The sequence below is a fragment of the Brevibacillus sp. NRRL NRS-603 genome, assembly GCF_003013445.1.
Taxonomy (GTDB): domain Bacteria; phylum Bacillota; class Bacilli; order Brevibacillales; family Brevibacillaceae; genus Brevibacillus; species Brevibacillus formosus.
This window is the reverse complement of the sequence record NZ_PXZN01000013.1, coordinates 57,672-115,342: the sequence shown is the minus strand read 5'-3', so window position 1 is coordinate 115,342 and position 57,671 is coordinate 57,672. Positions and strand designations below refer to the sequence as shown.

Sequence of the window (57,671 nt, the reverse complement as noted above, 5' to 3'; positions counted from 1 at the left end):
CCAATAGATAGAATCTAGGTCTAGGCTCCTATGACTCGTACTGCACAGGGAACAGAAAAAAGCCGATGTCTACCAAACATCGGCTTCTCGTACTATCATTCCGTTATACTTCAACCATTTCACGCTCGGACGGATAATACATGCCTGCTGCACCGAGCACACCTGCTTCGGCTCCAATTGTCGTCAGCTGGATGCTCGCTTGGTTTGCCATCCGAGAGATAGAGCGCTCGCGAATGACGTTCTTCGCTTCCGCAAGCAGCAGCTGTCCGTTCTTCATCACACCGCCACCAATGACGATCACCTGCGGATTGAACAGATGGATCAGGTTGGTCAGTCCGACCCCGAGATAATAACCAGCTTCCTTCATCAAGGTCACGCTGAGTAAGTCTCCTCGTACCGCTGCCTCTCCGACCTCTCTAGCCGTTATCCTGCTTAGGTCATTCCCATTTTCAACTAGCAACGAGCTTGTAACACCCTGTAGAAGCTGCTCCCTGGCCCTGCTTGCCAAAGCCAGCCCAGACGAGTAATTTTCCAGACAGCCTCTATTCCCGCACGCGCACAGCGGTCCTTCGGGATCAAGCGAAATGTGCCCGAACTCACCAGCACTATCGCCAATACCTGTAATCAGCCGTCCTCCACTAATAATGCCAGCACCAACTCCTGTACTGACCGTTACATAGATCAAGTCTCTCGTGCCTCGCGCACTTCCAAACGCCCATTCTGCTACTGCTGCTGCATTGGCATCATTGATCAATTGCACGGCTACACCAAACCGCTCCTGAAGCATCGCGCCGATCGGCACATCGCTCCAGTTTAGATTACTCGCAAAAATGACCATTTGGCGCTGCGTATCAATGATTCCCGCAGTTGCAATCCCGATCCCGCGAATGCGTGAAAGATTGATGCCGCTCTCGTCTAGGACAGTCTGCACCAAATCACCGATCCGGCAGATGACTGCCTGAGCTGCCTCTTCTGTTTGGGTCGCTGCGTTCGCCTGACTGAGGATGTTGCCATACTGGTCGACGATCGCGGCTATGATCTTCGTGCCACCCAGATCAATCCCGATGGCATATGGTTTGTCTTGATTCATCTTCCGTCACATCCTTGTTGTCCATTCACGTTTGAAAAATGGCGTCCAACGCTTGGGACGAATGGGCGATCAATTGCTCTGGAAATTGGCTGTAAGGCGAGATCTCTGGGATGATGTAGCCGTTGTACCCGATCTCACGCAATGCTTCCACCACACGGTTCCATGGGATATCCCCAGCGAGAAGCGGCACGAAGCCTGTGATGTTACCCGTTGTCGTCTTGAAATCTTTGACGTGAATAGCTTGAATTCTCTTGCCCAAAATGCGAATCCATTGCTCAGGAAAACCGAATTGCAACACGTTGCCTACATCAAAATAAGCACCTACCCAAGGACTGTCTACTTCATCGATCAAGCGGGCCATCTCCAGCGGACTGAGCAAAAATTTGTTCCATACGTTTTCTACCCCGATGTATACCTGGTGCTGCTCTGCCTTTTTCGCCAAGCGCTGCAATGCTTCACGGGCCCGCTCGTAGGCCATATCATACGACACCTCAGCCGTCACGAGTCCAGGAACGACGAGGACAGTCCGTGAGCCAAAAATGCTTGCCGCCTCTATCATTTTCTCGACGACACGGATGCCTTGCTCGCGGATCGCTTCCTCATTGTGTGTCAACGGATATTTCCATAAAAGGGCAGTAGAGACGCTTGGCAGCTCCAGACCGAGCTCACGAGCCTCGTCTGCCAGCCCCTTTAATTCCTGCTCTGTCATCTCTAGATGAAAGGGAGCATCTCCCTCGTCCAAATTCAGTTCTACCCCTTGATAGCCATGTGCACTCGCCTGGCGAAACATTTCTTGCACGCTCGTTTCCTTTGGGAAGCACCAAGCATTGATTCCCTTTTGAAAAGCCATGCGCCTCACTCCCCTTTTCCCGAAATTCTAACCGGCTTTCCTTCTTGTGCCGATTGATTCGCTGCCAACGTTACTTCTAGCGTCTTTCTCGCTGATTCATACGGCGACAGAATCAAGCTGCGATCCCCTGTCACAATCGCTGTGATAAACGCCCGATCTTGCTCCACGTACATATCCACCGTGCTCACTTTCGTACGTGTTCCCTGCTCATCCATGATCGCTAATTGCTTTCCGTCTATCATGACGCGGAAATCTTTGCCCAAGATTTCTACATTTGTACGGTGATCTGGCTGGATGAAGCACGTATCCAGATGTCCTAGCGCCCCTGACTGAAACACCATACTGATGGAAGTCACGTCTGGAATATCGATGCTGGGAATGTCACGTGAGACGAGCAAGGCCATCTGCGCATAGACCTTCTCGATATCTCCAGCCAAATATCGCATCATGTCCAGCGTATGTGTCGCCTGCTCGACAAGCTGTCCACCTGACTTGCCCATTTCCCTCCACCAAGGTGTCGTAACGAACTTAGTTAAATAATGACCGCGGACGAGTGCAATCGACTTGCCCTCCAAGTACGCTTTCGCTTCCTGCACGATATCGAGATAGCGCAGGCAATAGCCAGTCGCGGTGATAATCCCTGCTTTTTCAATCGCTTCTTGCTTTTCGCTCACTTTCTGTATGTCCAGCCCAATTGGCTTTTCCACAAACAGATGAATCCCTTTCGCCGCCGCCGTTTCCTCAATCTCTTCATGCGCAAAAGGTGGGACGCATACAAACAGAGCATCCAGCTTTTCTGACTCCACTAGCTCACGCCAAGAGGTGTAGCCATGCGCACCAATGCGCTCAGCAGTCTCTGCAGCCGCCTCTTGGTTCACGTCGCACACTGCAACGACCTTTACCCTTTTGTCCGCCACCAAGCCTTTCAGATGATGCTGCCCGATTCCACCTACGCCGATCATGCCTACACGTACACTCATGCGTCCTTCACCGTCCTAGCGTAATACGACTGGTTGCTTCTGTTCAGCGGATTGATAAGCGGCGAGTGCTACTTCCACAGCTCGCAAGCCGTCTTCACCTGTAATCGACGGTGCTTTCTTCTCACGCACGCTGGTGACGAAATCTTTGACCAATTGACTGTCCATGTCATCGCCCCAATTGACCCACTTCAAGCCTTTTTCATTGGAATACACATCCAGCTTTTGAGAAAAAGCGTCGAGCGAGATCGTTCCTTCTGTCCCGATAATTTCCATCGTCACGTCTCCCCAAGTTGGGAAGGCCTTGTTGCGAGACCAGCTGCAATCGAGTGTAGCAAATACCCCATTTTCAAATTCCATCGTCAAAATTCCGCAATCATCAATCGGCGTATCGGAAAACTTGCTGTCTATCTCCGCGTAAACCTCACGAACTTCAGAGTCCATGAACCAGCGCATCAAATCAACAACGTGAACCGTGTGATCGATCACTGCACCTCCGCCGGATTTTTCCGGATCGACGAACCAACCACCCGGATTTTGTCCACGGTTCGTACCCCGAATCGCCATGATACGTCCGACCTTGCCTTGCTCCACCAATTGCTTCGCTCGAACGACAGCCGGATGGAATCGCACTGGAAATGCCGTCTGCAAAATGACGCCTTGTTCGCGGCAAAAGTCAATCATCTTTTGAGCAGCTTCGGCTGTAGTCGCCAGCGGTTTTTCGCACAAGATGTGCTTGCCAGCCTTCGCTGCCGCTAACGTATGCTCTTGGTGCTTGGCGTTTTCCGATGTGACGATGACCGCATCAATATCCGTTGCGAGCAGCTCATGATAATCGGCGAAGAACGGAACACCAAACTTTTCAGCCGCCGCCTTTCCGCGCACTTCATCCTCGTCTGCTACCCCGACCAATTGAACCCCATCTAATTTCGCAACCGCATTTGCGTAGCTGTATGCATGCATGTGTGCAACACTGATGATTCCGAGTTTCATGTCCAGTCCCCTCCTACACCAAAGTTACGGGTTTGCCCGTTTCGATTGACACAAGCGCAGCACGAGCGATTTCTACCGCCTTCACGGCATCTTCTGCCGTCACGAGTGGCTCCAGATCACGGTCGATGCACTCGATGAAATGCTTCAGTTCTCTGAAATACGGGTTTTCACGCAACGGACTCTCCGGAACTGCGACTCCGCTCATGCCTGCTTGCTTCGAGCGATTAACTGCCACAAGCGGTTTTTCCTTTGAGCTGTCATAGGAAATGATGCCTTCCTTGCCTGCCAGCTCCATTTTCATCGCGAAGCCTTCATGTGCCCACGAGCCTTCTACATGTGCAATCATGCCGTTCTTGAAGCGAAGCGTGACCAGTGCGTAATCCATCCGGGCAAAACCTCGACCAAGCAAGCCTTTCGCGTACACACGCTCCACATCCCCGAAGCACCAACGCAAAAAGTCAAAATCGTGAATGATCATATCTAAAACAAGGCTGCCACTGTTCTTGTAGTCGGCGTACCAGTCGTTCCACGCTGTCGGGAAGATACCGCCACGGAATGTACGTGCCACACCAACGTTGCCAATCGCGCCGTCATTAACTAGCTGACGGGACTTTTCGTACTCTGGGAAAAATCGCAGGACGTGACCGACAAACAGCTTGACGTTTTTCTCCCGGCAATAATCAACGATAAAACGAGCTTCTTCCTTATCACGAGCCAACGGCTTTTCGCAAACGACATGCTTGCCTGCATCCGCAGCCTTTTTCACATAGGTTTTATGAAGATACGTAGGCAAACACACGTCTACGATGTCAACCTGCGCCAGTTTTTCTAGTGCCTCTTCATAGCTCTCAAACCATTCCGTTTTTGTCTCGGCTGCCAGCTCTTTTCCTCTCTCGCTGCGGATATCGACGATCCCAACCAGTTTGACACCTTCCATGGCAGCATACGATTTCGCGTGAACAGTCCCCATGGTTCCTGCTCCGATTACCAGAACATGATGCATAATGGTTTCACTCCTTTTTTCAAAAAATGACTATTTGGACCCAGTTAGGGTAATTCCCTCGACAAAATGCTTCTGCAAGAAAATAAAGACGATGATCATCGGCCAAATGGCAAGAACGGAGCCCGCCATTAAAATCGGGTAGTTCGTCAAATTGGTGTGCTCGCCCGTCAAGTACGCCAAGCCAGCCGAGAGCGGCATTTTATCAGGCGTGCTGTTGACGATCAATGGCCACATCAGGTCGTTCCAAGACCACAATGCTACGAAAATGGCGAGTGCGATCAAGCCGGGCTTCGCCAGCGGCAGCATAATTCTCCAATAAATTTGAAAATGGTTGCAGCCATCGAGCTTCGCTGCTTCTTCCAGTTCTTTTGGCAGCGACATGAAAAACTGGCGCAGAAGAAACGTACCGAATGCACTGAACAAGCCCGGTACAATCAATGCTGTCAACGTATTCAGCCAGCCAAGCTCTTTCATGATCATAAATTGCGGGAGCAGAAAAACCTGACCTGGAACCATCAAAACGGTCAAAAACAGGATGAACAAAGCGTTTCGTCCTGGAAATTCAATTCGTGCGAATGCGTACGCCGCAAGCGAGCAAAGGAACACTTGTCCGACTACCTTCGCCACGGTTGTGATCACGGTATTCCAATAAAAGTCCAAGAACGGCAGCATCTCAAAAATATGGGTGTAATTCTCCCATTGATACTTGGTCGGCAAAATGACCGGTGGCACCTGTGTCGATTCGCCTAGTGACTTGAGCGAAGTGAGAACCATCCAGACGAATGGCGCAATCATCACGAGAGCGCCTGCAATCAACAGCAGATGAATCAATAACTTCTTGCCTATTTTGTTCCGACTCGTATAAACACTCATTCCATATCCCTCCCGTCTGTTCAGCTTTTCTTAATCATAGTGAACCCATTTTTTCTGCAATTTCATTTGAATAGCAGTGACGATCAGGATCATCACCAGAAGCACGACGGCAACTGCGGCCGCATAGCCACCATTCCCTGATTCAAACCCATTGGTAAAGAACAAGTACGCCATCGTCTGCGTTTGCTCAGTCGCCGGATTGCCCATTTTGCTTCCGAGCATCAGATAAATCAGGTCAAATACTTGAAAAGCCCCAATCAAGGAAGTGATACTGACGAAAAAGATCGAAGGAGTCAACAGTGGCAACGTAATCTTGAAAAACATGCGAACTGGTCCCGCGCCGTCAATTTCTGCTGCTTCGTAATAGCTTCTCGGGATGCCTTGCAGTCCGGCCAGAAAAATCACCATGTTATATCCGATGGAGCTCCAAACGGCAACGATAATCACCGCATACAAAGCAATAGCGGGATCAGAAATCCAACGCGGACCCTCAATGCCTATCAAGCCCAGCAAATAATTGATCAGACCGTAATCAGCGTTGTACAACCATCTCCACACCATCGCCACCGCTGCTGCCATCGTCACAACGGGCAGGAAATACAGGGTGCGATAAATCGTAATCCCCTTAATTTTCTGATTAAGCAGCACAGCGATAAAAATGGAGATAGCGATACCTACTGGAACTGCGATTACTGTATAAATCAGCGTGTTTTTCAGCGCGATCCACAAGTAAGGGTCCTTGAACAACAACTCGTAATTATGTAGGCCAGCCCACTTGTACTTGCCGAATCCTCCCCATTTGGTAAAGCTTAAATAAATGGTTTGCACAATCGGCCATAAGTAGAAGACACCCAACCCGATAAGTGTGGGAGCAATCATGAGATACGCCCAGAACCAATCACTTCTCTTCATGCGATTCAACGATTTTTTCGTTTTTGGCTGGACGGCGGCGTGCATTTCAGGCTGCAACTGGCTGCTCATCGCATTCATTCCCTCCTTACATCAGCTTTTTCAAAAAAGGATGGCCTCGTCCATGATGCGAAGCCATCCATCATGGACCTTTATTCTTGGCTAAGCATTTCGTTCATTTTTTGCGCGAGCTCTTTAGAAGCATCCTCTACGCTCATTTGTCCAGCCCATGCCTTGGTCATAAGCTCTGTTTCCAGCTTGGCCCATTTTGCCGTGTCCTTCGAGATCGGATATGGTTTCGCTACAGCTGCCTGATCAATAAAAATTTTCAGATTAAAGTTCGGCATGGATTGTACCCATGTATCCTGTGTTCCATTAAATGCCGGAATCGCAGCACCCGATTTTGCCAGGATTTCTGCCCCTTCTTTCGAGCCCAGGAATTTTACGAATTCCCATGCTTCCTTTGGATGTTTGGTATTAGCCGAAATCACGTTGCCCAGGCCGTGGATGACGCTTGTGTTCTCTTTTCCTTTTGGAAGATACGTCACGTCCACTTTGTCCTTTGTATACTCATTCTTATGAAAAGCGGATGCCATCCATGAACCGTTGTACATCATCGCGATCTTGCCTGATTCAAACAGCTGTGTTGCCTCTGTTTCGGACAATTGCGCTGCTGTTGGTGATGCTTTTTCGTTGATCAGGTCTGTCCAAAACTTGAGGCCTTCGATCGTTTCCGGCTTGTCATAGCCGGACGTTTTCTTGTCTTCCGAAATGATATAGCCACCGTTTTGAAAGATCGTGTTATAGAAGCCGTCCTGTCCATAAGGAGGTGCTGCAATTCCCCAAACGCCTTTTTTCTCATCCGTCAGTTGCTTTGCTACTTCCTTTAGCTTGTTCCAATCCCAGGTTTCGTCTGGATATGGCACTTTTGCATCGTCAAACAGCTTCTTGTTGTACCAAAGGCCAATGGTGTCGAAATCTTTCGGTAGCGCGTAGTTTTGTCCATCGTAGGTGTAGAGATCAACGAGAGCTTTCGGATAATTGTTCAGATCGATGCCATCTGCCTTGATTTGATCTGTAATCGGCAAGAGCATGTCATTATCTGCGTATTTAATGATACGTGGACCATTAATCCAAAAAATGTCCGGCAAGGTGCCACCCGTTGCGGCTGCCTCCATCTTTGTCCAGTATTGCTTGTTAGGCGTTAGCTCGATCTTGATGTCCACGTTCGGATTCTTTTCGTTAAACTTTTTCGCCATTTCCTCCATCGCAGGCATCTGGTTTTTGTCCCACAGTGCATATGTGAGCGTTACCTTTTCGCCTGAAGCAGCACTACCAGTCGTTCCAGCTGGTGCGGAGCTCTGCCCGCCGCCCGAACATCCTGCCACTGCTACCAAGAGAGCAGCCATTGCAATCGAAACTAACTTCTTCATCAGAAATCCCTCCTCGATTTACGTTCTCCTCTTTTACCCCCAAAATATGGCCAAACACGACTCGCCTCCCTTTTCGACTCGCCCCCTTTCAACGATTTTTGATGGTGAAACTTTCTTTTTCCAATGACGAAATAAAGTATATAAAAAGATGTTACAAGCTGAAGTGAAAAACATCTTGTAACAAAACAGCAGCAGCAGCCTTGACCTCGAAATCAGCCCCCAATACAGTTGGACGGAATTCCAGTCCTTCGACCATCGTCCCCATCGCTTGAGCCATCACTTGTTTTTGGATGCGCTCAAACAACACCTGGTTGTCCCGGATCATTTCTCCACCCAGAATGATCAGGCTCGGGTTGAACAAATTCACCAGGTTCACAATGCCGATCGACAAGTACGAAGCGATTTCGTCAACAATGTCTTGGCATACTTGATCCCCTTGATGCAGTGCTTGGCGAAAGACATCAAATGTGATTCTTGTCATATCTCCGTCAGCCAAATCCATGACGAGCGTTTCTTTTCCGCGTGTAACGGCGGACAGCAAGCCTGAGTAAATGGCTGGCCACGCCACGTAGTTCTCCAAACAGCCGACGTTGCCGCAGTCACAGCGCATCCCACTTCGATCGACTGTCGTATGCCCGAATTCACCTGCTCCACCACGGCTTCCGCGGAATATGGAACCGTTTACAACAAGCCCTGAACCAACCCCTTCTCCTACGGTGACAAACAGGAGATTGTCAGCATTCAGTCCACCACCGAAGTTTTTTTCTGCTAGGGCGATTGCATTGGCATCGTTGTCGAGCCATGTTTTTAGTCCAAAACGCTCTTCTGCCATGTCCTTTAATGGAACATCATGCAAGCGCAGCTTGGAATTGAAGCGGATAACCCCACTCGCTGCATCAACAATCCCTGGGGCGATGATGGAAATGCCCAGACAACGGCTGACATCATCCACCGACTGGAGAAAGTCCTCGATCGAATCCAGTACATACTGGATGATCAGATCACTCACTAGCCCAGCTTTTACCGGATAGATTTTCTTTTGCTTTGTAGCCGCTTCCAAATTCATTTCGGCAATCGTAATCGCAGTATTCGTAATAGAGACGCCAATCAAAAACTTCCCGTCTGGACAGAAGCGAACCATAATCGGCTTACGTCCACCCTTTGACTCACCTGTTCCGTCTTCTGCAACCATGCCGTCACGGATCAGCTCATTGACTGCCGAGGTGACTGTAGTTGGACTGATGCCCTGCTTTTTGGCAATATCACTTCGCGAGATGGGCCCAAACTGGCGAATGGTATCGAGTATAATAAAGCGGTTGAGCTCTTGGATTAGTTTCAGATCTCCAGTTCTGCGCATCGTATTCGTTCATCCTTTATTTTTCCAATGACTTTATAAAGTGATCATACTGAAATTTGTATTTTGTGTCAATTTCGTTTTTTCTTAGATTTCAATCAACTTTTTCTGATTGAATATTTCATATACCTTTGCCAAACTGATATACTTCATTTGCCAAAACTTGTATGAGGTGACCGTATGATATCCCTGATCAGCTTTTTCTCCCTGTACTTGCTGTTCTCCAATAGCTACGACTCTTCTAAAGCTTCGACTACTCCAGTCATATCCGCTTCACCGGTTCATACCTATTCCTTTTTACAAAAAACGTTGCCTCGCTTCGAAAATTTAGGATTGACGCGACAGGACGAGGTATTAACGCTAATCTATGTTCCAGAAGAGCATATCGCTTTAGGCGCCTATCTCACCTTGGACTCCAATAGTTCTGGAGACTTTATAGGAGGCTACGATGAAACGAAAACCACTCCGCTAAAGAATGGCACAGCCAAGTTCGGTTACAACGGCCCATTAGCCACTCTCATCTGGAAAAACGGCTCTACCTACTATGAACTAACGTACCATTTTTATTATGAGGAAGATGTGGAAGCCAAGCTGGTGGAGATTGCGAGTACGTATAATCATGTAGTTATTCACGAGTAGATGTCATTTTCTCGCATTCATGATTGAACCTCAATCTGTTTTTTCACATAAGCCACTTTATCAATTCGACATAAGTGGGAAATATTTCTTGATTACTATAATGAACATTAATATAATAATAGTGAATTTGGAATTTTAAGGAGGGGCTTCTATGAATACTGCAATTGCGATCCTTACTTTTATTGGAGATCTCATTCCATTAATCGTCCAACTGTTAAAAGCCTTTGCTTAATTTCCAAATGAACAAATAGGGGCTGTCACTCCGTCATTTTCATGTCTGGAGGGACAGCCCCTTCTCTATTTATTGGGTATCTTGGGTATCTACATTTCCTTGTGTTTCCTCTAAAATCTCCTCACCTACATAACCATCGACTGCTTCTCCTGCCGCTTGCTGTTGAACTTGCCAGAGAGCTGCTACATTTGCTGGCTCCCACCCTACGAGAGAAGTGTGTGGTTGCAGACATTTGTATACCTTGCCTTGATAGCTGACCAAATCACCAGCTGCGTAGTTTACATTTGGCGCCCATGCAGGCGTTCCCGGATTTCCAGCATCTGTTACTCCTACGACCTCGATACTCTTCTGCGAGGAATTTCCTGCTGCGTCCTTCGCTACCACAGAGAAGGTATACGATGTGTTAGGCGTGAGTCCTGTGACTGTTGCAGTCGTAGTCGTTACATCCATAGCTAATGCGGTCCCGTTGTAAACCTCGTAATTCGTCACCGCGATATTGTCTGTAGAAGCAGCCCAGCTCAGACTGATACTCGTGCTTGTTTTCCCAGTTATGACTAGATCGGCGGGTGTGCTTGGAGGTTGATTGTCTGGCTGAATGGTATCCGTCGTAACCGTTACCTCATTGCTTGCTGCTGAGGAATTACCTGCTGCATCTTTCGCTTTCACAGTGAATTGGTACGTAGTGCCAGCTGTAAGCCCGCTAATTGTCGTATTTGTACCAGTTACCGTTTTCGCAAGCTGAGTGCCATTGTATACCTCATAGCCGGTAACTCCTACATTGTCCGTAGCAGCTTCCCAACTCAGGCTAACACTTGTCGCTGTTTTTGCAGTCGATTGGAGATTAGCTGGTGCTGTCGGCGGTACGCTGTCGACTGGAGCTGTCCCGCCCAGAAGATCGCCATTCAATTTGTCTAGCAGAACCTTGTTACGGTCTCCGCTAAATTCCCAGAACATTGCGCCTGCCAATCCTTTGGATGTAATATAAGTAGTTTTGTGCCCGATTGAAGTCACATCGTCATAGCTAATATATGTTTTCGAAGCTGGGTTGAAGAGGTAAGGCACTTTTGCAGCGTCATTCCAGTGGCGTGTGAAGCCATTTTTGTTCACATAATTATTTTGGATATCCGTGAAGTCAAGCATACCAGCTTCCCACGTTCCTGTTGAAGGCCCTGTGCAATTTTGATATTCCCCATTGTTAGCCGTTCCGCAACCCGACCAGCCCCTTCCGTAAAACGGAAGTCCGAGAACGAGCTTGCTGGCAGGTACCCCGTCACGAAGATGGCCCTCTACAGCTGTTTGGACATTAAAGGTTTGAGCATTTGGCAAACCTGCTGCTCCTGCTGCCGGATCATAGGCCAACGGCGCGTTATGTCCAGTCTGCTTTTGGAAGGCTCCATAGAAGTCGTAGGTCATAATATTGATCCAATCCACAACCCGGGCAATATTTCCAAGCTCTGTATTTCCAGCATAGGTTGGGCTGGCACCAGAAGCAATCGTCAAATAGTACTGTTTGCCATCCGTTACCTCAGCTGCATCGAGCTTGTCTCTGACAGCCTGTAGCAACAATGTATAATTTTGCTTATCTTCTGGACGTTTGCTGTTTCCAGCCAAGCCGCCTTCAACTGGGTACTCCCAATCGAGATCGACCCCATCCATCTGATATTTCCGAATAAAATCTACCGAGGACTGTGCAAATACTTCCCGTGCAGCCGGATCTGCTGCAACATCCGAGAAGCGATTGGACCACGTCCAGCCCCCGATCGATATTAATGTCTTTAATTGAGGGTTTTTTTGCTTTAATTTTGCCAATTGATTCAAATTTCCACGAATCGGCTGATCCCACGTATCTCCTGGAAAGGATTTTTGCACATCAATCCATGGATCTCCGAGGACAACCGTACCATTCGGAGCATTAATATTGCCTACTTCATCCTGGCAAGCCCAAGTCTGTGGATTGGGCCCCGTTGGATCTGGGTTGCCGTGTCTGCCATTCCAGCAAATATCCGCAAATGCGTAGTTAATATGCGTTACTTTATTGGGATCGATATCCGTTACATTGTAGTTTCGTCCATAAGCTCCCCACGAGGGATAGTAGCCAATAATTTTGTAATTGGATACCGCTGTCGCCTCCGCTTGATTTTCCTCTGCTTGCGCCGCCTGTGCCGCCATGGGCAAAACGGAGGTGACAAGCAGGGCCCCTACCATTAGCACATTCCTAACACATTTCTTGAATTTCATAGTATCCCTCTCGATCTTCATGGATTTTGTTACAAATCCATCTTATTGCGACTTAAATCACAATATGCTAATGCGCTTACATAAATGGTAATAAAAGGTTAATTCGGTGCAAATGAATATAAAAAAACCCTTTCTTCCGACCAAGGGTGAAAAGGGAGGTTGGGTGGACTGGTTCAAATCTCTCGTTCACCAAGTCGAACGAGTAGACAAGGCACACTCATAAATACCACCAATGTAACGAGATCGCATTTTGGACCCGCACGTTGGGCAGTTCCGTCCATCCTGCCCCCCTCCCTCGTTTTTGATTTTTTTTGAATAAGATTCCTAAAAACAACTCTTCCAAATTTAAGTATTCACATTTTTGTAACAAATCCTTCAATACATCCAAAGGAAAACAATTGTCAACCAAGAATTTCAATATTGAATTGGAAAAAATTTACAAATAAGGAGCTGTTCTTTATGAAGCGAACTTTGTCTTGCCTTTCTGCTACATTACTTTTAGCTAGTCTGCTGGCTACACCATCGTATGCTGAATCAAATAAGACGACTGCCACCTCTCAATCTTCAAAGTCAAATCAGTCAATTCACGCAAAAGTAATAGATCCACATCTATTGAATGGTTTTCGAGTGAAAGAAACTAACAGCGCAACTGTATATTTGGTCATGGATGGTAAAAAAAGAGGCATTGTTAGTGCCGAAGTTTATTTTAAATTGTTTAATAGTTGGGATGGTATTAGGGAATATTCGTCTCTTAGCAGTATTCCCGATGGGCAAGTCATTGGTGAAAATGCTCAACTGATAAAGTTCCAAAACAGTGCAACTGTCTACCTTTTAGATGAAGAAAACGGAAGAGTCGTTAAGCGCGGTATCACAAGCGCATCTGTTTTTAACAAATACAATTTTGATTGGAGTAAAATTATTGTACTTGCTGACTCTCTAAAGAATGCATTTCCCGACGGTTCCCTACTAGACAAATAAATTTACGTTTTAACATAGCTTGATAATAGACACACCTCTTACATTGCGTTAAGAGGTGTGTTTGACCTTTCTTGCGTCCTTCCTCTTCTCACGAGTAATGATTTGTTCATTAGCTAATGCGACCACTCCTCGCAATACTTTTTGTTTCTTCATAAGGAAATATTTCGCCAACTTTAATTCCGTATTTCATTCTTTCAAACATTCCTCATATACCATTTTTAGTCCCATCAGCAGCATCGAGCTCCCCTCACTTTGGTGCTTGGGCTTCGACCAGCGCCTTCTCTGCTTCTCTCTTGTCCTCAATCTTTCTTGAATGCTATTTGTCTTTCTCGTCCAGCGTGGCTGGGTTGGTTAAGCATATATGTTGATACCGATCCGCTTCTTCTCCGCATTTGAGAGATTCATGTTTTTCTTCGTGTATGGTAAAATACCCCAAATGGTATACTGACCGATTATGAGGGGGAAAACTCTATTAAGCTGTTTACGAAGGAAGTAAAAAAGGTAGTAGTTGATGGTTCTTTATTTCATTGCGTAATCGACCAAACACATAGCCGCGAAAGCATTAGATTTACTATCTATCCAGCAAGAACCAAGACATCCTACGTTTTAATTTCATTTTCTTGGAAAATAAGTTGGTATGCCAATTTTTGTTCGCCAGGTACATGCTCTAAACTAGGAAAGCATGCCCTACAAAATGGCTGGGATTATAAAAATGAAAAACGCGTGCTGACAATCGAAAATGGAGACTTTCTCGTTGAAAAAGTACTACTCATGAACGAAATAGTGAAATAATCCTGGAGGCCTTGCATGAATAAAATCCAACAAATAGCACTAGTAATTGGTTTAATAATGTATCTTCTTACCCCGGTATTTTCCTATATGAAAGATGTTACAACTATGACCGCCTATGAAAGATTCAAACCCCACAAATCTCAATCTAACGCTCAAGAGTTTCTTTCCCACATTCTAGAAAACATCCATGAAGGAAATTTAGGCGGTGATATCACTTTTCATCTAACAAAAGAAGAACTGCAATCAAAATTTGGTATAAAAGATGAAGACTATGTTTCAGTAAGATTGCATACCAGCTATTTCGACCGAAACGGGTATAGATATATGCTTAATAAATATAAAGGAGAGGAACGTCTAACTGTCATACAAGCAACATTTGAATCATTAACAAAAGAACAGATATTTAATATTTTCGGTGAAAACACGTACGGGAATCATAAATATAGATATGAGATTTGGTATAAAGTTAGGGATTTTATGGTAATGTTTTCGAATACTGACCCAGATAATCGGAATGACTACAATAGCATCATGGTTTCACCACGTACTACTTTTAAAAATTGATTGTGCTTAATCAGCTTGAAGCATTCTTGTCGTGGAGCCCGGTGAATTGCATGATTACGGCATCTCGACAGGTGACCAAATTGGCTGCTTCCAACTCTCGCCGTATTCGTCCATGATCTCCTAGCGCTCATTGATGTGTGCAACTTAAATTTACCGTCCCACGCACGAAACTTGATCTCACGTCCTGTTTGCATCCCGTTCCCCTCCCCTTACGAATTCTTTGACTTATTGATTTGAATAGGGGAGCAGTGGCAGGAACGACCACAAGCTTCCTGTAAACTAAAACGATACTACCACTACCGTGCATATACCGATGTTCGTGGCTGTTGCAAATCCAGTAACCCTCGATACTCCAGTGCATGCCGTCCATATCAATACCGAGCTTTTCCATGTATTCAATGACTGATTCCATTCCGATCGCTCCCTTATTTAATAAATCGATTGTTGTGTTCAATGCAACATGTCGATCCATATGTTATAATTGACCAAAAAAGGAAGTTGGTGTGTCTTATGAATAGGAACCCTCTTTGGTTTAAAATCACTGCAATAATTGTCATTGTGATTGCAATAACTTCACTTATATCCGATGCTCCTTTTTTAGAAATATTAAATACACTTGGTTTGGTTATTCTCATGGTTTCTTTAGGAACATTTGCACGGAGCAAAAACAAAGCAAGAGCTTACACTTTTTTTGGTCTCAGTGCATTTTTAGTTTTTGTGCTTGCTTTTCAGGTTCTGACTTTGTAACAAAACATACCCGCCTGCATCTACACCTGAAGGCAAAACATCGAAGCTGAGTGGACATTTGAACATTCAACGTGAATTATTAGTGCGTAGGGTACCTACGTCTCATAGATAAGTGAAAAGCGCATTGCCTCAATTTCTCCTATGTTAAGCAGCTGGCAGCAGCTCAGGATTTGTGCGTCTCTTTCTTCCAAACCAAATAAAAATAAAGTTCCTATAACAGTTACATTTTTCCATAATACCCGTCTTCCATAATGAAACCAATTTTATATGAAGTAGGAGGAAATATGAAAATCAGAAATATTGCTATTTTGAGTCTATTAACTTTAGCAGTTACTTTAACACCAACAGCTTTCGCGGCGGAGGCAAATAATTCGAGTCAGCCTAGTAACATGATCGAAACACACTTTTCGTTAGAAGCCCCCATTCATGATACCTATGTTATTTCTTCTGGTTTCGGCTTGCAAATTAATCCCGAAACCAAGGAATCAAAAGGTCATAACGGATTGGACTATGCAACCGCTAAAGGTACAGCTATCTTTGCAGCAAGTGATGGTATCGTTCTTTTCGCTGGTAGCAATCAAGGCTATGGAGAAACGATAATAATCAAGCACAATTCCGAATTCAGTACTCTCTATGGTCACATTCTCCTTGGTTCATTTCTTGTGAAGCCCGGAGATACTGTAAAGAAAGGTCAAAAAATAGCAGAAGTAGGCTCGTCTGAAACAGGAGATATGTTGCATTTTTCTGTTATCAAACAAGGAACTCTAGTAAATCCTACCGATTATTTACCACAAAGTACCCGATAATGATTTAAGCCACCTACCGCAAGGGTTGGTGGCTTTTTCAAATTGGTTATGACCAGCATTCCTCCAAGCTGAATATTCGGTATAATTATCCATATATTGGAGGCGTTTCACATTGCTGCTAATATCTAAAGTTTTCTTAGCGTTGCTCCTTTTCTTGTGGGTCGGTGCGGAAATTGTCTTTTCTCCAAGTCCCAAAAAGGTTAGAGCAAGAATATTGTTTTTCATTGCATTCGTCGTAATCAGCGGAGCAATTTACTGGGTAGGGTATTGGTTATTACATCATTGAGGTAGTCCCCTCCCTTTTAACAAAACGTGTGCAAAGTTCTCATAGGCAAGAATTCTAATGGTTGATAGATCAATATTTTACAAAATTTCGAAACTGAGTTACTTTATTATCCGAATTTTCCGGAAGTGAGATGATACTTATGAAAAAGCTTTTCCTTTTGCCCTAGCAATCGTTATGTCCACTAGGAATCACTGCCCGCACGAATTATTCGAGAAGCAACAAATTACCACCACTTTCGTCCTTATAGGTGGAACAGTATCAATATTTGAATGGAGGTATTTCATTTTGAACAAAAAACTTTTTCAATCTGGAAACTTAATAGTTGTTCTGCCTCTCTTATTTGCACTTTTAATTCCAGCAAGTTTCTTACTTGACCCAGCACCAGCCCAAGGAAATGAATTTGAATGGAACTTACAAGCCGGTTCTGCCAATGGAATTGTAGCCAAAACTCCAATTGATGTAGCGAGCAATTTGTTTTACAATGATAGGCCGTTACGGAATGCACTTGTAAAAGTAACGTACTTTGACAATAACCAAAATGTGAGCATAGTGATGCAACCTTATGAGGATGGATATGAAGGGACCGTTTTCTTCCAAGAACCAGGAAAATATACCCTTCGATTTTCTGTAGAGAAAGGAAATATTATAGGCTCAGAAGATTGGGAAATTGATGTAAAAGAGTAGTAATCAATTTCACTTCCTACACTTCTCGAGGAGAAGTGTTTTTTCATTTATATTAATGACCGCTCTTTTGATCCTTACTCCTGTTCCAGCAGGACCGAAATTTTACTGGGTAGCAACTTGTAAATTATAAAACCTGCATTTCAACTTCTGAAGCTGCCTACAAGCGGCTTTCTTTTTTTATCCGTTATAAATCTTCTATTGTACTTAATGAGCATTTTGTTTTGTAGCATAAGACAACAATATTGATTAAAGCGCGTCAAACAAATAACAACTTATTCGAGGTGAATACCTTTGTGGATTAAGCTATCTGCTGTCGCCTTGAACATCCTCCTTGGGATCGCAGGAGTCTATGTTCTAATTTTTGTCATAATGACTGGTGGTGCACTTGATGGAAGCCGGTCTCCAAGTATTAGTCCCTCAGGGTATTTGGTTATCCTGATTTACTTATTAATTTGTTTTGGAACCAATTTTCTTTTTGCCCGAAAGTCCTCAAGTATCTGGAGGTATTGCCTGACAAGTGTTTCAGTATGGATCGTTTCATTTATCTTTACCATTCTTTTATAGAGTCTGCTTATTTAACATAATTGAACTTGTGTTCCCATCAATCTAACGGTTCAAGTAATGTGGTGGCCGTAACCGCCAGTCCTCATTACCAAATACTCTCAACAGCCAAAGAGCTACCCTTCAGTAGTAAAAATACGACTGCGCACTCGTCACACATTTTTTTGTCACACGTTTCCGTTAGTTCCTGAAAATCTACACTCGTTACAATTCCTGATCCGACTTCATAATCGCAGAGCCTTGTATGCTCTCGCTTATTGCACACTTCACAAAGATTCGTCCCGTTCATACCGCCCTCCTTTTCTACACTCCCGAAATAGTATGTTAAAAGCGTGTGGATCAGCCCACTCAAAGCCCACTTCAGTCAGACTTTCATTTTCTGAGACGCTGTTTAGAAAGCACTTCCAAAGCTTCATCGGGAGTATTTCCAAAACCAGCGATCCAATCTCGTGATCCGTCAACTCTTGATTTAAAAGCAACATTTACCTGACCAAAAAATCCACCTTTATTACTTTCTTTGATCTTTATCTTAAACTTGGTAAGCGGAAGGAACACATGTGCCTAAACGTTATACTCTCCAACTACCTGATATATCTGAGTTACTCTCGAATCACTTACATTTTTCTATTTCATCAAAATCCACTCCTAATTAATAGAATTTCTCTTGTGTTAAATAGCCTGCAGTAACTCTGGGTTCTAATTGTTCAGTCTGAGCTCTAATTACTGAAATCCCCCATTTTTTCAACTCATGTAAATTAGTCCAAGCATTATTTCTTTTCCTTCATATGTTGATCCTACGAAACTTAAATTAGTGTAGAAGGTGAAAACATGAAAAAGAAAAAAAGATTATCATCCAAGATTGTGAAAAAAGGAGGCGTAAAACGGACAAAAATCATCACCCTAAGTCGGAAAAATGTACGTATAACAGAGAGTCTCGGAAATGGCTTTTGGCGCCACAGGTTTCAGCCCATCGAAATTAGACCATATTCATATGAATATATTAACTTGATACCAGCACCAGAAGGTACTAGGAGGGTTATCAGCGCTGGATGGATCATTGAACAACTTGAACCTGTATATGTGCTTCAAAATTACCCACTTGGACTAGATAGATGGTTTATGCAGATCTATAACCCCACTGGCGCTTTTAGAAGAGTATTAACTTGGGTAATAACTAAATCGCCTTAAAAGGAAATTTGATGGACACGCAGCTGTTCAATTGCTTCGGTTTTGTCAGAAGTCTCGATATAGCGAGAAAACATTCTCGACTCCTGCCTTCTTGCAGGAGTTAAATCTTTTCGCTAGTAAAATTATGTCGGCTGCATTCCATCCTCCCCCTCTCACAAGTAATGTTTTGTTTAATCATCCTTTTGTGCATTTTTCTTTCAAAAGAATCATGATCGCTTAACAGAGGTATCCTCAATTTTTTACAGAAACATAAACTATCTGTTAGAGATCTTGGAGGTAACATTACGATGAGAGAAATAACTACTGAAGCACTTTTTCATCTCTATCTTGATACCCTTAACAGTTGTGGTTCCCATTTACGCAATGCATCTGATGATGTTGTTGGGTATGAGGTTTTTGAGCAGTTCGACATTGGTGTAGTTTCTTTTTTCCATGAAAGCAGCCTACTACGACTATTGAATGCTGGGTTAATCAATACTGAAACGATGCAAAGAAGTTCTGAATTACGACGGTTGGCTTTGGAATTACAGAAAGAAGATGAATGGAGTTTAAAGGCTTTAAGAACCTCTACAAGATGGACTACATTGTTAGCTCTAGCAGATGAAATTAGATCTATGATTATTCGGACGAAATGAACATAAAAAACCCTCCCTTCCGACCAAGGGCAGAAAAGGGAGGGTGCGTGGACTGGGTTCAAATCTCTAGTTCACCAAGTCGAACGAGTTCGACCACTGCCTGAGATCGACCTTTGACACCTAATTTTTGAATGACATTGCTAATGTGATTACGCACAGTCTTTTTCCCTATCTCATTCATAACGCGCGTTGCTCCTTTTCGCAATTGATAGGTTTTTACAATGGTAATCATAGTTTTTTTGGTATAGTAAACAGATTTTCAATTCAGTAAAATAAGGTCGAAACAACCAATATTTCAAAATAATGGGAGGTTTGAAATGTTTACAAAAAACCCATCATCAACTCTTCGTATGAGCAAACGTAATTTTCTTTTAGCAGCTGCACTCTCTCTTCCTCTCCTTGCAGGTATTCCAACTGCTAGCTTTGCTCAAGAAGCCACGCCAAAAAAAGAAATTGGTAAATCTATTACAATTAATGGGTATCAACTGGAAGTTGAGTCAAACAATAAGAGCTCCTCGGCGGATGAATTAAATAGTGGTAGATTAGGTAAATTATCTCCTAGTGATGTAGTCGATTGGTATAAGTTCACACCAAACTCATCAGGATCGGTAACTGTCGAATTATCTGGCGTTCCAAATAGTATCCCCTATAGAGTTGCTGTGACTAAGGATCCGAGTCGTAGTGGCTTTTTAGATATCTCATCAACCACTGGCGCAAGTAGAACTGTTACTTTTATTGCTGAGGCTGGAACAACTTATTATTTTCATGTAGACTCCTACGATAATTACGATACTTCAGGCAATTACTACCTAATCAAGCGATTGTAAACAAGCAGTTAGAGAAAATCGCCATCACAGGCGATTTTTTTCTGTTTGATTGGGAAATCTCCCTTCTATTTTGATTAGTTTGGTGGTCTTCGTGCCCGAAAAAGAAGGGCAAGCATACGATCTGAAGTGAAACTTTTCCAATCCTCCTTGCGTTAATAAATATGCAATCAAAAGTCTATTTTCATATAGGAGACAATCAACATGAACAAATCACAGAAATTGTTTATCGGAGTGGTATCAGGGGTACTCCTGTTCACTGCGGGAATGATGTCAAGCGGCTCCGCTTTCGCTAAAAAAGCAACTGAAGCGATCACCGTGAACTTTTCTAATATCAAACTGATCGTAAATGGCAGTCCCATCGATACCAAGGCGGAACCTTTCGTTTATAAAGGGAACGTGTATGCCCCGGTCGCCACAATCGCGAATATGCTTGGCGTCGGTCAATCCTGGATGAACAGCGATCCCCTAACAAAAACCCCAGCTGTTCGATTTGAAAGTTTGGACAGAGTTGAACAAAATGTTCAGTTTGAGGGAATGGCGGGTCACGCCAACTACGCGCTGGACTATGTGTACTATGCCGTGGTCGGTTCCAATAAGGTCGTCAATTCAGTCAACAAAAAAGAAATCCCGCTTCCTCAAAGTGTAGGAGGTACTCCATATCCAGTGACAAGAATGGTTCATACCAATCAGTTCCTCGCGGTCGAGTATGGAGAAAAAGAAGGCAAAACTCAGGTTTATGTTAACCTGTACCAGCTAGTCAAAGGAAAAAACACAGTGAAAATGATCTTCTCCCAACAATTGGACGAAGGGGCTAAAGGTACCACCTACCGCTTCTCCTACAACGAGGCCGAAAAGAGCTTAACTGAAAAGATTTACTCGAATCAAAAACTTGTTGGGGTGAAGTTTTACCAAATTTCCGGAAATCAATTTGTCAAACAGGAAGAAATGTAACCGAGAAATTGTTAACAAGAGAACCTTCTACAAGGACACTGATGCTGCCCTCTTTCGGATCAAATGCCGGTAGAGGGCTTCATCTTTCTAACACAACACGCCGCACGGTCTCATGCCAGTCATTACCGCAAAATAGGCAGCAACCCACTATCGACTTGCCTATCTTGTTTTTTCAAGGAATTGTTCGATCGTTTGCTCGCCCAGGTTCCGTTTTGTCTTAGTGCAAAGACGCAAATGACATAAAAAAACCCTCCCTTCCGACCAAGGGAAGAAAAGGGAGGCTGGGTGGACTGGGTTCAAATCTCTAGTTCACCAAGTCGAACGAGTTCGACTACTGCCTGAGATCGACCTTTGACACCTAATTTTTGCATGACATTGCTAATGTGATTGCGCACAGTCTTTTCGCTGATGAAGAGTTGTCCGGCAATCTCTTTGGTTGTCTTATCTTGGACCAAGAGTTCAAACACTTCTCTTTCGCGATTCGTTAACAACGGCTTGGTTTGGTCGCTACCCTTCAATCGTGCCACCCCTCCTTGTGGGCTCTACAGGAACAAGGTTGAGGGATTACAGAGTCACCTTATCCTATGATGGGGGGTGGGTGATGGTGCCGGAATTTCAAGGATTTTAGGCTTTTGCCTTACATCCTATTCAGAAAATGGGCAATGGGTTCCGAACACCGCTGAGAAACCTCTTCGACATCCGCCGTGAATTTTTCCGTTCGAGACGACGATGGCCGCCAGTTGTCCCCCGTTCAGATCGCGACGAGTTCGCCTCGCCTGATGAGATTGCCATCGGAACCCAAGGCCAACACCGCCCCCGACACTCCAGTCTATTCACCCGACACATATACTGCTCCCTACAATTCGACTTCCATTCCATTATTTTTAACCGGATCAACCAAAAGTGCCCTTGATTCGTAAAGATCAAGGGCACTACATCTTAAATAAAAGGGGTACGTTTATACGTTTGCTCGAACTTATCACGCAAACCTTTTGCCAACAAGCTAAACGATCCAATGGCGATCATGAATGCTCCCAGCGGTACGAGAAAAATCCACGTATAGTTACTGTAAATAAAGCCTCGATAAGATCCGAGCAGCCCTGCCCATTCGTGTGTAATGGAATGATACAGAACGGGATCAAAGGTCATTTTCGTACCACCTACAAACATGTCAAATATGCCGAGAAGCCCCATCAACGTCATGACAGCGATCATTTCTGTCACCAAGATAATAATGAGCTGTTCCTTCAAATGTGGCAAGATGTGGCGAAAGACGATTTGATTCCGGCCAGCTCCCAGTGAAATGGCAGCCAAGACGTATTGGGATTCTTTAATTTGTTCTGCCTTTTGACGCACAGAAGAGGCTACAGAAGGTGTTCCAAGGACAGAGACAAGCCCAATAAAAAGCAGAACGAGCGTGAACGTCGGCAGCTCGGAATTCACATTGATTCCTCGCAAAAGAAAATACACGGGGATAAATACAGGCATATAGCTCCATGCATTTTCAATCGCCATCCACCAACGCTGCTCTTTATCTTGAATGCCGATATAGAGTCCAATCCATGTTCCAAGTAACACGCGAATGAATGCGATCGAAAGAGTAATAAAAACAGTGTATGGCGCTCCATGGAGCAAGAGGGTCAGTAAATCATACCCCCATTTGTCCGTGCCGAGCAAATGTTCCTTTGATGGCGGTAGGGGTGGAGAGACCATGACTTGTTTACCGTTCACAACCTCCTGACGTATCTTCGCTTGATACTCCAGATCATAGGGAGCCAAGTAAGGCCCCACCACAGCAATCACCATCAGAGCGAACACGAAGATACTGCCTAGCCATAAAGAGAAATGGAATCGTCTTTTCATCAAAAAACCTCACTTATCCCTCATGCTGAAAAGTGTCCAGCTGCTTAAATAAATGGGGTACGACTATATGTCTGTTCGAATTTATCACGTAATCCTTTGGCCAGTAGACTAAAGGAACCAATTGCAAGCATATAAGCAGCAAGTGGGATCAGGAAAATCCACGTGTAATTCGTGTAGACAAAGCTTCTGTAAGTCCCGAGCAGTCCTGCCCATTCATGTGTGATCGAGTGATACTCAACAGGGTCATAGTACATAGTCGTGCCGCCTACAAAAAGACCAAATATCCCGAGAAGCCCCATCAACGTCATGGTGGCGATCATCTCTGTCACCAGGACGATGACCAGATGCTCCTTCAAATGCGGCAGGATGTGGCGAAAGATGATCTGATCCCGGCCGGCCCCCAGCGAAGTCGCAGCTAAAACGTACTGGGATTCCTTGATTTGCTCCGTTTTTTGACGGATAGACGCAGCTACTGAAGGCGTCCCTAGCACAGCCACAACCACTATGAAAAACAATACGAGCGTAAATGTTGGCAATTCGGAATTGATATTGATTCCTTTCAATAAAAAATAGACAGGAATAAATATGGGCATGTATCCCCAGGCGTTCTCAATCGCAATCCACCAACGCTGCTGCTTGTCCAATATTCCAATATACAGTCCGATCCATGCTCCCATCAATAATCGCAATAGCGCAATCATGAGTGTAATAAAAATGGTGTACGGTGCCCCATGGAGCAGTTTTGTTAGTAAATCATAGCCCCATTTATCCGTCCCCAACAGATGCTCGCTTGACGGTGCCAAAGGAGGCGAAATGATCACTTGCTTCCCGTTTACCATCTCACTGCGCACTTTCACCTGGTAATCGATGTCATAGGGTGCTAAATAGGGCCCGGCTACACCGATAATCACTAGAAATACTACCAAGATACAGCCTAGCCATAATGCCCAATTGAACCGTTTCCTCATACCATACCCTCACTCATTCCAAAAAAAGTCTGGGCTATTTATACACAACCGCGCGTTCAATTACATATAGAATGAGACGAATAAGTAAATAGACCAAAATGGATAGTAAAATAATACCTAACAGTCCCATGACAGCAGCATTGAATTCGTATCCGCCATCTTTGCTAAAAATAAACCGGGTCAAGCCTACAACGTTTAATAAGTACTCGACAATAAACAAATTGGCTACCGAAATCGCTATTGTCTTCTTCAAATCAGCAATGAGAAACGGCTTGATATTTTTATAGACGTGGTGGATGAGAACATGCCAAATCCCCATCCCCTTGGCAAGTGCGGTTTTAATGTAGTCTTCGCCACCGATTTGTGCATACTTAAGACTGACTACCTTCATGAGGAAAATCGTTGGTCCAATTGACAGCAGGGTGATTGGAAACCAGGTACTCTCAGAGTCACTTACGGGTGACAGGGTGATAATACGAATGTGCGTCATCTTATAAAATCCGACCGCACCCACAATCGAAACAACAATTAGGATAAAATCAGGAATCGTTGCAAGCAGATTCAAAACCTTTTGAAATTGACGTACAATCCGAAAGCGCTGCAATAGCAATCCAAACATAATACTAGCTAGGACTGCGACACTAACACTTGCGAACAGCAGTTCAAAAGAGCTAATTGCAAACGGGAGGATATCCTCTGCGATGCTCCTTTCCGTTTGCCCCGAATAATAGGTTCCGAGGGAGCCTTCTGCAATCTGTTGAATCAGATAGACCGTATGGACTACGATATTTCCTGGTTCGAACACGATTTCTTCCTTTTGCGTATATAGCATGAACGGCCCACCGCAAACGACGATTACTAGGAAAAACATCCCAATTAATTGTTTTATATAGGTCAAGGTCTCATACCCCCTTACTATTTCCAACAATACACTATCTATTAAAAATCATCTAGACAATAGAAAATATTTTATTTTTTTATTCTATTCAAACAGAAATAAAAAAGTGGCTGAGCAGGATAGCCTGTCAACCACTTCTCCATTCATGGGAACAGTTGATTCGAAAAAGATGATAGCTGATCGATTACTTCGTGGAAGAAGTAGCTACACGCAGCTGCTCATTTTTCATGAGAAGATTTTGAATCGAAGCAGTAAAAGGTTTTCTTACTCCATCTTTCAAACGTGGTACCATTGGAATCATCTGATAGACCTCCTTTCTGGCAATATCTTCTTAAGAATAGCATTTTTCCTTATTTAACGTCAATTGCGTCCATTCCAAGATAGGAAGCGAGCTGATTGATTTCCGACACGTAGATGTTTTCTTGTCCGTAATTGCCCTCCTGCTCCCCTGCAAGCTGTGCAAATTTCGAATAGAGCCGGTTCAGATAAACATGATTAGCATCTGCACAAAAGGTTACTTGCTTCACGTGTTCATTCTCTTCTTGTACCTGTCTGATAAGATAGCGAAAGCCTTTTAGAAATACCCTGCTACTTCGATATTTTTCTTCAACGATGACTGAATGAATATAGCAAATTTCTCCCTCTGGGTCTGGTTGCCTTTCTGCTGTCAAGTATTGATAATGCCCCCATCCGACCAATTTACCTCGCTCGTCTTCTATCAGAATCAAATGAGAATCCGGGAGAAACGTCAAAATATGAACGAGCGTGTCACTAAGGGAAAACATACGGCTAAATTCCAATCGATTGCGCATAAAGAATAGCGTGAATTGGGCAAAATCATTGTCACTGGTACATTTTCTAAATTGGACATGCATCCTTTGCACACTGCCTCTCTCTTTTTCTATTGGTTAACGTATCGGCTGTTGGACGTTCTTGCCAATCGTCGAATGTTGGGACGTGATGTACTGGTATACCTTCAACGGTAAGGTCAAAACAACACAAGAGGTGAGAGCCGTCACAGTTGTTGTCTGTAAAGCACCCGCTAGGACTGTTTCTCCAAAGTGATCGCCGTCCTCCAAGATCGCAAGTCGAATCTGCTCCTCAGATTCAGCAGATGTTTGGGATACTTCTACCTTTCCGCGTGCGAGGAGGTGAACCTTCTCTGCTGCTTCTCCTTCCCGAATGATCGTCTGCCCAGCCGTAAACGTCTCGGTATGGAAGAGATGCAAAATATCAGGCATGTTGGCACCCAAAACATCCGTAACCCCTTCTGTCGCAATCAAAACACTTTGCTTGTCCCATAGTCTTCTGTAATAGCCCCGCTTTTGCAACAGTTGAACATGTGTCCCTTGCTCGACTAGTTCCCCCTGCTCCAACACAAATATTTGATCCATGTCCGTTATCGTCGACAAACGATGTGTCACGGTAATGACAGTCCGATCGCTGGAAAGCTTCGCAAAAGTCCTGTTAATAGAAGCCTCTGAAATGGGATCGAGGGCAGAAGTGGCTTCATCCAGAATGAGTAGAGAAGGATTGCGCAGAATCGCGCGAGCAATGGCAAGTCGCTGCCTTTGTCCCCCAGAGAGGTTGCTGCCCCCATCATAAACAAGTGTTTCGTACTTGTCTGGCAGACTCATGATAAAGTCATGGATCTCGGCTTGCTGGGCAGCCATCCTCAGCTCCTCCTTGGTCGCATCGAGTTTGCCTAGCCGGATGTTTTCCGCTATTGTTCCGTGAAAAAGAAAATTATCCTGAAAGACGACCCCTACATGGTTGCGAAAGGCTCCTCGATTACATTCATCGAGTTTTGTTCCATTTATCTCGATTTGACCAGAACTAGGTTCATATAAGCCTAATAACAGCTGGACGATCGTGCTTTTTCCAGACCCGCTGGAGCCAACAATCGCAACTTTCGTCCGAGCCGGGATGTGCATGTTAACCTGCTTGATGGATAACTGATTTTTTTGATAGCCAAACGTAACATTTTTTACGGACACTTCGGTCGTACGCAAATCTAACTGTTCCACTCCAAAATGGTCACTTTTATCACTGGGTTCATTCAGCACCTTCTGGATTCGCTCCATACTGACTTGTGCATCTGTCATCAGCGGGAGCGTAAAGGTCAGATTAAACACTGCATTCCCCATCGACGTATACATGGTGAAAAAAGCGACAAGCGAACCGACAGAGATTCGCCCGGTGAGTGCCAGATAGGAACCGAAGCCAATGATCGTAAAGTTGATGAGTAGTAAGCACAGTGCAGGAATTCGTTCCAGATTCGCTGCCATCAAATTTTTGCGATAGTTACTGACCAACAGCAATTTGAGTCTTTCATTGAATTTATTGATCATGACAGATTGCAGATTGAAGCCCTTGATAACCATTTGCGCTTTCGTATTTTCCTGGACATCATTCGTCATAGCTGCGAGCTGTTCTTTGTAAGCAGCATTGACTGCGTGGGCACGTCGGCCAAGCAAATAAGGGCCTGAGAAGATCAAGATTGCCCCCACCAAAATACACAGCGCCATCACCCATTCCAAGTAAAACAACACCGTCGCAGTAATCGTCACGACCGCCAATGACTGAATACCCGTCGTAAAGAGAATCGCTAACGATCTGTCAATGACAGGCAAATCCACTGAAAAGAGAGAAACCAGTTCACCCGAACGCGTTTTGTGGAAATAGCTGACCGGCAAATGCTGCATATGGGCAAACAGTTTTTGCCGTAAATCATTTTGCACACGTACGTTTAGTTTTGCCAGCACATAATCACTGATCATTCCAGCACTGACACAGATAATCCCGCTAATCGTCAATACCATCATGATGACCGTGAAAACGTGCATATCTTTGGGAACAATCGCTTTGTCAATGATCATCTGGAAACTGAGAGGTGCCAAGGATAAAAACAGCAGATCGAGTGCAAGTGTGAGGAAAAAAAGAAAACTCAGGAGCTTATAGGGGCGTATGTAGCCAAACAGGCTTTTGATGACGAACAGCATCGTAACGTCTCCTTCTTGGATTAGAAAAATGGTTCATGTTGAAACCTGGCTGCATAGGATTGCCAAGCCAAAAATGATGCGCGGTATTCATCCAATGGACCGTTTGCCGTTTCTACAGAAGCTACTTGTTTTGCAATCTTGGTAAACAATTTGCGTAAAGAGTCGTCCGAAGAAGTCCAGAATCGAAACTCCTTCACGTCCTCCTCCATATAGTCAATATACTCGGTTACATACTGAAGCGCATGCAAAAAGAGTCGACTGCTGCGATACTGCTCTAAAAAATAGACCACCTGAATTTGAACGATATGCTTGTCTTCGTACTGATTTTCACCTGTCCCGTAAATGTATGAAAAGGCACCGATTACTTCATCGTCATCGTTGAAGCAAAGAAATGCTTTCCCCTCCATTAAAACGGGACTCGCCAGAAAACTGAGCGCCACAGGAAAGGAATATGGCATGCGAAGCTGGTCGTAATTTTCCAATAAAAAGGCCATGTATTTCTCATAATACATCTCTGCTGAGCAGATCGAGAAGTAATGATCCATCTCTTTCCATCCCTCCTTTGAATGATAAAGCGTGGGTACGTATCCTTCACAAAAAAGACGGCCATTAGCCGCCTCTATCTTATCACAATTATTTGAATATCCAGTCTCCCCATGTCATGAAGATCGAGCGGTGCAGTCAATGCTGTCCCTGCCATGTCTTTCAAGTCATGCTGATGTAAAAATAAGGGCGGGGTTATGTCTACAATAACTCCTCGATTGGACAAAAGCGTACTCGCATTCCCGGAAATCATGTTCCCCAATTCGGAAATGGCACTTTTTCCGAGCTCATCCATCTCTTGCACGGGATAGCCACCCATCATGGCCGAGACAATGCGCAAAGCCAATTCCTCTTGCAGACCGAAAAAGACCTCACCTTGTAATTGACCTGTCATTCCGATTCGAATCCATGTATGGCCTTCTACATGGCTCCATTCTCTTTCAGCTAACTCTCCACGCGAAATGTCGACATTGCATACTTGTTGAATCACGGACGAAGCTGATTCAAGAAATGGATCAAGGTACTGGACTATCATCTGCATTCTCTTCCTTTCCCGGGCAATTCACTCTTAGAGGTTGTACTCGTATAGGACTATCATAATGTCGCTTTTTGGCAGATGCAATAGGATTACGAAAACTTCATAGGCATAAGGTCACGAAAACAAGGTGTACCAGGAAAATAATCCTCTACTTTTGTCTCATGACGAATGGTATAGATGGCCGTGCACGTTCGCAAGTCTACTATTTCTACACCGATCTCATGCTTACTCAATTGCCACATCGGAAGCTGGACTCGATCAAAGGCAAAAACCGTATCTCCAAATGCCAAGCATTCCTGTATACAGCGGACAGCATCGTAATGTTCATCGGCCTCAAGCAAATGAACAGGCTCCAAACCGAATTGTTCGATAAGATGAAGGCGATCTCGCAATTGCTCTGCTCCGCGCTTCCTTCTGGCTGTCCTTCTCGGGGATAGCACAGGGTACTCTCTCATAACATATTCCCACTTGATCCCGTGGTAAAACATCGAATAGGCTCCTCCTACAAAAATTTGGCCCGGCAATAGCCGTTTCTCCGCTACTGACGGGCCCGCTACGCTATTTTTTCTTTCCGACGACGTTCATCTCCGCTCGAGCTTCCCTGCCCAGCGCATCGGTGGCAACAACCGTCAGTTTTTGTTTGCCCTCCTCTACCTCATGAAGCACCAAGCGAAATAACCCATGATCATTCGCGTTGGTCTGAAAGCTCTTTGATCCGTAGTTGATTTGGAGGTTAACAGCACCAGCACCTGTCACCTTCCCTTCGATAGGCAGCGCTTCACCTTCCTGCCCTTCTAGCTGTTTGTTCGGTAGCTGTATCGTTGGAGCTGGCACTGTTCGGGCCTTGTAGGAGATACGCTGCTCCCCATTGCTTATGACGACCGCCCCTGCATTAGCGTCCACATACGCATACACCAGCAGCATGCTTTGATTGCCTGCACCATCTTTCCCTTCGAGCAAAATGCGATTTTCTCCCTGCTTCATACTCAACATTTGCGTTACGTATTTTTGCGCAGGAATTTCCAATTGCTCTTCTTCAAAGTAGGAAACGATTTGCCCATTGACGCTTATCTGACCTTTGTATGTTTGATCTCTGTACATGAAGCGGACTGGAACCAGCATGTTCTTGGTTGCTGGATCGAACTGTACGTCTTCGCTGCCATCGTTTAGCAATTGCAGTATCGGAGGACTCGTATCGACGATGACCCGCTGCGTGAATTGGCGCTTGTTTCCATACATATCCATTGCACTATACATCACATAGTTGAGACCTTCCGTTAATCGCAGGATGGTTTCAAATGATCCATCCGCCGCCAGCTTTACAGGCGTTTTGTTAATGGCCAAGCGTACTCTGTCCATCATATCCTCGCCTGTTACTTTGCCCCTGAAGGCTACATCGGGCTGCTTGGATATTTTCAAATAAGGAAACAAATCATCCGGGAACTCCACAAATGGCGGAGTGCTGTCGCTTTTCCCGTTTATATGCGCCACACTGATATTCCCCGCGTAATCATACGCTACCACACTCATTTTTTTATCCGGCTGATTTATGAGTGTGCTGGACACTTTTGGAGAATAGGGGCCTCCTACTCTTTTCCCGTTTACATAAAGGAAATAGGCCTGGATATCTTTATCACGGCTACTCCACTGAACCCGATTTCCTGACACAGAAGCTGTAATCACAGGAGCTTTTGTATCTACGCGGATGGGAAGTGTCATCGATTGCCAATTTGCATTGCGATCGTCTATTTTGGCCTTAATGGAGAATTGATATTGTCCATCAGGTGCCTGTATATAAGCGCCTTTTTGCGGTGAAAAGATCTTTCCGTCCCAGCTCCACGCTTCCTTTTCCGTATAATAGTATGGTGTCCCGAGCCTGGATTGATCGTACTTGCTCACTTTTTCATCACGCACAAGAGTGCGAATCGGTTTGCCTGACTGGTCTGTTACTTCGACGATAATATAACGGGCATTTCGTAAAAATGTAATCGAAGGCGCAGCGACATCGTAATGCCCATCCCCGTTTGGTGAAAAGGCAATATGATTCGGATCGATTTTCGCGCCGCCATCGCCTTTGACACCTGTAACGCCTAGATAATCCCGATAGCGCCATTTGTCATTGCGTTTATCATGATACCAGGTCGTCTTGACACCTGTTCGTTTTTCCTGACTTTCTGCCTCCCATACAGGTTGATCCATAATCCTTGGTTCATCCCAATCGCCGTAGAAGCCATAAAACGGCGTGCGCAACTTAGGCAGCTCTTTATCATCTGGTTGAAAGGAAATAAATCCTTCTGCAAATTGATTGCGTGGAGAGCCTGCTGGAATTGTGAGCGTTACCTTCACTTCCTCTAACTTCCCTGGCGCAACGGTAATTTTAGGGGCGGAAAATTGCAGTTCTGCCCCCTCGAAAAGGGTATCGGTCAGCATGTTGAGCCCATCCTTGCGCAAGTCAGTCAAGACGCCAAACTCATTTTGCAACTGATACGTAATGGGCTTTTTGCCAAACTTGTTATTAATAAACAGAGAAAAGGTCGTTGAATTCCCGATCTCTCCTAACGAGACCCCTGCTTTTCCTTTTGCAGTCACAACGATAGCTGGGGTCTTGATCGCTTTTGCGATTTGCATCAATCCTGCCCCTTGGACCCGTGGGCTGTAAGGCACTTTTTTTATTTTCTCTTTATCCGCTGCTGGTATGCTGATTTGCGGATCGATAATCGGTTCTGCTGTGTTCATTGCCGCAGCCTTTAACGTATCGACAAGTGATCTGCCTTGCAGGTTCCGCCCTTGCTTGAGATAGCCTTGCTTCAGCAGAGCCATCCCGCCTGCCACATGTGGCGTTGCCATTGACGTACCACTTTTCACGGCATATTCAGACTCTCGCGTGAGTGACAAGATGCCCCCACCTGGAGCGGCAATCTCCGGCTTGAACTGCAAATCGGGCGTTGGTCCCCATGATGAAAAAGCCGAGATCGTTCCTCCGTCTGGATAAGGCATCGGATTTTGTCCATAATCACCGTTAAAGGAGACGGTTACTTTCTTGCCTTTTTTAATCGCTTGTGCCATTTGCTCGCCCATGTGCTTCAAAATAGAAACAGCCGGGATTTGTTTGGCATGCTCCGCACTGATAATCAGTGGTCCCATTTCATTGTTGTAGATGACGGCACCAACTGCTCCTGCTTCTTTCGCGAGACGCAGCTTTTCGTCGAATGAAATGTCTCCTCGCTCGAGCAATACCACTTTATCTTTTACGGAAACATTGTAGTCTTCCTTCTTCCCTTTCCCCATGTAGACGAGAGGATACGGCTTCATCAGTGTCATGATTGGGTTTATGGCACCCCCGCCCTCCACATAGCCCGATAAATACACGACTTTCTCCAAACCGGGTACCCCTTGCACCGTGAAGCTATAGCCGGCCAGTGCTGTAGCGTTAACAGAAGCAACTGAAAATGCATCTGGACTCACCCCTGGAGAACCGATCATGGCGATATCCGGATTCTGTGCACGTACCTTATCACTGCCGAAATAGGCATCATTGCCGGCAGCTGCCACTACTATGATTCCATTATCGACCGCTCGTTTCACAGCCATTTGCTCCACATTTGTTTCATCCACATAACCCGCTGAGGAACCGAGACTCAAGTTGATGACATCTGCCTTTTTCGTAATAGAATCATTGATCGCAAATAAAATCGATTCACCTAGCCCTGGAACCTCGCTTTGATAATTGGAAAATACTTTTTGGCTGATGAGCTGGGCTTCAGGTGCAACTCCTTTTACTTTTCCGTTCGCAGCAATAATTCCCGCCACATGGATACCATGCTGAGATTCGGATACGTCTTCCGTTGTTTGCGTACGGTCAGCCCAGTTAAAACCAGGGATCACCTTCTGAGAAGAGCCTGACTTTTGCATGGCTGAACGCTTATCATGCGGGGTAGGCAAATCGGGGTGGCGCGGATTGACTCCCGTATCGATCACGGAAACGAGCATCCCTTCCCCTTTTACTCCGGCATCCTCCCAAGCCTTAGTCGCCTCAATCATTTCCAGCGAATCGACAGGCGCGGATTTTAATTGCTCACCTCGCAGTAGCAGTTCTTGTCGATGCCATTCATCTGCCTTCGTTTTATACTCCTTGTCCGCCTTGCCTGTATGTAATGGCTGGTGCATTTCCGCGAGATCCTGCAAAATCTGCGTACGAATGGTCGCCGTTCCTTCAAACGCTGTTGTGCTCACAGTCGTTGCGGGAAGCAAAGCCAATATTAATCCAATGCTGCATACCTTTTTCTTCATCGTTTGCCCCCTTGCTGGAAGTCATTCCATTATGTTTTCAGTTTTCACTAGGAATCGCTCGGGTATTCCCTTCTTTTCGCGAAGGTTGACAAACGAAGCATTTTCTGCCTATATTTAATTGCGTTAAATATTACATATCAAATATTCTTGTTCACGAAGAAATAGATCAAATAAGGAGATGTTACGAGCATGCCCTCCCCCTCTACAGATACACTCGAGCGCTTGCAGGAGGCGTTTCGTACCATTATGCGTACGATGGGAACGCAATTGGCCGAACCTGTCTCTGGTTTGACTGGACCGCAATTCTACATTCTTCATCAGGTGGAACTGAAGGAAAAATGCACTGTTGGAGAATTGGCTGAATCAATGGGGGTGAAACCAAGCGCAATCACAGCAATGGTCGACCGTTTGGATAAACACGGCTTCGTTGCCCGTGATCGTGATGAGGAAGATCGCCGAGTCGTTTATATCAGTTTGCGTGAATCTGGCAAAAAAATTCTGCAAGTAGCCAAGCAGAATCGGAGAGAACAACTAAATAAAATGTTCTCTCACCTCAGCGAGGATGAACTCCAGCAGTTCGTCAGCATCTTTGAAAAGCTGGCGGTGGCGGCCGTCATCGAGGCGAATTGAATAAACTCCTTGTACGTTGCTGTTGTGGTGGGGAGAAAACAGGAGAAAACGCTCAGGTTCTTGTCCCACCCGCTGGGGGATTCACTGCCCGACTCCATGCAAAAAGCGAAACCGCGTCCAAAGTTGTCCTCTCAGGATGTGTCTCAGAGGTGGACGCTTAAAGGCGTTTTTCGCTTTTTGCATTGCGTCTCGGTCGGTGTACCAAAGATCTTCGCTTTTTTCTCCTGTTTCCTCTACGAACTTTCCGTGTTAAACGGGTTTAAAAATCCTATAAAGAATGAAGAACGTAATCAGTTACGACAGAGAAGAATATTTCCAGACGTAGCGACTTGTGGAGTCCTACCGAGCGGAGAAGGGATTTGCGGGCAACAGAAACGCAACGTGCCCGTGCTACGAAGCGGCTACCACTTTTGCGTTTCCCCGCAAATCCCTTCGGAGCGGACAGTCTTATCCCCCAGCAGGACGGAGCCTGGAGCTTAGACTGGAAATATTCTTCTCTCCACTACAGCGACATGTACCTTTCCTAAACTGAAAAAAGGCGTGCATTCCGGATCAACCGGTGCACGCCTTTTCTATTGCAAACAATTAGGAGAAGAAGAACTTCTTCACTGCATGTTTGGTTGTTTCTTTGTTCATGTGAGCGATCGATGTTGTCAGTGGAATACCTTTTGGACATGCTTGCACGCAGTTTTGCGAGTTACCGCAATCACCGATACCGCCATCTTCCATCAGAGCTTCCAGACGCTCATGCTTGTTCATCATACCCGTTGGATGCTGGTTGAACAGACGAACCTGCGAAATCGCGAACGGACCGATGAAGTCAGACTTCGCATTCACGTTCGGGCAAGCTTCCAAGCAAACACCGCACGTCATGCACTTCGAAAGCTCGTACGCCCATTGACGCTCCACTTCAGGCATGCGAGGACCTGGTCCCAGATCATGCGTACCATCGATTGGAATCCACGCTTTTACGCGTTTCAGCGCATCGAACATGCGGCTGCGGTCAATCGACAAGTCACGTTGTACAGGGAAGGTGCTCATTGGCTCAAGACGAATCGGCTGTTCCAGTTTATCTACCAGTGCCGAGCACGCTTGACGCGGTCTTCCGTTAATAACCATCGAGCACGCACCGCATACTTCTTCCAAGCAGTTCGATTCCCAGTTTACTGGAGACGTTTTTTGACCTTGTGCGTTGAGTGGATTACGTTGAATCTCCATCAAAGCACTGATCACGTTCATACCAGGACGATAAGGGATTTTGAACTCTTCCTTGTACGGAGTGCTGTCAGGGCTATCTTGACGAGTGATAATCAAATGAATCAATTTTTCTGCCATGATCAGTTTCCTCCTCTCTTATTTCTTGTCAGACGTATAGTCACGTTTACGTGGTGCAATCAGGGATACGTCGATGTCTTCATAGTAGATTTCAGGCGCAGTTGTTTCAGCATTGTACTTCGCCATTGTCGTCTTCATGAAGTTCTCGTCATCACGCTCAGGGAATTCAGGCTTGTAGTGAGCACCGCGGCTCTCGTCGCGCTTGAGAGCACCGATTGTGATCGCGCGGGACAGTACGAGCATGTTCCACAGATGACGGGTAAACGCCGCTCCGGAGTTGCTCCATTTATTCGTATCGTTGATGTTGATCTTTTTGTAGCGTTCCATCAGTTCTACGATCTTATCATCCGTTTTTTGCAGACGGTCGTTGTAACGAACTACCGTTACGTTGTCAGTCATCCACTCACCCAGTTCCTTGTGGATCAGGTAAGCATTTTCTGTTCCGTCCATTTTCAGGATGCTGTCGTATTTCGCTTGCTCTTGGCTGGTAAAGCCATCGAAGAGCGTGGAAGACAGATCATCAGAGGATTTGTTCAAGCCTTTGATGTACTCGATCGCTTTTGGACCTGCTACCATACCGCCATAGATCGCGGACAGGAGGGAGTTCGCACCCAAACGGTTTGCACCGTGCTGAGAGTAATCGCACTCACCTGCTGCAAACAGACCAGGGATATTGGTCATTTGGTTGTAGTCTACCCACATACCGCCCATGGAGTAGTGAACCGCAGGGAAAATCTTCATTGGAACTTTACGTGGGTCATCCCCAACGAATTTTTCGTAAATCTCGATAATACCGCCCAATTTTACATCCAGTTCTTTTGGATCTTTGTGGGACAGGTCGAGGTATACCATGTTTTCGCCGTTGATACCCAGCTTCATATCTACGCAAACGGAGAAGATTTCGCGAGTCGCGATGTCACGCGGAACCAGGTTTCCGTATGCAGGATATTTATCTTCCAGGAAGTACCAAGGCTTACCGTCTCTGTACGTCCATACACGGCCACCCTCACCACGAGCAGACTCGGACATCAGACGCAGCTTGTCGTCGCCAGGGATTGCCGTTGGGTGAATTTGGATCATCTCACCATTGGAGTAGATAACCCCTTGTTGATACGCCGCAGACGCTGCTGTACCTGTGTTGATAATCGAGTTCGTCGATTTACCGAAGATGATACCAGGTCCGCCTGTTGCCAAAATAACGGCATCCGCACGGAAGGATTGAATTTCACCGGAACGCATGTTTTGAGCAGTAATCCCGCGACAGGTTCCTGTATCGTCCAAAACGGCTCCGAGGAAATCCCAATATTCGTACTTGGTTACCAGACCTTCAGCTTCATAACGGCGTACTTGTTCGTCCAATGCGTACAAGAGCTGTTGTCCAGTTGTCGCACCCGCAAAAGCAGTACGGTGATGCTTGGTTCCCCCGAAACGACGGAAGTCCAACAGACCTTCTGGCGTACGGTTAAACATAACGCCCATACGGTCCAACATATAGATGATGCCAGGTGCTGCATCACACATTGCTTTAACTGGCGGTTGGTTTGCCAAGAAGTCTCCGCCATATACTGTATCGTCGAAGTGCTCCCATGTGGAGTCGCCTTCCCCTTTGGTATTTACCGCACCGTTAATACCGCCCTGCGCACAGACAGAGTGGGAACGTTTTACCGGAACCAGGGAGAACAGCTGAACAGGAACGCCTTTTTCTGCTGCTTTGATGGTAGCCATCAAGCCGGCCAAACCTCCACCGACAATGATCAGTTTACCTTTTGCCATGAGTTTTGTCCCCCTATCCCTACAAAATGAAAGCCGACATCGCACGCAAGCCGATGAAGGTTACAACTACGAATACGCCCAAAGTCAGGAATGTTGCAATGCGCTGGGAACGCGGCCCAACTGTAATTCCCCAGTGAACCAGGAACGACCACAGTCCGTTGGAGAAGTGGAAAGTCGTGCTAATAATCCCGATTGTGTAGAATACGATCATTGCAGGACTGCTCAAAATGTTTGCCATCATGTCAAAATCCACATGTGCACCCAATGCTTTTTGGATACGGGTTTCCCAAACGTGCCAAACGATAAAAATGAGGGTAATGACTCCTGTAACACGTTGCCACAAAAACATTTGGTTTCGGAAGTAACCGAAGTTCCCTACGTTTTGCTTCGCTTGGAACGCAATGTAGAGACCGTAAACAGCGTGAAACAGGATCGGGAGGTAGATAAAAACAAATTCAAGCACCAATACGAATGGAACATTTTCAATCAAACCAACTGTTTGATTAAAAGCTTCGGCTCCACGGGTCGCTTGGTAGTTGGCTGTCAAGTGAAACAGCAGGAAGAGCCCGATCGGAAACAAACCAAGAAGTGAGTGGAGCTTGTGACTGAGAAAGCTATGGCCTTTCGCCATACAATGGTCCCCCTTTCAATGTATGTAACTCTCAATTCTGTGAAAAACGTCAAGCGTCACCGCAAGCGGTCCAAAACGGCTTCGACCGTTTTGATAGACCTTTCCCCAATATCCTAACCCATTGCCTCACCCATTAGACATAGCAAAACCGCCACGATCATTTTATGTACAGCATCTTGGCGCTGTTCAAAAAAAGACTGCGTTCACTAGATCAAATGAATTTGTCGGAATGTGTCAAAATACGAGAAAAAGTTGGGCAAAACTTTGACCAAATCCAATTGTACTCTTGTCGACACAGAGCGTCAAGACAATCAATGTACTAAATACATTGATAGAATAACTTTGTTTAGTCCAGCTATTTTTTCTATTACTTTGTCATGAATGTGAGTCCCTCCTCATAATCTAGTACAGACAGGAGGGAAGCACATATGAAAGAGAAGGATCAGCTTGCAGCACTGTTGCCGCCAGAGACCATTCCCTATGCGGAAAGAATAAATATGCCCTACCTTGGCTATCATCTTCTACGCGAGACGCTGACTAGTACCCTGCTAGGCGACAGTGAAAACCATATTCTCTATTGGATAGGAAAAAATATGGGCCGCCAAATCCCCATTCAATCTGCTACAGGCCCGATTATGCCTTTTATTCGACTCGGGTTAGGCCAGCTAGACGTCGTGGAGGAGACCAGTCAAACGATCGTCTATTCACTTACTCATTCCATTTTTAGCTATCAGTCTATAGAAAGACTAGGATGCAGTCTTTCCTTCGAAGCCGGGATCATCGCTGGTATGATTGAGCAGTGGAAAGAAAGAGAAGCGTTCAGCAAAATCGAAATGGAAAGCGCTTCTGACATACGTATCTCCGTACAAGTAGCTTCATGAACAAAATGCCCCCTCTACCTATAATAAAGGGAGAGGGAGCATCCATCTTTTATACTCCGTGCACAACCGCGGTTTCCTCAACATCCAGACCATATGCCGAATGAAGACTGCGAACAGCCAGCTCCGTCAAGGCTGCTGGAATGACGCAGGAGACCTTGATATCAGACGTAGATACCATTTTAATAGAAATTTCTTTTTCTGCCAGAACGCGGAACATTTCGGCAGCTACCCCTGGATTATTGATCATTCCAGAGCCGACAATGGATACTTTGGTCAAATCTTCCTCGAAATCGACTTTTTCAAAACCAAGCTCGTGTTTGTTTCTGTCCAGCGTATCCAGTGCTTTTTTCAGGTCATCCGCTGCAACTGTAAAAGAAATATTCGTAACAGTAGCATCATAAGAGCTTTGAATAATAATATCGACGTTCACCTGATTGTCCGCCAGCGTATTGAACAGACGGGAGAGTGTCCCGACCTTGGCAGGCATGCCGACAACCGTGATTTTGGCTACATCTTCATCGTGTGCAACTCCACTTACTACTCTTCCTGTTTCCATGTTGGCAACCTCCTCAACGTACGTACCATCTTCGGCAGTAAAGCTGGAGCGGACGACCAGCCTTACTTTATATTTTTTCGCAGCCTCTACTGACCTAGGATGAAGAACCCCTGCACCGAGGTTCGCCAGCTCCAGCATCTCATCATACGAGATTGTATCCAGCTTGCTTGCGGCTGGAACCACTCGCGGATCAGCTGTGTACACTCCAGACACGTCCGTAAAGATTTCGCATTTCTCAGCGTTCAAGCTCGCTGCGAGTGTAACCGCAGATGTATCCGATCCACCGCGGCCGAGCGTTGTAATTTCACCTTCGTCACTGATCCCTTGGAATCCTGCCACGATGACCACACGACCACGGCCGAGCTCAGATTGAATCCGCTCTGGATCAATCTGCTTGATCCGTGCTCTTCCGTGAATTGCTTCCGTAGTGATTCCAGCCTGCCAGCCCGTAAGAGAAATGGCATCGTAGCCTTTGCTATGCAAGGCCATCGACAAAAGCGCGATCGATACCTGCTCCCCCGTGGTCAGCAGCATATCCATTTCACGTTCAGATGGATATGCGCTAATCTGCTTGGCCATGTCTACCAATACGTCAGTAGATTTGCCCATTGCAGAAACAACGACTACCACATCATGCCCTTCTTCTTTGTAGCTGACAATTCGATCCGCAACTCGTAAAATTCGCTCAATGGTACCTACAGAGGTGCCTCCGTATTTCTGCACGATCAACCCCATGCGGCTTCTCTCCCTTTTTCTCATATCCAATGTTGGTATTTATCTCGTATCGTATGGTTTTTCACTATTCTCTCTATAAGGAAAAGTCTTTCATTTTTATTTTACAAAAAAGGCACCGACAAGGAATAAGACCTGCCGCTGCCTACTGTTTCGACATACCGGTTCCTCCCTCCCAATACACGCGGACAACGAAGATTGACAGTAAACACCATCAAAACTCACATTGACACACCGTGAGATAGCTCTCCATCTGACAATTGGTCATTGTGCAGATGACAGTCCTGCATTTGTTCAACGCAGACCCAGCATGGAGAAAAGCGGGTTTCCCTCCACACTTCGGCGAATTCCCCTTTCCCGTCCCCTTCACAGATACCCGATCTCAGGGTGGTACTCTTGGTTTTCGCGCCTCTACCTCACTCCATAATGGAAGTGAGGCTAACTATTCTGTTTGAATCGGATTATATCATGAGTCTAAAAATGGATCAATTCCTTTTTAGAGGTTGTTTCAAAAGTTCCATTTGCTATGTGTCCAGCTTGCGCAGATGCCCGATGATTTCTTTTGCCAGCTTGTCGCCGATCCCTAATTGGCGGAAGTCCTCGACGGTCGCCTCACGCATTTTTTTCAACGAGCCAAAATGAGAGAACAACAGCTTGCGCCGCTTTTCACCGATACCCGGGATCTCATCCAGCTGTGACGAGAGCATCGTTTTTGTCCGGGATTGTCTGTGGAACGTAATAACAAAACGGTGGACCTCGTCTTGGATGCGCTGCAACAAATAAAATTCGTAGCTGTCGCGTCTAAGATTCACAGGCTCTGGAGGATCTCCGTACATGAGCTGAGCGGTGCGGTGCTTCTCGTCCTTCGCGAGTCCACAGACGGGAATATAGAGTCCCAGCTCGTTTTCCAGAACGTCCATAGCCGCACTGATCTGGCCTTTTCCACCATCGATCACAATCAGGTCGGGCATGGGCTGGTTTTCTTTTAGCAGGCGAGAGTAACGACGGCGAACGACTTCGCGCATGGAGCCGTAATCATCTGGCCCCTCGACGGTCTTGATCTTGAATTTGCGGTATTCCTTTTTGTCAGGGCGCCCGTCTGTAAAGACAATCATCGCAGACACAGGCTCTGTTCCCTGAATGTTGGAGTTGTCAAATGCTTCAATTCGATGCGGAACCGGAATCCCTAAAATGTGTCCGAGATTGTGCACTGCTTGGACCGTACGAGCATCGTCCTTGGACATCAGCGCGAATTTCTCCTGCAAAGCAATGCGGGCGTTCTCGGAAGCCATCTTCACGAGCTCATGCTTTTTGCCTCTTTTCGGCGCATGGACCTTGATGCCCAGCCACTCACTCAAAAGCTCCGGTTCACTCTCTTGCGGGAGCAAAATTTCTTTTGGAAGTGCATTTTGCTTGTCGTAGTAGAACTGGCTCACATAAGACATGAAATCTTCGGTTTCGCTGCCATAGTATGGAAAGGAAGTCGTCTGACGTTCGATCATCTTCCCTTTTCGCATATAGAACACCTGAATGCACATCCAGCCTTTTTCCACAGCAAACCCAATAATGTCGCGGTCTACCGTATCGGTGAACGTGATCTTCTGCTTCTCCATCACCGCTTCGATACTCTTGATCTGATCGCGATATTCCTTGGCTCGTTCGAACTCCATGTTTTCTGCGGCCTGGAGCATTTTTTCTGTGAGGGTTTGCTTCATTTCCTCATGGCCACCATCGAGGAACCGGCTGATTTGATCCACCAAACGCTGATTTTCCTCTGCCGATACCTCGTACACACAAGGCGCAAGACATTGTCCCAAATGGTAGTAAAGACAAACCTGCTTGGGCATATTGCGGCATTTGCGCAACGGATAGAGGCGATCCAGCAGCTTCTTCACCTCGGAGGCGTCTCCGGCATTCGGGTACGGCCCGAAATACTTGGCTTTATCTTTCAATACCTTACGGGTAATCTCCAGGCGTGGCTGCGCCTCATTCGTAATTTTGATATACGGATACGTCTTGTCGTCGCGGAGCATGACATTGTAGCGCGGGTCGTGCTCCTTGATCAGGTTGCACTCGAGGATCAGTGCCTCAATCGCTGAGGATACCACAATGTACTCAAAATCCACGATCTCACTGACCAACAGCTGCGTCTTCCCGTTATGACTGCCTGTAAAATATGAGCGGACTCGGTTTTTTAGCACCTTGGCTTTTCCTACGTAAATGATTTCCCCGCTCGCATTTTTCATCAGGTAGCAGCCTGGCTTATCTGGCAGGACGGCCAGTTTATCTTTTAAGGAGCTGTTCATGGCTGCCCCCTCCTTTTTGCTCTATATCTGCCTTGCATCTATTTGTTCTTGTGGATTGGCTTTTCTAATACATACAGTTCATCTTCTAAGGAACTCATCCGTTCCGTCAGAAGCTTGCGACTGTCTTGCACCCCTTGATTGTAATAGAAGGGACCAACCTCTTTTGAAAAAAAGGCAATCAACTCTTCTGCCTCCAAATTGCCGAGTGTTTCTGACCGTTCTTCTTTAAAATAACGCTGTACTTGATGAACAAGATATTCCATTTGCTCTCTCGTCAATTTGGTTGGCATCGTATCCGGCTTCCTTCCCTTTTTCGCATGATAAGAGAATATACGTTCTACCCTTCATAGTACCACGGAATGAATACGAAAAAAACTGCCGCCTCATTCCATGGCGACAGTTTTTTATAGGCAGACCTAGTGCTTGCGCCCGCCCAAATATGCCTCTTTTACACGCTCGTCGTTTAATAACGCTTCTCCTGTGCCGTCCAATACGATTTGCCCCGCCTCCAGCACATACCCGTAATCAGCGATTTTGAGGGCCTGTTTGACATTTTGCTCCACGATAAGGACGGTCGTGCCTTCTGCATTGATTTCTTTGATCACCTTGAAAATGTCTGCCACCACGATGGGAGCCAAGCCCATCGACGGCTCGTCCAAAAGCAGCAGCTTCGGGCGAGACATCAATGCACGAGCAATGGCTAGCATTTGCTGCTGACCGCCAGACATCGTCCCTCCCAATTGAGCAAGACGCTCCTTGAGGATGGGGAACCAGATCATCATTTTTTCCATGTCGTCCTTGATGCCTTGTGCATCGTTGCGTTGGAATGCACCCATTTCCAGGTTTTCCAGAACGGTCATCTTCCCGAGGATCGCACGCCCTTCTGGAACCAATGCCAGTCCGGCTTTCACGATCTGATGGGGTCTCGAACCCTCTATGCGTTGGCCACGAAACGTAATCGTCCCTGCTTCAGGCTTCAGTTGACCTGCAATCGTACGCATCGTTGTGGTTTTGCCCGCTCCGTTCGCCCCGATCAGCGAGACGATTTTGCCCTCAGGCACTTCCAGCGTTATCCCGCGAATCGCCTTGATTTGACCGTAGGAGGTCGTCAAGTTTTGTATATTCAGCATCTTATTCGTCCTCCTTGCCGAGGTAGGCTTCAATCACATCTGGATTGTTTTGTACCTCTGCCGGGGTGCCGTCAGCAATTTTGACCCCAAAGTTGATACATACGACCTTTTCACACAGGTTCATGACCAATCCCATATCGTGTTCGACCAACAGGACAGTCGTCCCGTCATCGCGAATTTTTTTAACCAGCTCCATGAGTGATTTCGTCTCGGTCTCGATCATTCCAGCAGCAGGCTCGTCCAAAAGCAAAAGCTTTGGCTCAGTTGCCAGTGCCCGCGCAATCTCGAGACGCCGTTGTTGACCGTAAGCCAATGTATCCGAGCGCACATCAGCAATATCAGACAAGCCTACGAATTCGAGGAGCTCCTCTGCTTTTTGGGTAACCGCCTTTTCTTCCGCACGTTGTCCCGGTGTTTTCAAAAGGGAAGCCCAGAAGCCTGCCTTCATGCGCGAATGACACCCTACCTTCACGTTGTCCAGCGCACTCATGTGACCGAATAAGCGAATATTTTGGAACGTCCTTGCAATCCCCATTTCGGTAATTTTGTTTGGCGCCATTCCGTTTAGCTTTTGTCCGGCAAAAGAAAAAGTACCCGTCGTTGGTTCGAATATGCCTGTTGCCATATTGAAAATGGTCGTTTTCCCCGCACCATTGGGACCAATCAGGCCGACAATTTCGCCCTCTCCGACAGTAAAAGAAACGTCACGAAGAGCGGTGATGCCGCCAAAGCTTTTTCCTACGTTAGCAAGTTCCAGCAACATCCTATACTCCCCCCTTCGCTTCCTTGTCCGCTGACTTGCCCCGCCGACGCTTGAACAGCTTTTGGAACGTATCGGCACCGATCAAGCCATGCGGACGGAATGCCATTACACCGACCATGATCAAACCGTACATGAGCATTTTGTACTCGGCCAAACCACGCAGCACCTCTGGCAGTGCTGTCAAAACCAAGGCACCAAACAGCGGCCCCCAAACTACTTCACTGCCGCCAATAACGGCATAGGACAAAATTTCGACTACTTTATGGTAGTTAAAATCATCTGGCGTAATGGTCGTCGTGATGTGGGCGAACAATCCTCCACATACACCAGCCAAAATTGAACCGATCACAAAAGCAAGCATTTTATAATAGTTGACTTGCAATCCCATCGCTCGTGCCGCCGTTTCATCTGCTTTGATCGCTTCAAAAGCGCGCCCCAGTCGCGAACGGTTCAGACGCAGCGTCAGGAAAAGTACGAAGGCAAACAAGAGCAGCATAAACACAAAGGTCGATAATGACTTCATTTGCATGACCGAAATGCCAAAGGTTTGTGCTTTTAACCCCATTGCTTTTTCAAAATCGTACAAGTAATTGCCAATTGATTGAAGTCCGGTCAGTCCAAGAGCGCCATTTGTCATCTCCATATTGAGAAAAATAACCCGAATCACTTCACCAAAGCCAAGCGTAGCAATTGCCAGGTACAGGCCATGGAGCTTCAATGTCGGAGCACCGATCAACAGTGCAATCAGCCCTGCGACCAGTCCTCCGATTATGATGGCGATAAACAGCGGCATGTCCGCTTGTTTCGTCAAAATACTCGCTGTAAAAGCACCAATGCTCATAAAGCCCGCATGTCCCAAGGAAAGCTGGCCCGTCGAGAGCGTAATGTAAATACTGATCGCCAAAATACTGTTTAACAAGATAAAAGTCAGTACTTGTAAGTTATATGGATTGAGAATGTCCAATGTCTGCACCTCCCTTACGCTTTGCGTCCAAATAGTCCTTCCGGCTTCAAAAGCAAAATGAGAATGATCAAGCCAAAAGCAACCGCATCCCGATACGAAGAGTCTCCGTACGCCACGGTAAACACCTCGATAATCCCGAGTAATACGCCGCACACCATAGCCCCAGGAATGCTGCCTACACCGCCTAAAATCAAGACGGCCAAACCTTTGAAGCCAAGAGTCATCCCCATCGTCGGAATGAGAGCCGAATACGCCATCCCGATCAATATGCCGGCGACACCTCCCAGTGCCGAAGCAAGCATGACGGTCACCACAATGACCATATTTGTGTTAATCCCTAAAATATTTGCGGTATCCGTATTTTCTGCCGTCGCGCGAATGGCTTTTCCCATTTTCGTTTTTTGAATCCAAAAATGCAGGACGAACATCAGCAACACAGAAATCCCCAAAATAACGAGATCAACGCTTCGAATTTGAATTAGCCCCAAGTCAAAAGTGGTGTCCCCAAAGGATTGCGGGAACGCACGGGAGTCAGCACCGAAAAACTTGTGCATAGCTTCCTCCATCAAAATGGCAAATCCGATCGTACTGATTAAGGATGCCAGATGGGGCACATTTTTTTTGCGAAGTGGGCGAAGCGCTGTATACTCCAGCACAAGACCCAAAATGGCTGATAGGACGACCGCTACGATCAGCGCTACCCCTAAAGGCATATTCAGACTGGTCATCAATACCAAGCCAACCAGTGATCCAAAAATAAAAATTTGGCCGTGTGCCATATTAATGATTCCCAAGACACCAAAAATGAGCGTATAGCCCAATGCGATCAATGAATAAGTGCTACCAACTGTCAAACCGTTCACTAATTGCTGCCAAAACAAATGCCTCACCTCACTGTTAAGTGGTTAACATCCAACGATGATTGAGTTATTCTCGCTGGATCAGCAAGCGAAGAACATGATCTGGTACTTTCTGATCCAGCGAGATAACGGAATAACGGATAGAAAAAGAAGCCCGGAGCGACCCCCGGGCTCGATCCTATTCAAACGGGACGAATTTGCCTTCTTTTGCGACAACGACAACCGCATCACCAATCGGATTGCGCTTCTCGTCAAAAGACAGTTTGCCGGATACACCTGTGAAGTCTTTCAGCTGAGCCAATTGTCCGCGCAGCTCTTCCCGATCTGCTTTTCCTGCGGCAATCAGCGACTGCGACATGATGTACAGCGAATCGTATGCTTGGGCAGCGAACTGGTCAGGCTTTTTGTTGTATTTGGCTTCGAATGCTTTCACGAAGGCTTGTACTTTATCATCTTTCTTTTCAGGGCTGAATGGAGTCGCAACGATCAAGCCCTCAGCAGCTGGACCTGCAATTTCAAAAACTTTCGGATTATTAAAACCATTTCCACCAAGAATGGTCCCTGCAAAGCCCAACTCACGCGCTTTTTTCACAACCATGGAGCCCTCTTTGTACAAAGCGGACACAAACAAAGCGTCTGGGTTTGTTTGCTTCAGCTTGGTCAATTGTGCTGAAAAGTCTACATCGCCATTTGCAAAAGTCGCTTCACCGGTAATCTCCAAGCCCAGCTTTTCAGCGGTTGCTTTCATGACCTTATAGCCATTCACGGAGAAATCATCGTTGGATGCATGGATGAGTGCCACTTTTTTCAAGCCATTTTTCTCCACCGCTGCTTTCATAGCTGTCGGGATCGCAATGGATTCAGGCAACGAATTGCGGAACACGTACTCCCCGATATCATTGATTCCTTCTGACGTGTTGGAAATACCAAAAATCGGGGTCTCCGCCTCGTTTGCAACTGGTCCCGCAGCAAACATTTCCCCGGAAAGTGTCGGTCCGATAATAGCCACGACATTATCCTGATTAATCAGTTTATTTACCGCATTAATCGCGCCTTCTTTTTCTCCGGCGGAGTCTTCAAATTTCAGTTCGATCTTGAGCTTGCCTTTGTTCGCTTCATTCAGCTCGCCCAACGCCAGCTCCAATCCTGCTTTTTGCGCTTCTCCATAAGCTGCACCAGATCCAGAAAGGAAACCAACGACACCGATTTTTGCTTGCATCTCTTGTCCGTCGGCGCTAGCTGCTTGTCCAGAGCCACCTTCTCCTGTTGTAGGAGCAGTTGTATTTCCTCCGCTCGAACATCCGACCATCAATACCGCCCCTAGCGAGATCGCCGCCAGTGAGCGCATCAAATGAAATCCCTTCATTAGAAAAGCCCCCTCTATTTTCGAAATAAATTGAATATATGAAGTTTAATCAAAGTATTCTAAAAACGCAATTATTTTCGCTCAAGTAAACTTAATTTTTTGACAAACGATCGCTCAGAATTCCAGTACTCAAACATAATAAAAAAGCGGCACATTGCTATGCCGCTTCAGTCGTTGCATTACTCTTACAGATGTTTCCCTACAGTTGCCATGAGCGCTTCTTTTGGTTGGAAGCCGATTATTTTGTCAACTGGTTGACCGTCTTTGAATACGATCAGGGTTGGGATGGACATTACGCCAAAACGACCAGCAGAATCTGGGTTGTCATCCACGTTTACTTTGACGATTTTGAGCTGGGAGCCCACTTCACCGTCGATTTGCTCCAGTACAGGAGCGATCATTTTGCAAGGGCCGCACCATGGAGCCCAGAAATCAACCAGGACTGTACCGCCTTGCTCTACTTCCTGGGAAAAGTTTTGGTCGGTAGCATTTACAATTGCCATAGAAGTTACCTCCTTGAATTTCAATTACTAAATAAAGGTTCCTAACGGTTATCAGTATATCATTCAAACAACAAATTGACTACGCCGCTCCACACTTTGCCCTGCACTTCTCGCTATAGTCTGTCCAGTCTGGCCGCACCTTATTGCCCGACTTGTTTGAGCCGGTTAATCTCCCGTTCGTGGTCACTAACCTTCCGATGCAGCAGATCAAGGTCTGCATCGATGTGTTTATTTTGTCGTTCCAATCTGTCTAATCGGCGCGTAGCGTCATCGCGGAATTCGTACATTTCATCACGAAACGCATACATTTCTTCCCGAAAATCATACATTTCTTTCTTAAACTCGCGTAGCTCCCCCTGCGTTTCTTTAACCAACCGGTTATTCTCCGCCACCATGTGAATCAGTTGTTGCAAAAGCTCCTCGCTCATCCCGATCACCTCTCCTTATCGCCTATTATACCAAGCAAGGAAAGCATAAAGTAAGCCTTGCGGACAAAAAAAGCGCCCCAAAAGGAGCGCCTTGTTACCGTTTTTCTGTTATACCAACACTTTTTTAAACTCAGCCGTCAGCAATGGTAGCACTTCGAACAAGTCACCTACGATACCGTAATCAGCCACTTGGAAGATTGGCGCTTCGGGATCTTTGTTGATGGCAACAATGACCTTCGAGCTGGACATACCAGCCAAGTGCTGAATCGCTCCCGAAATGCCGCATGCGATATACAGATCAGGTGTAACAACCTTACCTGTCTGTCCGATCTGCATGGAGTAGTCGCAATAGTCAGCGTCGCAAGCGCCACGCGATGCACCAACAGCTGCACCGAGCACTTCCGCCAGATCGTACAACGGCTGGAAGCCTTCTGCACTCTTCACGCCACGCCCACCGGAAATCACGACTTTTGCCTCGGAAAGGTCTACTTTGCCGCTTGTTTTTCTTACAACTTCTTTTACGATCGTTCGCAAATCCTTGATTTCCAATTCAACTGGAACCACCACTGCCGTTTTCGAGTTGTCAGCAGCGCCGATAGCAATGTTGTTTGGACGAATCGTAATAAAGGTTGTTCCATCAACGAATTTGCGTGTTTGCGTCGCTTTTCCTGCATAGATCGGGCGAACAAATACTGGGCCTGCTTCAACGCTTGTTACGTCCGAAACCAGACCGTAACCAAGTCTCGCTGCTACACGAGGTGCGATGTCACGACCGATCGCGGTGTGACCCAAAACAACTGCATCTGGAGAAGCCAGCTCAATCAACTGCGTGAGTGCCTGCACATACGCATCTGGCGTGTATTGTGCCAACGATGGGTGATCAGCCGTATACACCGTGCTCGTACCGTGATGACCCAATGTCACTGCATGCGTTGCTGCATCTGCTCCGAATACACCTGCTACAATTTCGCCGCCCTCAGCCAATGCTTGTGCTGCAGTCAATGCTTCCAGCGACACGTTGCGAAGTTGTCCGTCACGTACTTCTGCCAAAACAAGTACTTTTTTCATGGATATCCTCTCCCTCTCGCTTAGATCACTTTCGCTTCATTGCGCAACAGTTGCACCAATTCCGACGTTTGAGCTGCCAATTCGCCAGAGAGAATGCGACCCGCCTGCTTTTTCGGAGGCAATGTCTGATCGACGATCTCTGTCTTTGCTTTTACCTCATCCGCAGTAATTCCCAAATCGTCTGCGCCGAGTCTATCCAATGGTTTTTTCTTCGCTTTCATGATACCCGGGAGAGAAGGATAGCGTGGCTCGTTGAGTCCTTGCTGAGCCGTAATCAAAACAGGAAGGCTCGTCTCCACGACTTCCAGGTCCCCTTCTACATCGCGCTCTACGCGTACGTTCGTCCCGTCCACCTCTAGCTTCACAGCAGTCGATACATGGTTGATTCCCAGTTCTTCTGCCAGACGAGGACCGCCTTGGCCAGCCCCGGAGTCTACAGCCATTTGTCCACCAATGATGATATCGAAGCCAATCTTTTTCGCTACTGCCGCCAATACTTTGGCGATCGTGAATTCGTCTCCGAACAGAGACTCATCATCCACCAGAACAGCCTTGTCTGCGCCCATTGCCAAAGCAGTGCGCAGTGCACTTTCGGCACGGTCTGGGCCGACGCTGATCACGGTTACTTCGCCGCCGTGCTCTTCCTTGAGCTTGATTGCCTCTTCTACAGCGTACTCATCGTAGGGATTAATGATGAATTCAACGCCATCTTCGGAAATTTGTCCGTTTTGGATGACGATTTTTTCTTCTGTGTCAAACGTCTGTTTCAACACAACCACGATATTCATCAGGATGCCTCCTCCTTAGTGGTACCTCATACTTGTGAAGCTATATGCTTAACTACCGATCTGCGAATTGCGGCTTGCGCTTTTCGAGAAAAGCAGTCACGCCTTCTTTTACGTCCTCCGTTGCGAAAGCATCGCCAAAGAGCTTTGCTTCTTGCTCCAAGCCTTGAGACAGCGACAGCTCCGTTGTGTTATGAATGGACGCTAGGGCAAACTTCAGGGTAATCGCGCTCTTACTTGCGAAAACAGCCGCCAGCTTTTGCGCTTCCGCAAGCAACTGTTCTACGGGATAAACCGCTTCCACAAGACCGATACGCAATGCTTCCTCGCCACCGATCATCTCTGATGTGAGAATCATTTGTGTCGCTTTGCCACGGCCAACCAGACGCGGTAGACGTTGCGTCCCACCATAGCCAGGAATGAGTCCGAGATTCAGCTCTGGCAGCCCAAGCTTGGCTTCAGGTGCTGCCAAGCGGATATGGCATGCCAGCGCAAGCTCCAATCCTCCGCCAAGGCAAGCGCCGTTAATTGCTGCAATGATTGGCTTCGGGAACGTTTCCAAGCGATTAAACAATGCTTGACCCTTCTTCGCCATTTCTTCCGCATTATCCCGATTCAGTTGGGTAAATTCTTTGATGTCCGCTCCTGCAATGAAAAACCGACCTTCGCCAGTCAAAACGATCGCTTTGATCTCATCGTTATTTTCCCACTGGTCCAAAAGTTCACTCAATTGACCGAGCACTGCTTGACTGAGTGCGTTAGCAGGCGGGTTGCTAATCGTAACCGTAGCAACGCGATCAACGATTTCTACATTCCAATGCGACGCCATTCCTCTCCCCCCAAACTCTCCCCATATATAAAAACAGCTATTCTTTCATTCCGAGCGATCGCTCAGTCTTACTGTTTCCATTGTAACAAACGTTTTCATGCAAAAAAAGCTTTTCTTTTTCATTCTTTTCCCTTCATACCAAGCAGGAAGAGGTTATGAATGGAATCAACATAAGAGACAAGGTCGTACTTGCACTGTTTCATCACCCAAGATGTCGTCACTTCGTCCAGCGTTCCAAAAATCATTTTGCGCGTAATCCGCACCTCGAGATCAGATCGGAATACGCCCTGCTCCATACCTTCTACGATCACTTCGTCAATGAGGTCAAAATACTGCTTCATCACGTTGCCGATTCCTTCACTAATGATCGGACTGGATTGACGGAGCTCGATTTGCGTCACTTTTGCCAGATCATGGTCACTGGATAGCTGGCTCAAGTGTGCATGAATGAGTACATACAGCTTTTGCTCAATGGTCGTCGCTTCTGAAATGCGTTTGCGGTTTGTCTCCACAAACTGGCCCATCTTTTCGTTAAACAGTGAAATCAAAATATCATCCTTGTTTTCAAAATAGAGGTATATGGTGCCGTCTGCTACCTTCGCCTCTTTCGCAATTTTCGATACCTGGGCACTGTAATAGCCCTGTCTGGCGATTACTCGAACAGCAGCATCAATAATGGCTTGATACTTTTCCCCCGTTTTCTTTGCCATAACTACCTCCATGTTTACTAACATTGATGATAAAATGAATGATCGCTCATTCATAATTAGTGTAATACAGGGCCACTCCTCTGTCAATCGCAAGAGGTCAGCAAAAAAGGCCGCTTTCCGCCTGGGATCGCAAGCCTCAAAACATCAGCTACTAGCTCGTTTTGATTTCTTCCTGGGCTTCCCTTTTCTTCTTGTCTTCTTCTTGTAATTGGCGACGCAAAACTTTTCCGACCATAGTTTTGGGCAAATCTGTACGAATCTCGTATTGTCTCGGAATCTTATAGGCGGCGAGTCTCTGTCTGCAATGTGATTCCAGATCCTCTTCACTCGCAATCTGTCCATCCTTGAAAACAACGAATGCTTTGACTGTTTCACCCCGGTACGGGTCTGGGACACCGATGACTGCTGCCTCCTGGATGGCGGGATGCTCAAACAGCACTTCTTCTACTTCGCGCGGATAAATATTGAAACCACCGGCTATAATCATGTCTTTTTTGCGATCGACGATATAGAAATAGCCGTTTTCGTCCATATAGCCCATATCTCCCGTCAAAAACCAGCCATCCCTTAATACGGCAGCGGTATCCTCTGGGCGATTCCAATAGCCCAGCATGACTTGGGGTCCTTTTACGGCCAACTCCCCAACCTCGCCTTGGGGCATCTCTTCTCCTGTTGCCGGATCCACAATCCGGCAGTCCGTATCTGGCCACGGCATTCCGATGCTTCCCGTAATGCCTTTTTCCCAAATCGGATTTGAATGTGTTACGGGAGAAGCCTCTGTCATCCCATAACCCTCGACCAGCTTGCCCCCCGTCAACTCCTCAAATTTGAGCTTCACTTCGATCGGCAACGGCGCTGATCCACTGACACATGCGTCGATAGATGAGAGATCATGCTTTTTCAAGTCCGGGTGGTTGATGAGACCGATATACATCGTGGGTGCCCCTGGGAAAAGAGTGGGCTTGCGCTTGTCGATCATTTCAAATATTTGCTTCACGTCGAATTTGGGAACGAGAATAATTTCTGCTGCGATACATATGCCTTTGTTCATCACGGTAGTCATCCCATATACGTGAAACAGCGGGAGCACACACAAAATCCGTTCCTTTCCCTTTTTCAGCTTGTAAAGGACCGCTTGGCACTGGACCGCATTCGCAATGAGATTGGCATGCGTCAGCATGACGCCTTTGGCAACACCTGTTGTCCCCCCTGTATACTGGAGGAGCGCGATGTCCTGGGTCGGATCGACTGGTACTTCGACAGGCTTGGTAGCGCTTTCTTTTAATACGGAAAGAAAAGGCTCAATATCTGCGCTGTATGTAACCTGTGGGTTTTGTCCTTGTTTCTTTTGCACGAACGGATATAGCCATTTTTTCAATAAGGGAAGGAAATCGCCAATGCTTGTGATGATGATTCGTTGAAGTGAGGTAGATGCACGGACTTGGGTAACACGTTTGTACAACAAATCCAGCGTGATGATGGTCTCGGCGCCTGAATCGTTCATTTGGTGAATCAATTCTCGCTCAGTATACAGCGGGTTGGTCATGACCACGATGGCACCTGCAAAAAGCGCCCCGTAGTAGCTGATGACGGCTTGTGGAGTATTTGGCAGCATAATCGCCACGCGGTCCCCTTTCTTTACACCGCGCTTGATCAATGCATTGGCAAATTGATATGACAACTGCAAAAGCTCTCGATACGTAATGCTTTTTCCCATGAAATAGATCGCGTTACTGTCTGGATACATAGCTGCAGACTGCTCCAGAAAATGCGTCAAAGGAACACGGGGGTAATCCAATGACGGCGCAGTTTCGGGCGGGTAATTGGCAATCCAAGGCTTGGCATTTGACATGGTCATTCCCTCCATCCCTTAAATGGCCTTGCCTCTCCCTATGATCTACATTCATAATCTCTTCCTAATGACTATTGTATTCGAAACATATTCAATTTTCCAACTAAAATCATGTGCTTTCCATCTGGGACAAGACCTTTCGGTGAAAAAAGGACACGGCCCATGATGAACGCCGTATCCTTTGCCCTTGCTCTTTGTGACTTACTGTGATACTGCCTTGATCATTTGCTGGCGTGCCCTTTCCCGTTCATTTGTGGGGACGAGATGATACCAGCCAACGATTCCATTATGCCAAATACGCTCATCCCGCCCGACCAATGTATCAGCTTGAATGGAGTTCGGAATGCCATCGCCGTAGGACAATAACAGAGAGGCCATTTCCTGCTCAGTGAGGTCCGTTTTCACATGCTGACCCAGTATTTCCATGAGTGAAAATGCCTTGGTATACAATTGGAGCGAGGTGCCTTTAGAAGCCAACGCTTTGAGAATCTCTTGCTGTCGGCCAATCCTCATGTAATCACTGTCTTCCTTGCCTAGATCACTTTTGCGATAACGGGCGTAATCCAATGCCTGCTCACCTGATAAAGTCTGCAGCCCTGGTTGAATGTCGATGTACGTGTCGTCGCTCGGATCGCTGTACTTCATGCGTTTCTTCACATCGACGGTGACACCTCCCAGCTCGTCTACAATTTGACGGAAGCCATCGAAATCTACGGAGATATACCGATCAATTTTTATTTGTAAAAATTTCTCCAGCGACTCTTTTACCAGCTTTGGTCCACCAAAAGCCATCGCATGGTTCACTTTGTCGTATCCTTTTCCCGGCAGCTCCATGTAGCTGTCACGCGGAATCGCCAAAAGGGAGACGGATTGCTTTCCGGGATGAATCGCCGCAAGCATCATTGTATCTGAACGTGCACTTTCCCCGTCTCGACTATCCACGCCAAGAAGCAGGGCGACGAAAGGCTTCAATGGTTCTGTTCCTGTCAAAAGATCACGCGGAGGAAGGGACGCAGCAGCCTGTTTTGCGCTCCCATTGGCCCCATCAATCGGAGCATACCACTGATTTGTCATTTGCTTGTATTGATAGGCACTATAGGCAACCAGTAGCAACGCCCCGATCGCCAAACAGGATAAGGTATGAAACGCAATCTGTTTTCCATATCGCTTGAAAAATGACCATATAAACATGACAAAGCCTCCCCTTTTGCTTCCATTTTTAACAGGGGAGACTTCGTTTAAACCTATGTGCGTTCGACAACCATCGCCATACCCATCCCGCCGCCAACACAAAGGGCAGCCAAGCCTCGTTTCAGCTGTCGCCGCTTCATCTCGTGCAGCAAGGTTATGACAATCCGGCAGCCAGTAGAACCGACAGGGTGACCCAACGCGATGCCGCTTCCGTTCACATTCGTTATTTCCCGCGGCAGTTCCAGCAGTTTTTCCACGGCGAGGTATTGCGCGGCAAAGGCTTCGTTTACTTCGATCAGTTCGATATCCGCGAGCGTCAAGCCAGCTTTTGCCAATGCTCGCTTCACTGCTGGAACGGGTCCGTATCCCATCAAATCGGGTTCTACCCCCGCTACCGCCCACGAGACAATTTTGCCGAGTGGTTCGAGCCCGAGCTCTCTCGCTTTTCCTTCTTTCATCAAAACGGCTGCGGACGCTCCATCGTTGAGCCCGGAGGCATTGCCTGGCGTCACTGTACCGTTGTCACGAAAACTGGGTCTTAGCTTCGCGAGGCTTTCCAGAGTCACTCCCCTACGAGGGAATTCGTCTTCCGTAACCATAATTTCTTCGGTCCGTTTTTTAATAGAAACTCCTATGATTTCCTCCGCAAACAAACCGCTGTCTATGGCGCGGATCGCGTTTTGCTGACTGCGCAAGGCAATTTCATCCGACTCCTCACGCGTGATCCCATAACGATCGACCAGCCGTTCTGCCGTTTCGCCCATCAGGATTTGATGGTGGGGATCTGTCAACAACTCCCACATCGCATCGGTCATTTCCCCATGTGTCAATCGTTTGCCCCAGCGCGCATTTTTCAGGACATACGGGGCGTTGCTCATGCTCTCTACGCCGCCTGCCAAGACGATTTCACTGTCGCCTAAAAGGATTTGGGAAGCGCCGCTCACAATGGCTTGCATGCCGGAAGCACATTGACGTTGAATCGTGAAGCCCGTCACTTCTTTCCCCAACCCTGCGTCCAGCGCTGCCACTCGCGCTATGTTTGGCTCATCTGTGCGCTGAATGCAGTTGCCTAAGATGACTTCATTGATCTGAGAAGCTTCCAGGCCAGATCGAGCCATGACGCCACGAATGACGGTTTCTGCCAGCTTGCGAGCGCTTACATCTTTCAAGACGCCACCAAACGTACCGATTGGCGTACGTCCAGCAGCAGCAATGACAACCTGCTCCATTTGTTTTCCCCTCCATTGAGTACCCTATTTTTCTTTATTGTCTCACACGGAAGTTACATGGCGGTTCTAAGCGATGTTTTTCAATACAACGGTGACCCATTCGTCATGTTGACTTTCTTTCTCTACTTGGAAGCCTGCCTGTTCAAATGTAGCGATGACAGCTTCCCGATTCCATTCGACAATCCCCGAGAGAATCAACGTCCCTTCAGGTGCCATTCGCTCCGTAATCATCGGAAGCATCGCGACATTTTCATCGCCTCCGATGTTGACCAGAATGACATCAGCTTGGTCAGGCAATTGAGACTTCACTGCGTCCTCGCTCGCATCCCCAATGACGACTTGTACAGCACGGTCAGGAAGATGGTTATTGGTCGCATTGACGAGAACCTGATACTCGCTTTGTGGATTTATGTCCACTGCCCATACAGGATGCTTCGCTCCATTCAAGGCGCAGTACAAAGAGAGAATTCCTGAGCCAGCTCCTACATCAATGACTTGCTTACCCTCCAGATCCATTTCTTGCAAAAACAAAAGAATATCCTGCGTCGTTCCATGATAGCCGGTTCCGAAGGCTGCACCTGGATCGATCCATAGGATATGCCGAGCCGACTCCAACGCTGCTGGGTCCGTCCACGTTGGCGCCACCCACCAGTCACCTATTTTGACTTCCCGGAACTCCTCTTTCCACGAATCATTTTCCTCCGCTACGAGCTCTACTTCTTTTATAGTGACTTGTCCATTCCACCTCTGAATGTAGGTCTTCAGGCGGGATACATGCTCCTCTTCACGATCATGCTGGGGTTCAAACAAATAGCCAACAAGTGGACCTTCCGTATTTTCTGCGTAATCATATCCATTTTCCGTTGTCAGTACTTCGATTTGCGGTTCGATCCAGCCAAGCGTGTAGGAGCTGGTCAAAACCTCTGCCACAAATAAATCTTCAATCTCTGGTTCCACTAGTAATGTGTATTTGAGCCACATGCTTTCCATGATGAAAAATGCTCCTTCCCTTTTGCTGTTATTCGCCCCTATTCTTGCGGACATCTATTCACTCATATGTGGATGGCAAGGATGATAGAGAACATGGTATGATAGTAGAATGGACTATCACAACCGCAGGGAGGCTTACCATGTTTGACGAATTTTTTTACCGTCGCCGCAAAAACAAGGGACTTTTCATCGTCATGATTGCCCTTATCGTTCTTGGCATCGGCATGTTCGGTATGGGTTTCCTCTATATGTTCTCGTAAGTCGAAACAACATCATTATACCCTACGAACCGTGCTGCACCCACTGTATCTGTCCAAACAATTGGGGCGTGAAGTTTTCTACTGTGGTTGCTTTACTTCCCCTTGTTTACTCGATTATACTTGAGAATGTATTTTTCCTGTACGTTTGATATAGAAAGAAGGTTCACTCCATGTCGCGAATTCTCAT

55 protein-coding genes, 1 pseudogene and 1 riboswitch (1 of these 57 only partly in view) are annotated in these 57,671 nt (G+C 46.4%); of the genes and pseudogenes, 13 read left to right on the top strand and 43 right to left on the bottom strand.

The features are described 5' to 3' along the window. Positions 1–103: 103 nt before the first annotated feature. The 9 genes from C7R94_RS12440 to C7R94_RS12400 form a co-directional block, all read right to left on the bottom strand. Positions 104–1,090: an ROK family protein gene (locus C7R94_RS12440; protein WP_106781535.1), complete on the bottom strand. Its 987-nt coding sequence runs from the start codon at positions 1,088–1,090 to the stop codon at positions 104–106. Positions 1,091–1,115: 25 nt separating this feature from the next. Beyond that, the gene (locus C7R94_RS12435; protein ID WP_106781533.1) at positions 1,116–1,940 is read right to left on the bottom strand and encodes a sugar phosphate isomerase/epimerase family protein; all 825 of its coding nucleotides are present in this window, start codon (positions 1,938–1,940) and stop codon (positions 1,116–1,118) included. 5 nt (positions 1,941–1,945) lie between these two features. Beyond that, positions 1,946–2,920, bottom strand: coding sequence for a Gfo/Idh/MocA family protein (locus tag C7R94_RS12430; protein ID WP_106781530.1), 975 nt, complete (start codon positions 2,918–2,920; stop codon positions 1,946–1,948). A 15-nt stretch (positions 2,921–2,935) separates the two neighbouring features. Next, positions 2,936–3,910, bottom strand: a complete 975-nt coding sequence (locus tag C7R94_RS12425; RefSeq protein WP_106781528.1) for a Gfo/Idh/MocA family protein — start codon at positions 3,908–3,910, stop codon at positions 2,936–2,938. 13 nt (positions 3,911–3,923) lie between these two features. Further along, positions 3,924–4,913 (bottom strand): Gfo/Idh/MocA family protein, encoded by a 990-nt coding sequence (locus C7R94_RS12420; RefSeq protein WP_106781525.1) that lies wholly within the window; start codon positions 4,911–4,913, stop codon positions 3,924–3,926. A gap of 30 nt (positions 4,914–4,943) precedes the next feature. After that, positions 4,944–5,786 (bottom strand): carbohydrate ABC transporter permease, encoded by an 843-nt coding sequence (locus C7R94_RS12415; protein WP_106781523.1) that lies wholly within the window; start codon positions 5,784–5,786, stop codon positions 4,944–4,946. A gap of 30 nt (positions 5,787–5,816) precedes the next feature. Then, positions 5,817–6,776 (bottom strand): carbohydrate ABC transporter permease, encoded by a 960-nt coding sequence (locus C7R94_RS12410; RefSeq protein WP_083995115.1) that lies wholly within the window; start codon positions 6,774–6,776, stop codon positions 5,817–5,819. A gap of 71 nt (positions 6,777–6,847) precedes the next feature. Further along, positions 6,848–8,128: an ABC transporter substrate-binding protein gene (locus C7R94_RS12405; RefSeq protein ID WP_047071102.1), complete on the bottom strand. Its 1,281-nt coding sequence runs from the start codon at positions 8,126–8,128 to the stop codon at positions 6,848–6,850. A gap of 151 nt (positions 8,129–8,279) precedes the next feature. Next, positions 8,280–9,485, bottom strand: coding sequence for an ROK family transcriptional regulator (locus C7R94_RS12400; RefSeq protein WP_047071099.1), 1,206 nt, complete (start codon positions 9,483–9,485; stop codon positions 8,280–8,282). A gap of 177 nt (positions 9,486–9,662) precedes the next feature. Between C7R94_RS12400 and C7R94_RS12395 the strand changes: the two genes are divergently transcribed. Continuing rightward, on the top strand, positions 9,663–10,121 hold the full coding sequence (locus C7R94_RS12395) for a hypothetical protein (RefSeq protein ID WP_106781520.1): 459 nt from the start codon (positions 9,663–9,665) through the stop codon (positions 10,119–10,121). A 301-nt stretch (positions 10,122–10,422) separates the two neighbouring features. Here the strand turns inward: C7R94_RS12395 and C7R94_RS12390 are convergent, their stop codons facing one another. Beyond that, positions 10,423–12,612 carry a glycosyl hydrolase family 18 protein gene (locus C7R94_RS12390; RefSeq protein WP_106781518.1) on the bottom strand — a complete coding sequence of 730 codons (2,190 nt, stop codon included), beginning with the start codon at positions 12,610–12,612 and terminating at the stop codon, positions 10,423–10,425. A gap of 438 nt (positions 12,613–13,050) precedes the next feature. On the opposite strand from C7R94_RS12390, the gene C7R94_RS12385 reads away from it, so the two are divergent. From C7R94_RS12385 to C7R94_RS12360, 5 genes are all read left to right on the top strand, one after another. Next, the gene (locus tag C7R94_RS12385) at positions 13,051–13,569 is read left to right on the top strand and encodes a hypothetical protein (protein ID WP_106781515.1); all 519 of its coding nucleotides are present in this window, start codon (positions 13,051–13,053) and stop codon (positions 13,567–13,569) included. 807 nt (positions 13,570–14,376) lie between these two features. Further along, a complete protein-coding gene (locus C7R94_RS12380) occupies positions 14,377–14,925 on the top strand; it encodes a hypothetical protein (protein WP_106781513.1) in 549 nt (182 codons plus the stop codon). Positions 14,926–15,435: 510 nt separating this feature from the next. Beyond that, positions 15,436–15,672, top strand: a complete 237-nt coding sequence (locus tag C7R94_RS12370) for a hypothetical protein (RefSeq protein WP_106781508.1) — start codon at positions 15,436–15,438, stop codon at positions 15,670–15,672. 284 nt (positions 15,673–15,956) lie between these two features. Then, complete coding sequence (locus C7R94_RS12365) at positions 15,957–16,478, top strand: M23 family metallopeptidase (protein ID WP_106781505.1); 522 nt, start codon at positions 15,957–15,959, stop codon at positions 16,476–16,478. A gap of 571 nt (positions 16,479–17,049) precedes the next feature. Continuing rightward, the gene (locus C7R94_RS12360; protein ID WP_106781503.1) at positions 17,050–17,448 is read left to right on the top strand and encodes a hypothetical protein; all 399 of its coding nucleotides are present in this window, start codon (positions 17,050–17,052) and stop codon (positions 17,446–17,448) included. A 649-nt stretch (positions 17,449–18,097) separates the two neighbouring features. Here C7R94_RS12360 and C7R94_RS12355 read toward each other — a convergent pair. Further along, positions 18,098–18,298 (bottom strand): hypothetical protein, encoded by a 201-nt coding sequence (locus tag C7R94_RS12355; RefSeq protein WP_106781501.1) that lies wholly within the window; start codon positions 18,296–18,298, stop codon positions 18,098–18,100. A 539-nt stretch (positions 18,299–18,837) separates the two neighbouring features. On the opposite strand from C7R94_RS12355, the gene C7R94_RS12345 reads away from it, so the two are divergent. After that, positions 18,838–19,197, top strand: coding sequence for a hypothetical protein (locus C7R94_RS12345; protein WP_106781495.1), 360 nt, complete (start codon positions 18,838–18,840; stop codon positions 19,195–19,197). 287 nt (positions 19,198–19,484) lie between these two features. Beyond that, a complete protein-coding gene (locus C7R94_RS12340) occupies positions 19,485–19,832 on the top strand; it encodes a hypothetical protein (protein ID WP_106781493.1) in 348 nt (115 codons plus the stop codon). 58 nt (positions 19,833–19,890) lie between these two features. Here C7R94_RS12340 and C7R94_RS12335 read toward each other — a convergent pair. Beyond that, positions 19,891–20,004, bottom strand: a pseudogene (locus C7R94_RS12335) (LuxR C-terminal-related transcriptional regulator); the annotation flags it as partial. Between the two features lie 145 nt (positions 20,005–20,149). Here C7R94_RS12335 and C7R94_RS12330 point away from each other — a divergent pair. Both C7R94_RS12330 and C7R94_RS12325 read left to right on the top strand, forming a co-directional pair. Beyond that, positions 20,150–20,659: a hypothetical protein gene (locus C7R94_RS12330; protein ID WP_106781488.1), complete on the top strand. Its 510-nt coding sequence runs from the start codon at positions 20,150–20,152 to the stop codon at positions 20,657–20,659. A 201-nt stretch (positions 20,660–20,860) separates the two neighbouring features. Further along, the gene (locus tag C7R94_RS12325) at positions 20,861–21,610 is read left to right on the top strand and encodes a stalk domain-containing protein (protein ID WP_106781485.1); all 750 of its coding nucleotides are present in this window, start codon (positions 20,861–20,863) and stop codon (positions 21,608–21,610) included. A gap of 296 nt (positions 21,611–21,906) precedes the next feature. Here C7R94_RS12325 and C7R94_RS12320 read toward each other — a convergent pair whose 3' ends face one another. The 10 genes from C7R94_RS12320 to C7R94_RS30915 form a co-directional block, all read right to left on the bottom strand. Then, a complete protein-coding gene (locus tag C7R94_RS12320; protein WP_003387736.1) occupies positions 21,907–22,128 on the bottom strand; it encodes a helix-turn-helix domain-containing protein in 222 nt (73 codons plus the stop codon). A gap of 421 nt (positions 22,129–22,549) precedes the next feature. After that, positions 22,550–23,473, bottom strand: a complete 924-nt coding sequence (locus C7R94_RS12315; protein WP_106781483.1) for an ABC transporter permease — start codon at positions 23,471–23,473, stop codon at positions 22,550–22,552. A 44-nt stretch (positions 23,474–23,517) separates the two neighbouring features. Next, positions 23,518–24,441, bottom strand: a complete 924-nt coding sequence (locus C7R94_RS12310) for an ABC transporter permease (protein WP_106781481.1) — start codon at positions 24,439–24,441, stop codon at positions 23,518–23,520. A gap of 34 nt (positions 24,442–24,475) precedes the next feature. After that, positions 24,476–25,339 carry an ABC transporter permease subunit gene (locus tag C7R94_RS12305; protein WP_106781479.1) on the bottom strand — a complete coding sequence of 288 codons (864 nt, stop codon included), beginning with the start codon at positions 25,337–25,339 and terminating at the stop codon, positions 24,476–24,478. A 350-nt stretch (positions 25,340–25,689) separates the two neighbouring features. Continuing rightward, a complete protein-coding gene (locus tag C7R94_RS12300; RefSeq protein WP_106782089.1) occupies positions 25,690–26,214 on the bottom strand; it encodes a GNAT family N-acetyltransferase in 525 nt (174 codons plus the stop codon). A gap of 33 nt (positions 26,215–26,247) precedes the next feature. After that, positions 26,248–28,341: an ABC transporter transmembrane domain-containing protein gene (locus C7R94_RS12295; RefSeq protein WP_106781477.1), complete on the bottom strand. Its 2,094-nt coding sequence runs from the start codon at positions 28,339–28,341 to the stop codon at positions 26,248–26,250. Positions 28,342–28,361: 20 nt separating this feature from the next. Next, positions 28,362–28,886, bottom strand: a complete 525-nt coding sequence (locus C7R94_RS12290; protein ID WP_106781475.1) for a hypothetical protein — start codon at positions 28,884–28,886, stop codon at positions 28,362–28,364. Positions 28,887–28,960: 74 nt separating this feature from the next. Beyond that, positions 28,961–29,419 carry a chemotaxis protein CheX gene (locus C7R94_RS12285; protein ID WP_056497752.1) on the bottom strand — a complete coding sequence of 153 codons (459 nt, stop codon included), beginning with the start codon at positions 29,417–29,419 and terminating at the stop codon, positions 28,961–28,963. Positions 29,420–29,511: 92 nt separating this feature from the next. Continuing rightward, a complete protein-coding gene (locus tag C7R94_RS12280; protein ID WP_106781473.1) occupies positions 29,512–29,910 on the bottom strand; it encodes a hypothetical protein in 399 nt (132 codons plus the stop codon). A 70-nt stretch (positions 29,911–29,980) separates the two neighbouring features. Further along, a complete protein-coding gene (locus tag C7R94_RS30915; RefSeq protein ID WP_106781471.1) occupies positions 29,981–33,712 on the bottom strand; it encodes a S8 family serine peptidase in 3,732 nt (1,243 codons plus the stop codon). Positions 33,713–33,901: 189 nt separating this feature from the next. Here C7R94_RS30915 and C7R94_RS12270 point away from each other — a divergent pair, with 189 nt between their 5' ends. Then, on the top strand, positions 33,902–34,342 hold the full coding sequence (locus tag C7R94_RS12270) for a MarR family winged helix-turn-helix transcriptional regulator (RefSeq protein ID WP_106781468.1): 441 nt from the start codon (positions 33,902–33,904) through the stop codon (positions 34,340–34,342). A 585-nt stretch (positions 34,343–34,927) separates the two neighbouring features. On the opposite strand, the gene sdhB is transcribed toward C7R94_RS12270, so the two are convergent. From sdhB to C7R94_RS12250, 3 genes are read right to left on the bottom strand one after another with little or no spacing between them, the layout of a single operon-like run. After that, positions 34,928–35,677, bottom strand: a complete 750-nt coding sequence (sdhB, locus tag C7R94_RS12260; RefSeq protein WP_047071067.1) for a succinate dehydrogenase iron-sulfur subunit — start codon at positions 35,675–35,677, stop codon at positions 34,928–34,930. 18 nt (positions 35,678–35,695) lie between these two features. Further along, positions 35,696–37,450, bottom strand: coding sequence for a succinate dehydrogenase flavoprotein subunit (gene sdhA / locus C7R94_RS12255; protein ID WP_106781427.1), 1,755 nt, complete (start codon positions 37,448–37,450; stop codon positions 35,696–35,698). A gap of 19 nt (positions 37,451–37,469) precedes the next feature. Then, positions 37,470–38,081, bottom strand: coding sequence for a succinate dehydrogenase cytochrome b558 subunit (locus C7R94_RS12250; RefSeq protein ID WP_106781424.1), 612 nt, complete (start codon positions 38,079–38,081; stop codon positions 37,470–37,472). 428 nt (positions 38,082–38,509) lie between these two features. Between C7R94_RS12250 and C7R94_RS12245 the strand changes: the two genes are divergently transcribed. Then, positions 38,510–38,962: a YslB family protein gene (locus C7R94_RS12245; protein WP_106781421.1), complete on the top strand. Its 453-nt coding sequence runs from the start codon at positions 38,510–38,512 to the stop codon at positions 38,960–38,962. Positions 38,963–39,011: 49 nt separating this feature from the next. Here the strand turns inward: C7R94_RS12245 and C7R94_RS12240 are convergent, their stop codons facing one another. From C7R94_RS12240 to C7R94_RS12155, 18 genes are all read right to left on the bottom strand, one after another. Further along, positions 39,012–40,253: an aspartate kinase gene (locus C7R94_RS12240; RefSeq protein ID WP_106781419.1), complete on the bottom strand. Its 1,242-nt coding sequence runs from the start codon at positions 40,251–40,253 to the stop codon at positions 39,012–39,014. 231 nt (positions 40,254–40,484) lie between these two features. Continuing rightward, positions 40,485–40,672: riboswitch (Lysine riboswitch) on the bottom strand. Positions 40,673–40,774: 102 nt separating this feature from the next. Beyond that, the gene (gene uvrC, locus C7R94_RS12235; RefSeq protein ID WP_106781416.1) at positions 40,775–42,556 is read right to left on the bottom strand and encodes an excinuclease ABC subunit UvrC; all 1,782 of its coding nucleotides are present in this window, start codon (positions 42,554–42,556) and stop codon (positions 40,775–40,777) included. Positions 42,557–42,594: 38 nt separating this feature from the next. Beyond that, entirely contained in the window at positions 42,595–42,846 is a 252-nt protein-coding gene (locus C7R94_RS12230; protein WP_106781413.1) for a DUF2164 domain-containing protein, read from the bottom strand. Positions 42,847–42,972: 126 nt separating this feature from the next. Continuing rightward, positions 42,973–43,686 carry an ABC transporter ATP-binding protein gene (locus C7R94_RS12225; protein ID WP_106781411.1) on the bottom strand — a complete coding sequence of 238 codons (714 nt, stop codon included), beginning with the start codon at positions 43,684–43,686 and terminating at the stop codon, positions 42,973–42,975. Between the two features lies 1 nt (position 43,687). Continuing rightward, positions 43,688–44,449 (bottom strand): ABC transporter ATP-binding protein, encoded by a 762-nt coding sequence (locus tag C7R94_RS12220; protein WP_106781408.1) that lies wholly within the window; start codon positions 44,447–44,449, stop codon positions 43,688–43,690. 1 nt (position 44,450) lies between these two features. Beyond that, positions 44,451–45,422, bottom strand: a complete 972-nt coding sequence (locus tag C7R94_RS12215; RefSeq protein WP_047071048.1) for a branched-chain amino acid ABC transporter permease — start codon at positions 45,420–45,422, stop codon at positions 44,451–44,453. 5 nt (positions 45,423–45,427) lie between these two features. Next, positions 45,428–46,294: a branched-chain amino acid ABC transporter permease gene (locus tag C7R94_RS12210; protein WP_106781405.1), complete on the bottom strand. Its 867-nt coding sequence runs from the start codon at positions 46,292–46,294 to the stop codon at positions 45,428–45,430. Between the two features lie 157 nt (positions 46,295–46,451). Then, the gene (locus C7R94_RS12205; RefSeq protein WP_106781403.1) at positions 46,452–47,639 is read right to left on the bottom strand and encodes an ABC transporter substrate-binding protein; all 1,188 of its coding nucleotides are present in this window, start codon (positions 47,637–47,639) and stop codon (positions 46,452–46,454) included. A 185-nt stretch (positions 47,640–47,824) separates the two neighbouring features. Continuing rightward, positions 47,825–48,142 (bottom strand): thioredoxin, encoded by a 318-nt coding sequence (trxA, locus tag C7R94_RS12200; RefSeq protein ID WP_047071042.1) that lies wholly within the window; start codon positions 48,140–48,142, stop codon positions 47,825–47,827. Between the two features lie 140 nt (positions 48,143–48,282). Continuing rightward, entirely contained in the window at positions 48,283–48,570 is a 288-nt protein-coding gene (locus tag C7R94_RS12195) for a hypothetical protein (protein WP_106781401.1), read from the bottom strand. Between the two features lie 108 nt (positions 48,571–48,678). Further along, positions 48,679–49,638 carry an electron transfer flavoprotein subunit alpha/FixB family protein gene (locus tag C7R94_RS12190; RefSeq protein ID WP_106781399.1) on the bottom strand — a complete coding sequence of 320 codons (960 nt, stop codon included), beginning with the start codon at positions 49,636–49,638 and terminating at the stop codon, positions 48,679–48,681. A gap of 20 nt (positions 49,639–49,658) precedes the next feature. Further along, the gene (locus C7R94_RS12185) at positions 49,659–50,426 is read right to left on the bottom strand and encodes an electron transfer flavoprotein subunit beta/FixA family protein (RefSeq protein WP_106781396.1); all 768 of its coding nucleotides are present in this window, start codon (positions 50,424–50,426) and stop codon (positions 49,659–49,661) included. Positions 50,427–50,478: 52 nt separating this feature from the next. Beyond that, entirely contained in the window at positions 50,479–51,252 is a 774-nt protein-coding gene (locus C7R94_RS12180) for an enoyl-CoA hydratase (RefSeq protein WP_106781394.1), read from the bottom strand. 119 nt (positions 51,253–51,371) lie between these two features. Further along, a complete protein-coding gene (locus tag C7R94_RS12175) occupies positions 51,372–51,962 on the bottom strand; it encodes a fatty acid metabolism transcriptional regulator FadR (protein ID WP_106781392.1) in 591 nt (196 codons plus the stop codon). 151 nt (positions 51,963–52,113) lie between these two features. Further along, positions 52,114–53,814 (bottom strand): AMP-binding protein, encoded by a 1,701-nt coding sequence (locus C7R94_RS12170; RefSeq protein ID WP_197243059.1) that lies wholly within the window; start codon positions 53,812–53,814, stop codon positions 52,114–52,116. Positions 53,815–54,015: 201 nt separating this feature from the next. Further along, entirely contained in the window at positions 54,016–55,005 is a 990-nt protein-coding gene (locus C7R94_RS12165) for an LCP family protein (protein ID WP_106781387.1), read from the bottom strand. 53 nt (positions 55,006–55,058) lie between these two features. Next, positions 55,059–56,234: an acetyl-CoA C-acetyltransferase gene (locus C7R94_RS12160; RefSeq protein WP_106781385.1), complete on the bottom strand. Its 1,176-nt coding sequence runs from the start codon at positions 56,232–56,234 to the stop codon at positions 55,059–55,061. A gap of 66 nt (positions 56,235–56,300) precedes the next feature. Next, positions 56,301–57,224 carry a 50S ribosomal protein L11 methyltransferase gene (locus tag C7R94_RS12155; protein ID WP_106781383.1) on the bottom strand — a complete coding sequence of 308 codons (924 nt, stop codon included), beginning with the start codon at positions 57,222–57,224 and terminating at the stop codon, positions 56,301–56,303. Between the two features lie 430 nt (positions 57,225–57,654). Between C7R94_RS12155 and csaB the strand changes: the two genes are divergently transcribed. Next, positions 57,655–57,671: the 5' portion of a polysaccharide pyruvyl transferase CsaB gene (gene csaB / locus C7R94_RS12150; protein ID WP_106781380.1), read on the top strand. The gene runs 1,081 nt beyond the window's last position; 17 of the gene's 1,098 nt are visible here — the first part of the coding sequence; the start codon lies at positions 57,655–57,657; its stop codon lies beyond the right edge, outside the window.

Coding starts and splice junctions, on each gene's coding strand:
- C7R94_RS12440 (WP_106781535.1), bottom strand. CDS start 1,090: ATGAATCAAGACAAACCATATGCCATCGGGATTGATCTGGGTGGCACG.
- C7R94_RS12435 (WP_106781533.1), bottom strand. CDS start 1,940: ATGGCTTTTCAAAAGGGAATCAATGCTTGGTGCTTCCCAAAGGAAACG.
- C7R94_RS12430 (WP_106781530.1), bottom strand. CDS start 2,920: ATGAGTGTACGTGTAGGCATGATCGGCGTAGGTGGAATCGGGCAGCAT.
- C7R94_RS12425 (WP_106781528.1), bottom strand. CDS start 3,910: ATGAAACTCGGAATCATCAGTGTTGCACACATGCATGCATACAGCTAC.
- C7R94_RS12420 (WP_106781525.1), bottom strand. CDS start 4,913: ATGCATCATGTTCTGGTAATCGGAGCAGGAACCATGGGGACTGTTCAC.
- C7R94_RS12415 (WP_106781523.1), bottom strand. CDS start 5,786: ATGAGTGTTTATACGAGTCGGAACAAAATAGGCAAGAAGTTATTGATT.
- C7R94_RS12410 (WP_083995115.1), bottom strand. CDS start 6,776: ATGAATGCGATGAGCAGCCAGTTGCAGCCTGAAATGCACGCCGCCGTC.
- C7R94_RS12405 (WP_047071102.1), bottom strand. CDS start 8,128: ATGAAGAAGTTAGTTTCGATTGCAATGGCTGCTCTCTTGGTAGCAGTG.
- C7R94_RS12400 (WP_047071099.1), bottom strand. CDS start 9,485: ATGCGCAGAACTGGAGATCTGAAACTAATCCAAGAGCTCAACCGCTTT.
- C7R94_RS12395 (WP_106781520.1), top strand. CDS start 9,663: ATGATATCCCTGATCAGCTTTTTCTCCCTGTACTTGCTGTTCTCCAAT.
- C7R94_RS12390 (WP_106781518.1), bottom strand. CDS start 12,612: ATGAAGATCGAGAGGGATACTATGAAATTCAAGAAATGTGTTAGGAAT.
- C7R94_RS12385 (WP_106781515.1), top strand. CDS start 13,051: ATGAAGCGAACTTTGTCTTGCCTTTCTGCTACATTACTTTTAGCTAGT.
- C7R94_RS12380 (WP_106781513.1), top strand. CDS start 14,377: ATGAATAAAATCCAACAAATAGCACTAGTAATTGGTTTAATAATGTAT.
- C7R94_RS12370 (WP_106781508.1), top strand. CDS start 15,436: ATGAATAGGAACCCTCTTTGGTTTAAAATCACTGCAATAATTGTCATT.
- C7R94_RS12365 (WP_106781505.1), top strand. CDS start 15,957: ATGAAAATCAGAAATATTGCTATTTTGAGTCTATTAACTTTAGCAGTT.
- C7R94_RS12355 (WP_106781501.1), bottom strand. CDS start 18,298: ATGAACGGGACGAATCTTTGTGAAGTGTGCAATAAGCGAGAGCATACA.
- C7R94_RS12345 (WP_106781495.1), top strand. CDS start 18,838: ATGAAAAAGAAAAAAAGATTATCATCCAAGATTGTGAAAAAAGGAGGC.
- C7R94_RS12340 (WP_106781493.1), top strand. CDS start 19,485: ATGAGAGAAATAACTACTGAAGCACTTTTTCATCTCTATCTTGATACC.
- C7R94_RS12330 (WP_106781488.1), top strand. CDS start 20,150: ATGTTTACAAAAAACCCATCATCAACTCTTCGTATGAGCAAACGTAAT.
- C7R94_RS12325 (WP_106781485.1), top strand. CDS start 20,861: ATGAACAAATCACAGAAATTGTTTATCGGAGTGGTATCAGGGGTACTC.
- C7R94_RS12315 (WP_106781483.1), bottom strand. CDS start 23,473: ATGAAAAGACGATTCCATTTCTCTTTATGGCTAGGCAGTATCTTCGTG.
- C7R94_RS12310 (WP_106781481.1), bottom strand. CDS start 24,441: ATGAGGAAACGGTTCAATTGGGCATTATGGCTAGGCTGTATCTTGGTA.
- C7R94_RS12300 (WP_106782089.1), bottom strand. CDS start 26,214: ATGCATGTCCAATTTAGAAAATGTACCAGTGACAATGATTTTGCCCAA.
- C7R94_RS12295 (WP_106781477.1), bottom strand. CDS start 28,341: ATGCTGTTCGTCATCAAAAGCCTGTTTGGCTACATACGCCCCTATAAG.
- C7R94_RS12290 (WP_106781475.1), bottom strand. CDS start 28,886: ATGGATCATTACTTCTCGATCTGCTCAGCAGAGATGTATTATGAGAAA.
- C7R94_RS12285 (WP_056497752.1), bottom strand. CDS start 29,419: ATGATAGTCCAGTACCTTGATCCATTTCTTGAATCAGCTTCGTCCGTG.
- C7R94_RS12280 (WP_106781473.1), bottom strand. CDS start 29,910: ATGTTTTACCACGGGATCAAGTGGGAATATGTTATGAGAGAGTACCCT.
- C7R94_RS30915 (WP_106781471.1), bottom strand. CDS start 33,712: ATGAAGAAAAAGGTATGCAGCATTGGATTAATATTGGCTTTGCTTCCC.
- C7R94_RS12270 (WP_106781468.1), top strand. CDS start 33,902: ATGCCCTCCCCCTCTACAGATACACTCGAGCGCTTGCAGGAGGCGTTT.
- sdhB (WP_047071067.1), bottom strand. CDS start 35,677: ATGGCAGAAAAATTGATTCATTTGATTATCACTCGTCAAGATAGCCCT.
- sdhA (WP_106781427.1), bottom strand. CDS start 37,450: ATGGCAAAAGGTAAACTGATCATTGTCGGTGGAGGTTTGGCCGGCTTG.
- C7R94_RS12250 (WP_106781424.1), bottom strand. CDS start 38,081: ATGGCGAAAGGCCATAGCTTTCTCAGTCACAAGCTCCACTCACTTCTT.
- C7R94_RS12245 (WP_106781421.1), top strand. CDS start 38,510: ATGAAAGAGAAGGATCAGCTTGCAGCACTGTTGCCGCCAGAGACCATT.
- C7R94_RS12240 (WP_106781419.1), bottom strand. CDS start 40,253: ATGGGGTTGATCGTGCAGAAATACGGAGGCACCTCTGTAGGTACCATT.
- uvrC (WP_106781416.1), bottom strand. CDS start 42,556: ATGAACAGCTCCTTAAAAGATAAACTGGCCGTCCTGCCAGATAAGCCA.
- C7R94_RS12230 (WP_106781413.1), bottom strand. CDS start 42,846: ATGCCAACCAAATTGACGAGAGAGCAAATGGAATATCTTGTTCATCAA.
- C7R94_RS12225 (WP_106781411.1), bottom strand. CDS start 43,686: ATGCTGAATATACAAAACTTGACGACCTCCTACGGTCAAATCAAGGCG.
- C7R94_RS12220 (WP_106781408.1), bottom strand. CDS start 44,449: ATGTTGCTGGAACTTGCTAACGTAGGAAAAAGCTTTGGCGGCATCACC.
- C7R94_RS12205 (WP_106781403.1), bottom strand. CDS start 47,639: ATGAAGGGATTTCATTTGATGCGCTCACTGGCGGCGATCTCGCTAGGG.
- trxA (WP_047071042.1), bottom strand. CDS start 48,142: ATGGCAATTGTAAATGCTACCGACCAAAACTTTTCCCAGGAAGTAGAG.
- C7R94_RS12195 (WP_106781401.1), bottom strand. CDS start 48,570: ATGAGCGAGGAGCTTTTGCAACAACTGATTCACATGGTGGCGGAGAAT.
- C7R94_RS12190 (WP_106781399.1), bottom strand. CDS start 49,638: ATGAAAAAAGTACTTGTTTTGGCAGAAGTACGTGACGGACAACTTCGC.
- C7R94_RS12185 (WP_106781396.1), bottom strand. CDS start 50,426: ATGAATATCGTGGTTGTGTTGAAACAGACGTTTGACACAGAAGAAAAA.
- C7R94_RS12180 (WP_106781394.1), bottom strand. CDS start 51,252: ATGGCGTCGCATTGGAATGTAGAAATCGTTGATCGCGTTGCTACGGTT.
- C7R94_RS12175 (WP_106781392.1), bottom strand. CDS start 51,962: ATGGCAAAGAAAACGGGGGAAAAGTATCAAGCCATTATTGATGCTGCT.
- C7R94_RS12170 (WP_197243059.1), bottom strand. CDS start 53,814: ATGTCAAATGCCAAGCCTTGGATTGCCAATTACCCGCCCGAAACTGCG.
- C7R94_RS12165 (WP_106781387.1), bottom strand. CDS start 55,005: ATGTTTATATGGTCATTTTTCAAGCGATATGGAAAACAGATTGCGTTT.
- C7R94_RS12160 (WP_106781385.1), bottom strand. CDS start 56,234: ATGGAGCAGGTTGTCATTGCTGCTGCTGGACGTACGCCAATCGGTACG.
- C7R94_RS12155 (WP_106781383.1), bottom strand. CDS start 57,224: ATGGAAAGCATGTGGCTCAAATACACATTACTAGTGGAACCAGAGATT.